A 49,211-nucleotide genomic window follows, 5' to 3' on the forward strand; every position below is an offset into this window, starting at 1 on the left:
TATAATCCCTACAGGCGGCATTCCAGTATCGGGATGCACAGCCCCGTCACGTTCGAAGGGCTCAACCTGCCCTCAGACACCGCCGAGTGACCTCATCGCAGGTATCCGTGCAACGGGGGGAACCTCAGAAGACCGGCGCCCGTCTTCCGGACCGACCAGTGCGCAGCCGGTACCGGCGAATCAAATCCGTGGCGCTGTACCAGGACCTCAGCCCGTGTCGGTAACGGCGATGGCGACCTATGCTGCCTTATCACTCGCAGGGGATCGCCGGGCGCGCACCCATGGACAATGGCGTTGGCCGCGAGCTTACTGAGCACCGACTTCGCCGCGTCGGCGCATAGTGATCTGGCCCCAGCGACGCGCGCAGTCGTGCGCGTACGTTCGTCAACTGCCTGGGATCGGCGGGCACCGTGAACTCCTCACTTCTGAGGATCCGCCAAGGACGCGGTGAGTTCCTGGTCGATAGCAAGCTCCTTGATCCAAAGCATCTCGCGGAATGTCGATCAAGGAGCTGGTAGCCGTTCCGTTGCCTGACCTGGCGCGCATGTGCGTTGACCAGGTTGTTTCGTTTCCGGTACGACGGTGTGCGCCCGGGCATGGACCGGCACCAGACAGGCCGGCTGTTCCGGCTTCCGGACCACGTCGCACCAGATGCACAGCAACTACGACCAGCGGCTGGCCGATACAGGTGTTCGATGGCCAAGAACTGGTGATCCACCTGCGGGTTCACCGGTCTTGTGCCGCAACGACGCCCTGCACGAAGCGGACGTTCGTCGAGCAGGTCCTCGGCTTCGGCCTGTTGCTGGCGGTGCTGGTCACCGCCGCCAGCGTGCACCGCTGGCCGCCAGATGTTGACCACCCTGCACGCCGAGCACCCCACCATCACCAAGGCCCGGGCCGACACCGGCTACCAGAACGCCGTCGTCTAGCGCGGTGCAACGCTGGGCATCGGCGTCCAGATCGTCCACCGTGTGGCCGAGCGCGCCCTGGGCTGATGTTCCATCGCAGCCTGGCCCGCGACTACGGAACCATGCCCGCCCGCTTCGACGTCGTGATCGACCGCATGACCCGATAGCCGACCGGAGAATCTACTGCCACCTGGCGCGTTGCGGGGCATCGCTCCTCGAACCTGCGGGGGGTTGGATGACGATCTCGGCGGGCGGCCCGTCGGCCGCGGAACGGGTGCGTCCAACCGCGGCCACCGGTGGGGGACGGAGCGGGCGACGTCGGCTCCTCCGGGGCGTAGTACGCCGGGGGTGGCTGTACAGCGGCGGTGGGGATCGGCGGAGCGCTGGCCGCCGCGGACTTCTTCGGACGTACTTACCACTACCGGGACAACACCGCTACGTGGACGGCGCGCGTGAGTGCGCGGTCACCGCCGTGGACATCGACGACCTCGCCGACGGCACTGCACAAGGGGACGCAGGGCGGGCATGACCTCGGAGGCCGGCTTGCTCTTCGGGTCATGCGTCTGCTTTGTCTGCTACGGGTCGACCGCGTCAGTAGCGGCGACAGGTCGACATTCGCCGGGGTCGTGGCCTGTTCAATCCGACGGGCTGTCGAGGTGCAGCCGGATGAGTTCGGTGCGGGAGCTGATCCCGAGTTTCCGGAACACCTTTCGCATGTGGTCATCGACCGTGCGTGGGCTGATGAACAGCTGGGCGGCGACCTCACGGTTGGTGGCGCCCTGACTGACCGCCTGTACGACCTGAAGCTCTTGCGGGGTGAGTTGGTCGAGATTGTTCTCGTGGCGCTTGCGGACGGTCTCGCCCGTGGCTCGGAGTTCGCCGCGAGCTCTGCGCGCCCATGCGGCCGCGCCGAGCCTGTCGAAGGTCGTGAGCGCGTTCCGTAGCTGGGTGCGAGCATCGACGCGGCGGCGACGGCGGCGCAAGAACTCGCCGTACAGCAGCGCCGTGCGTGCCTGGTCGAGTGGAACGTCGGCCTCTGTGTGCAGCGCCAGCGCCTGCCGGAACCATCGATCCGCCTCGTTGCCAGTGGTCAGCAGCGCGTGCGCGCGGGCGGCGAGGGCACGTGCTTCTGGCGGAGCCGCGTCGGTGTCGCTGAGATAACGCTTGAACAGCTCGCGGCCTCGGGCGGGCTGGCCCACGCGTACGGCGGCTTCCACGTAGTCGGGGATCACGGTGAACGACACCCTGTGATGACTGGTGGACATGAGCGCGCGCATCGCGTCCAGATGCTGGACCGTCTCTTCGCCGTGTCCTTCCGCGAGGGCGAGCCGGGCGAGCGCGCTATGGGCGGACGCGGCTGCCGTAGCCAACCGGCGGATGCCCGCCTGCTCGCTGACCTCGTCGGCGAGGCGCTGGGCCTCCTGCTTTCGTCCGCGTACGGCGGCCAAGGCGACCCGGGTCGCCTGGTGCTGCCACCCGAGGTTGGGCTGATGGGTCTCCAGCGCGAGACGGTGGCCTTCGTCGGTCAGCGCCTCGGCGTGGGCGTAACGGCCGCGGAGGATCTCATCATTGGCCTGGTGCCACAGAGCCCAGGCAAGTGTTCCGGCCGCCCCGAGGGTCCGCGCCAACCGGACACCCTTGATGCGCAGCCGTCGTGCGAGCGCCAGGTCGCCTTGGGCGAAGGCCACACCGCCGGCTCGAACGAGAATGTGCGGGTCCTCCGTCTGCTCGGCGTGTGCGATGTCCTCACGCAGCGATGGAGGGTTCTTGCCTTCGTTGATCTGTGCCACGTACTGGAAGAGGCGGGCGAGCATGCCGTCATGACTGTCGCCGGCGTGCGGCAGCCGCGCCATGAGACGGTCGATCTCCCGCGTCGCGGCGGCATCGTTGGCGTGGAACGCGGCCTCGCTCGCGACGATGAGCATCCGCAGGGAGAGGTGGGGGTCGACCTCGACCGCCTTGGCGGCCGCCGGCAGCAGCAGGGGGAGAGCGTCGGCCACGACGCCGCAGCGCAGCTCGATCATTCCGCGGAGGTAGTGGATCCGGCCATGTACGGCAGGTGCGATGCTGTCGCAACGCTCCGCACGGTCGAGCAGATCGCGCGCGTGTGCGGTATCGCCGCCCAGCCACGCCGCGTCGGCCGCGCTCACGATCCGGCGCGCCTGGTCGCCTTCCTCCGGGCTGAGCGCGGCCGCCCACTCGAGCGCGGTCACCGCGGCGGCATGGCCTGAACGCCGCAGGGTCCGTTCTGCCGAGTGCTCAAGGTCGCGGGCGACCTCCTCGTCGGCCCCCAGGGCGGCCCGCGCGCGGTGCCAGGCTCTCCGGTCGCTCTCGGCAGGGTCACCCTTGAGCGCGTCGGCGAGCGCCATGTGAGCGGCTCGGCGATCAGCCTGGCACGCGCCGTGGTAGGCGGCCGAGCGAACCAGGGGATGACGGAAGGCGATCACCCGCCCGTCGATCCGTACCAGGTCGGCGAGAGCGCCGGACTCGAGCGGCTCCAGGTCCACACCAAGGACTTCAGCGGCACGGCGGATCGGGTCGAGGTGGCCTGTCCCTTCCGCGGCGCACAACAGCAGGAGAGACCGAAGTACGGGCTCACGTCGCCGGACCTGCTCCAGGTACACCCTCTCCAGCTCCCCGCTCAAGGGAAGCGGGTCGGGCAGCGGATCATGGCCGCCGAGTTGCCGCCGGGTCAGCGTTCCGGAGATCTCGATCAAGGCGAGGGGGTTACCGCGGGTCGCGGCGATCAGCCGATCTCTCACATCTGGCGCGAGGGACATCTCGCGCCGCGTGTCCAGGAGCCTTGCGGCCGCCTCCGCCTCTAACCCGGCCAAACGCAACACGCTTATTCCAGCCGGAATCGCGCAGCCCTTCCCCACCCGCCCGGCGACCAGCAGCGCGACAGGCTCGGTACGCAGACGACGGGCGACGAACGTGAGCACCTCCATCGAAGGACCGTCCGCCCAATGGACGTCGTCCACCAGGCACAGCACAGGCCGCGCTTCGCCGAGGTCGGAGAGCAGCGTGAGCACCGCCACCGAGACCAGGAACCGATCCGGAGCCGGCCCCGCCTCCAGACCGAGCGCGGTACGGAGAGCCCTGGACTGCGGCGCGGGAAGCGTCCCCACCCGATCAAGGACTGGGTGCAGGAGCTGGTGGAGGAGGGAGAAGGCGAGTGCGGACTCCGCTTCAGTGCCCTCGGCGTGCAGCGTCCGTAATCCGTGCGGCCGACCATCGGCGTAGGCGAGCAATGTCGACTTGCCGATGCCCGGCTCGCCCGCCACGAGGAGAGCGCCGCCCGCACCCGCTCGGCAGGAGGCCAACAACCGGTCGATCGCGGCCAGCTCGACCTCCCGGCCCCACACCATGCCGATGATCATAACCTTCGGCCAATGGGGCATGCCGCCCGGACGAGCGCCGGTCACACCGGCGAGATCGCCGGTGCGAACGGCGCTCACCGAGCCTTACCGTCCCGTGCATGCCGGCATGTCGTGGAGTTCGTTCACGCAATATGCATGACCGATGCCGATGCCTCATCGCCGGCCGGGCCGTAGCGGTCTTCGAACATTCCGAGGTGTGGATCGAAAATGGATCACACTGTGCGCGATCTGCACACGGGTGAGAACGCCCTGACCAGGCGCCTTCGGCTGCAACAAGAAGAGATCGATCGCTCGACGGTGGTACGGGTCCCCATCGAGTCCCTGTCGACATCCGGATCTCCTCGCCTTGGCGGGGAGGACGAAGCGCACGTACGAACGCTTGCGGACTCCGGCGGGGCGCTCCCACCCATCGTGGTGCACCTGCCTTCCCGCAAGGTCATCGACGGCATGCATCGTCTGCGTGCGGCGATCCTGCGCGGCGAACGGGAGATCGACGCGCGCTTCTTCCACGGCACCGAGAGCGACGTGTTCCTGCTCGCGGTCGTGGCCAACACCAAGCATGGCCTGCCTCTTTCTCAGCAAGACCGTGCCGCGGCGGCGAAGCGCATCTTCGAAATGCATCCCGAATGGTCCGACCGCATGGTCGCGGTCGTGGTCGGGGTGTCGGCGAAGAAAGTCGCGACGCTACGGCGTGAAATGGCCGGCCACATCCCGGAGACCACCGTGAGGATCGGCAGGGACGGGAAGTCCCGGCCGCTCGACAGCACGGCCGGCCGCGAGCGCGCCGCACAACTGATCATGAACGATCCGGGCGCCTCGCTCCGCGACATCGCCCGTGCGGCCGGCATCTCCCCGGCCACCGCCGCCGACGTACGCGACAGGATCGCACGCGGTGAGAATCCCGTCCCGGCGCGCTTCTCCGCGAAGGGCAGGCCACAACATCCACGCGAACCCGCCGAGAATCTGAACATCGCGCCGCCGGCGCTGTCCGCCGAGGCGCTCTCCGAGCTGGCCGCCAATGTCGAGCGGCTCCGCAAGGATCCGTCCCTCCGCTTCTCCGAGGTCGGCCGTGCGCTCCTGCGCATGTACGAATCATGCCAGGTGATCGCTCACCACAAAGACGCCGTCAAGAACGGGATACCACCACATCGGCTCGCCATGATGACGGAGCTGAGTCACGCCTATGCGCGAATACTCCGGTCGCTTTCTGAAGAACTCCGTGAGCTGCGACCGTCCGACACGGCCGACGGCGACGGCGAGCGCGCCGGATGACGGCCTGATCGGAGGTTGACCATGACGGGAACGTCCCCGATGACCGCGCCGTTCGTCGAGGCCACGCCGGCTGCCCGGCTCGCGGCGGTCGCCGAACTGGCGGCGGCCGGGCCGGTACGGCGGGTCACGTTGTTCACCGGTGTCCCGGTATGGCTGATCACCGGTTACGCCGAGGCGCGGGAGGCGCTCACCCATCCCGACATCATCAAGGGCACGGGCGGTGACGGGCCGCATCGCGACGTCGTCCCGGCCGAACTCGCCGCGGCGATGGAGCACCATCTGCTCGGTGCCGACCCGCCCGACCACACCAGGCTGCGCCGGCTGGTGTCCGCAGCGTTCACGCGGCGGAGAATCCAGGACCATGAGCCGCGGATCCGGCTCATCGTGGACGGCCTGCTGGACGATCTCTCGGTCGCTGGAAGGCGTGGCGCGCCGGTCGACCTGCTGGCCGCGTTCGGCCATCCCGTCCCGATCACCGTGCTCAGCGAGCTCCTCGGCATACCGGCGGACGGCCGGCGGGACTTCCAGGAATGGACGAGGGTCGCCATCAACGGCTCGGCCCATCCCCCCGAGACTTACCTCGCCGCCGTGACCTCGCTGATCGCCTACATCCGGGACCTGATCGCACAGAAGCGAGCCGTCCCGTCCGACGATCTCCTCTCCGGGCTGGTCGCGGCGCGCGCGGACGGTGACCGGCTGTCGGAGAACGAGCTGACCTCGGTGGTCTTCCTCCTGCTCGCCGCCGGCTTCGAGACCACGGCGCACCTGATCTGTGGCGGCACGCAAGCGCTGCTGGCCCATCCCGACCAACTCGACCTACTGCGTTCCGAACCCGACCGGCTTCCTGCGGCCGTCGAGGAGCTTCTCCGTTTCAACGGCCCCGCACAGGTGGCAATCCCCTATCGGACGGCGGCACCGGTACGGATCGGCGAGGTCACCATTCCCGCCGGCGAGGTGGTGTTGCCCGCGCTGCTGGCCGCCGACCACGATCCCCGCCAGTTCACCGCCCCCGGCCGGCTCGACATCACCAGGGCGATGGCATCGCACCTGGCCTTCGGCCACGGCATCCACCACTGTCTCGGCGCGCCACTCGCCCGGCTCGAGGCGAGGATCGCACTGGGCGGGCTCATCGAACGATTTCCGAGACTACGCCTGGCCGTCCCCCCGGAAGACCTCACGCTGCAAGCCGGCCTCCTCATCAACGGGCTGACCACACTGCCGGTCCTTCTGGACTGACCCCAGGATCCGCCGCCCCATCGGCAGAATGCGCGGAGACCGAAGACACGAACGTACGTAACTCAGACCGGGCCGCTCGCGGGGACTCCCACCGGCCCGTCGCCCAACCCAGGCGGGGTGGAGCGGCCGCACGCGGTCCGTCCTGCTGGAGTCCGCTGCCAGGGGCCTGTCGCGGTACGGCTACGGCAACATCGTGCTCGAAAAGGTCGGCGCGTGAGGCCGGATACGCGCGAGGCGCCTTGTATCACAGGTTCAAGGACAGACAGGACTTGCCCTAGCGGGGCCAGGAAATGTCAGCGCGGCGGACGACCGGTTCGTGTGGGACTGGTACGGCCCTCCTGACCATCGCGAGAAGCCGCGGGGTGCGGCCTCCGCCGAATCTCTCGCCGACCTGCGGCGGGACCCCGGCCGTTACCTCGCCGCCAGCCTCCCCTGACTGCCCTTGGCGGACGCGAGCGTCGACCTGGTCCTGTGCTCGCACCTGCTGTTCACCTGGGCCGGCGTCCATGTTCGGGACTGGCACCGTACGGCGATCCTGGAGCTGTGCCGGGTCAGCCGGGCGCGAGGTGAGGATATCGAGGCCGGGCTGCGGCGGCTGCTGGACACCGCCGACGTGCTGCTCGACGGCACCCCGGCGCCCGATCACCTGGTCCACGTCCGGGTGACGCCGTTCGGGTGCGACGGCCCGCGCGGCTCCCGGCAGGGCACCGACCTGGTGGTGGCGCTCGGCGGCATGCTGGCGCAGGTCGGCGATCCCGGCGGGCCGCCGCTCTCGCTCCCGCTCGTCCACATGGGCTGCGGCGAGCCGATCGGATTCCGCCGGCGCGCGAAGCGAGTGCCCGACCGTGCCGAACGAATTCCAAGGCGGCGCGAACCGCGTGCTCAGGATCCACACACTCGCCTGAAGCCGCGCATCACCACTGACCAGACCCTGATTTCCGTACAGTGCCATCGAACCGTGCGGCCGGCCAGATGACCGAACCTTGGGCCGCCACCGCCTGCGGAGGCGAGCGAACGCGGCGCCGAGAAGCACGGAGCAACGTCGGGCGGCCGGGCGGCCCCGCTATGTGACATACATTCGTGTATGTATGTTAGAAGACCGGAGAAGCCCGCGAACATGGAGACCTGCCGTGCCGATGATCGAACTCACCACCACCAAGGGAGCCCTGGACCAGGCCGTCAAACAACGCCTGGCCGCCGAACTGTCGACGATCGTGCTCGAACTCGAGGCCGCGCCTCTGGCCGACTTCGGGGATGTCGAGCACATGCAGGCACTGACCTGGTGCTTCATCAATGAACAGGAGGTGTTCGTCGGCGGACGGTCTCTCGCCAAGCCGGTCTATCGCGTGACGGTCACGATCCCCGAAGGCGCTCCCGGGGTGTTCGGCCCGATGGCGGCGCGCGGTCGGGACAAGTTGGTGAAGCGGGTGACCGCGGCGGTCCTTGCCGCGGAGGGCAGCGAGAACACGATGGTCGAGGCGCACCGTGTGTGGGTCCAGTTGCGCCAGATCACCAACGGTCACTGGGCGGGATTCGGCGAGATCGTCACCCTGCCCGAACTCGCCTCGTACGGATTCAACAAGGGCGAGCCGGGCAGCAAGATCGACCGAATGCGCCGGGCCGCGCTGGAATCCATCGGCGCGGCGGCCAGTGACCGAACGACTCCTGCTCAACGACGCTGATCCCGCAGCGCAGGGCGACCATGGGGCGACGGCCTCGTCGAACCGATCTCGGCCACTTCAGTCAGGCTGGAGGCCGGCTGGGCGGTCGCGGTCCTGCAACGTCGAGGTGCCGCGGGAGTCGCTCACGCGCACCCTGCGGCGTCGCGTAGCGGGTAGTGAGGCCGACCAGGCGGCCGGTAGCAGACCGATCACCTTCCGCAACACAGTCTGGTCGGGCACCTCGGGCCGCTCCAGGTGTGGCAGGTGTCCGCTGCTCGTCACAGCTCGACACATACATACATGACCGTATTCAGGTAGGCGCGTGATGCGACGACGAGGCCCTCTGGTCCTGGCGGTGCTGATAAGCCCTATATGGCCGTTGCTGGTCGTCTGCGCGCCGCCGGATGCCGGTGTCGCCGGGATGGCACCGGACGCGGCGGGGCACCCGGCGGCGGTGGTGGCCTGGTGCCCTGGCATGGCGCCCGACATGATCGTCCTCTCGACGGTGACCAACGCCGACTTCGACTCCGCCACGGCGCGCCAGGGGGACGACCCCACCACCATCGACGTCACCATCGCGGTGCGCGGGCGGACCTCCGTCCCGTACGAACCCGCGCCCGTCCTGGTGAAGCTGATCGCGGAACGGCACGAGGGCGTGCTGGCCGTGCCGATCGGGGCGATCGTCCTCAAGGCGCCGGGCAGGTTTCCCGGGCGCGGCATCCAGGTGCCGATCACTGAGCCGCCGCGGGGTGGACGCTCGATCCTCCCTCGCCATCGCTCGATCCTTCGCTACCTCTACCGGGTCTCCGCGCCCATCGGCAGCGGCGACCACTCCGCCCGCGAGCCCCGCTTCACGCTGGGGCGGCCGCGGGGGAACGGCCCCGCGGGGAAACGGCCAGATACTCCAGAACCGACATGACGCGAACACCGACGCATACCTGGACGCATATGTCTCAATGGACGAGCTGATTCGGGACGCCACCGGATTCTGCTGATAGCTCACGATCGTGGAGGCAGCGCAAACACCAGTGGTTCAACAGCGGCCGGCCTCCTGGTCGGCGCGTCCTGGCCGGGTCGCCGGCCTGGCCGGGCCGCCATCGCCTGGCGCATACGCGCGTGAACGGACCGTTCCACAGCACTATCTACCTGGAGGTTACCCATGGCGCCCGAGTCAGATGCCGTCCCCGTAAGGCCCTGGGAGGTGATCGCCACCCTGATCTGGGTGGGCCTCTACTGGGCGGTGGCGACGACGTTCGGCTTCGTGTACTCAGGGGCGATCACAGGCGAGGACGTCTCGTATGCCGTGGTCTGGACGGCAGCTCTCGGACTATGGATGTGGCGGGTCTGGCATGGCGGGCCCGTAGCCGTCCGTTACATGCGCCAAGTGCTCCGGGCCTTCGGGGTTCTCGCACCGGGTGGCGTGGCGCTCATCATTGTGTTCGCGCTCACGGGATTCGGCCTTGATGACGTCTTCGATAACTGGCCCACGTCCCAGTTGATCCTGCTCACGCTCCCGATGATCGCAGTTGGCGTGGTGTCCTTCATGCTGTCCAGGCTGCTGAACCGGCCGGTCGTGACCGAGTGGACCATGGCGCGGCGGACGACGGTGCGATGACCGGACGGTGGCCCCTGGTCACCATGATCTGGCCGTCCCGCCGAACCGCCGTCACTGCCCGTCCCCAATAAGCGCGAGGTGCAAACGATCCCGCGCCTACCGGATGGTTGGGACCGTCCCATCCGCGATCAGTCTGTCGGCGGCCCACAGGCCGTGGAAAGCGCGCACCGACGGTCTCGCTGCGCCACCGTCCGTCATGATGGTCACCGCAGCGCGTCGAGTGCGCCCTTGGCTCGGGAGAGCTTGTTCGGGTTGACCACGCCGTAGATCTCCGACACTCGGTCGCTTCCAGGGGCGACCTCGACGACGAGTACGCCGAACACCTTGGAACCGAAGACCAACGAAGCCGGGTGGCCGTTGACCTCGACAGGGTGTATCCGCAGGTCCGTTCCATAGGCTTGGTGCTGGGCCGCGATAAGCCGGGCCACCTTGTCCCTGCCTTGGATCGGACGGTGCGCCGCCCGCAGATGGCCTCCGCTGTCGGTCCACATCGTGACATCCGGTGCCAGGACCTCCATCAGCTCGGCCAGGTCCCCGCCGAGCGCCGCGGCGAGGAACCTGTCGGTGACCGCGCGCCGCACCCGTGGATCGGGCTCGTACCGCGGGCGGCGCGCCTGAACGTGCTCGCGGGCGCGGTGGGCGAGCTGGCGGACGGCCGCAGGGCTCCGCCCCAGGACCTCCGCGATTTCCGTGTGTTCGTAGCCGAACGCCTCTCGCAGCACGAACACCGCGCGCTCCAGCGGTGACAGCGTCTCCAGCACCACCAGCAGGGCCAGCGACACCGACTCGGTCCGGCCGACGGCGTCGGCCGTATCCTCCACCCGGGCGAGGCTGGTCCCGGTCACCAAGGGCTCGGGCAACCACGGCCCGACATAGACCTCCCTGCCGCCGCGGACCTGGCGCAGGCGGCGCAGGGCCTGGTTCACAGTGATGCGCACGAGGTAGGAACGCGGGTCGGCGATCGTGTCGTGACGGGCCGATGCCCAGGACAGCCAGGTCTCCTGCAGCACGTCCTCGCTGTCGGACACCGTGCCCAGCATGTTGTAGGCCACGGCGAAAAGCAGTTCCCGATACTCGGTGAAGACCTCCTGCGCCCCAAGCTCCGCAGGGTCGCCCTGCCGCGCATTCGATTCCTGGTCGTTCCCCATTACCGGCCCGTCCTCCCGTCCACATCGGGTCCTCCACACCAAAGAGTCGGTTCGCGGGCCCATATGTGACAGCTCCAGCCGGGTGTGACCAGCGACACCCACCGCCGATGTCACAGTGCCCGGTGCTTGTCGACTCTGTAACGGCGTGGGGCCAGGTCCCCAGGCGGGAGGAGAACCAGGCATGCTCGCGAGGCTTTCGGTGTTCGTGCTGCGTAGGCGAAGGGCGGTGCTCACCACCGTCGCCCTGCTCGCGGTCGCGGGTGCGGTGGCGGGGTCCTCGCTGTTGGGCGAACTGAAGGGCGGTGGATTCGACGACCCTGGCTCGGAGTCCGCGCGCGCGACGGCCGTGCTGGAGAACGTGCTCGGGCAGGGCCAGCCCGATCTCGTCCTGCTCGTGCGCGCGAAGGCGGGCGTCGACGACCCGGCGATCGCCACCGCCGGCACGGCGCTGACCCGCAGACTGGCGGGTGAGCAAGGGGTGACCAACGTCACCTCCTACTGGACCGCGGGCCGGCTGCCTCGGCTGCGCGCGGCGGACGGCCGCAGCGCGCTGATCCTCGCTTCGATCAACGGCGACTCCAGCGCCGCCGACAAGCGAGTAGGGACGCTGCTCCCGCGGTACCAGGGCACACACGGCGATCTGGACGTACGGGCCGGGGGCGTCGCGATGGTCCAACACGAGATCAACGCGCAGACCAAACGGGACGTCGCCGTCGGCGAGCTGATCGTACTGCCCTTGACGCTGGTCGCGCTGGTCCTGGTCTTCGGCAGCGTCGTGGCCGCGCTGCTCCCGCTGGCGGTGGCGATCGTGACGATGCTGCTGGGACTGGGCCTGATGGGGGTCCTGGCCGCCACCACGGATCTGTCGATCTTCGCGGCGAACGCGGTCACGTTCGTGGGTCTCGGCTTGGCGATCGACTACAGCCTGCTGATCGTCAACCGCTACCGGGAGGAGCTGGAGGCCGGGCGGGAGCACCAGGCCGCGATCGGCACGGCGATGCGCACCGCCGGCCGCACGGTCGTCTTCTCGGCGATCATGGTGGCCGTCGCGCTGTCGGGCCTGGCGGCCTTCCCCATGCTGGCACTGCGTTCCATGGCCTACGCGGGGGTGGCGACCGCGCTGCTCGCGGCGGCCGCGTCGCTGGTCGTACTGCCCGCCCTGCTGGCATTGTGGGGAACACGCATCGCGCGGAGCCGCCCGTCCCGGCGCAGCGCCGAGGCAGGGTTCTGGCACCGGTCGGCCATGATGGTCATGCGCCGTCCCCTGCCGGTGGCGACGGCCGCGGCCGTGCTCCTGCTGCTGGCCGGAGTGCCCTTCCTCGGCATCCGGCTGGGATATCCCGACGAGCGGACGCTGCCCGAGTCGGCGATGTCCCGGCAGGTCGCCACCGCGCTGCGCGCCGGCTTCTCCCCGGGTGAACAGAACGCCCTGCATGTGGTCGCTCCCCGTGCGGCCGCCGGTCACGAAGTCATCGGCTCCTACGCCGCCCGGCTGTCGCGGCTCCCGCATGTCGCCAGTGTGGAGTCGTCCGCGGGCGGGTTCGAGCAGGGCAGGCTGGTGGTGCCCGCGGGACCGGCGCACCGGCGGTTCACAGCAGGTGGCGCGACCTACCTCTCGGTCGTCCCCGCCGCCGGCACCAGCGAGGAGAACGCGATGCGTCTCGTGCGTCACCTGCGCACCGAGCCCGCGCCGTTCCCCATCCTGGTCGGAGGGACGGCGGCGCAGAACCACGACTCCACGGCCGCGCTGGCCGAACGGCTGCCCATCTCCATCGGACTGGTCGTCATCGCCATGCTGACGCTGCTGTTCCTGCTCACCGGCAGCGTCCTGGTGCCGTTCCTGGCGTTGCTGCTCAGTGCCCTCAGCCTCACCGCGACCTTCGGCGCGCTGGTCTGGATCTTCCAGGAGGGTCATCTGTCCGGAGTACTCGGGGGCTTCACCGTCACCGGCAGCACCGTGGCGACGCTTCCGGTCACACTGTTCGCGCTGGCCTTCGGGTTGGCCATGGACTACCAGGTGTTCCTGCTCGCCCGGATCCGGGAGGAGTACGATCGCACGGGCTCGCCCACCGCCGCGGTGGCATACGGCCTGGAACGCGTCGGACGGATAGTGACCGCCGCGGCAGTGCTGATCTCGATCGTCTTCCTCGCCTTCCTGTTCTCCGAGGTCACGCTGATGAAGGCGTTCGGCGTCGGCCTGCCCCTGGCCGTCCTGATGGACGCCACGGTCGTCCGTGGCGCGCTGCTGCCTGCGGTGATGCGGCTCGGTGGCCGTGCGACCTGGTGGGCGCCCCGGCCTCTGCGCCGCCTGCACGCACGCTTCGGCCTCCATGAGAACACCGGAGAAGCAGAACCGGTCAAAGTCGCCGCCTGACACTCACCACGCGGACCCACGGACCATCACCGGTCATGGCGTCGTAGCACCAACCCGGCAAGGAGGCACGGAAAGCCTGGGCCACCGGCACCTCATGCTCCCTGATCCCGGTTGCCGATCCGACGACCGTCCCCGCGCCTCGACAACCATTCCTACAACCTGCTGCAACGCGGAATGCGCAGCATCAGAAAACGTGCCATGGCTGCGCCACCCACCCTCGCCCTTTTCAAACGAAAAACTCCCGGAGATCACCCGACCACACCCAAGCCGTTGGTGAAGGCGTTGGCCTACATCGAATTCTCACTAGGAGACCAGCATGGCCCGGCGGCGTACCTGGACCCTCGCCCTGACAGCAACCGCCGTCCACCTCCTCATCCTGGACCTTGTCGGGGTCAACGTCGCCCTCCCCGACATGCGGCGCGACCTGGACGCGAACCTGCCCCAGGTGCAGTGGGCCATCGACGCCTACGCCCTGGCCCTGGCGTCGCTGCTGCTGACCGCGGGGGCCCTCGCCGACCGGTTCGGACGGCGTCGCGTATTCCTTTCAGGGCTCGGGGTGTTCGGCGGCACCTCGCTCGCCTGCGGACTCGCCCCGTCCGCGCTCATCCTGGACGTGTGCCGCGGCGTGCAGGGCATCGGCGCGGCAATGTTGTACGGGTCGGCCTCACCGCTATTGGCGGCGGTGTTCCCCACCGGACGCGAGCGCAACCGGGCCCTCGGCGTGTTCGCGGCATCGGCAGGCGCCGCCACCGTCACCGCCCCGCTCCTCGGCGGCCTGCTCACCGAGGTGTTCGGCTGGCGCGCGATCTTCGTCGCCAGCGCCGCCGTAGCAACGGCCGCGCTCGCCGTCGGGATCCGCGTTGTGGACGAATCACGCGCCCCTCACCCGCGCCCGCTGGACCTGCGCGCCACCGGCTACCTCACCGTCAGCTTGATCGCGGCGATGTGGGCGCTGATCGAAGCATGGAACGCGCCGTGGCAGGCGATCGGCGCACTGGCGCTGGCGGTCACGGCCGGGACGCGGCTGGCACTGCGCCGGACCCCGGACCCGATGATCGATTTCTCGCTGCTGCGGGACGGGCTGTACGCGGCCAACGCAGCCGCGGCGTTCGCGTTCCACGTCGCGGGCGCCGGCACGATGGTCTACTTCGCGCTGTACGTGCAAGGTCCCATGGGTGCGCGGCCTGCCGAGATGGGCCTATGGTTTCTGGCCTACAGCCTGCCCGCCCTCGCCATACCGCTGCTCCTTGGCCCTGTCGTGCACCGCGTCCCGCCCGCAGCGGCGGTGGCGGCCGGTCCGCTGCTGACTACGGGGGCCTGCGTCTCGCTGGCCGTCACCTACGGGCAGGGCAGCTTCCCCGCGATGGTGCCGAGCCTAGTGGTAGGCGGGATTGGAGCCGGGATCGGCACACTCGTTTCCAGCCAGGTCGCACTCGCGGCGGCCCCGTCCGAGCGTGCGGGCGTCGCGGCGGGCATCACCAGCACCGCCAAACAACTGGGCGTCGCCGCCGGAGTAGCCGCACTCGGCGTCCCCTACTGGGTCGACGGGCTAGGCGCCGTCCTTATCGTCGCCGCGGTCATCGCCGCCCTTGGAGCACTACCCGCCCTCCTACTGCCGGCCGCCCGGCGGCAGCCAAAGCCAGGAATGCAGGCAACAACGCGACGACCACCAGGACATAACCAGGCGATCTCGTCCCCATCTCAACCGGTCGACTAACCCTTCACAGGTTCAGCGAGGACCGGGTCAGCGATGTCTAAACTCGCCGCCCGCCCCCAGGTGCTGCGCCAAACACGGCTGCTGGTACACCCCGACAGCGTGTCGCGCTGGCACCGCGCCCCTCTCCGGCCTCGCGCCCCGTCCAGGCCGCAGCGGACAGGTGCCGGGTCTGACCCGGCGCCCCGTAGTGCGGCGGGCGTTGTGGGTGCGTGGCCACCGCAGAGGAACGTGCGCTCGGACACGGTTACACCGACCACCTGATCGACTTCATGGACGCGATGAGCCTGGACCGACCAATCGTCTCCGGCGTATCCCTCGGCGGTTGAGTCACCGCAAGGCCGCAGCCCACCGCCCCACCCGAGTCCGCCAGCGCAACTCAACACCCCCGGCAACATCACCTCCAAGCCCGAGAAGATGACCAAGCTCCAGGAGTTTGACGCCGCCACCCACCCCGAAAGCGTCCGCGCCTGCGTCGAATGGCTCTTCCACGACACCTCCCAGGTCACCGGCGAGATTGTGGAAGTACGGCGACGCATCTATACCCAACCCGGCTACGTCCACCATGGAGCACACCGTCGCCCCGCAGGAATCCGAAGTACGCAAGCGCTACCTCTGGGACCCGTCCTGGCTCGGGAAAGTTCACCTGCCCACCGTCATCAACGGTGCCGGCCACTGGCCCCAGTAGAAACGCGTCGAGGAGTTCAACCAACTCCATCGCCACTTCCTCAACAGGCTGGAGCCCCCTCCACAGGTTGCTCGCCACGATTGAACGCTCCGCGCAGACAGGGCGACGCCGATGCGGCCCAACACCGTAAGACAGGGCCGCAGGCTGCCGTAACATGCGGTGTCATGAGAAAGATCGAGACTCCGCAGGAAATTGCGCAGAAGCGCACCGTAACCGCTGATGCGCTATTGAGCGGAAGCGTCGATTTGCGCATGTACCCTCACCGGCACGTGGCGGTGGTGTCGCACGGGAATGCCGCCATGAGCCTGACGGGGGTGATCGCGGCTGTGGAGTATCTCTGTCAATGGGGTTGGGAACTTGTCAGTCTGACGAACGTGGGCAACAACATCACCATGATGTGTGCGGTAATGCGTCGCACCGGATGACCATTGCGGTTTTCGAAATACGTTTGCAGCTATCATCCACATAGTTGATGGTTGGCCACCATGCAGCGATACGCTATTCATTGATCAAAACTCTGTAAAGCTGTGTCCGCTCCAGCGCACGGCGAAGCGTGTCGGTGCCGGAAACCGGGTCACCTCAGGCCGACCTGCGAGTACTCGTGGATGAGTCCAGGGTCGATCTCCTGGGGGACAGTCAGCCGTGAACCTGGGCCTCCACGCGGTGACGGATGTATTCGTCCGGATGCGAGCGGGCGATCGCCACCGCCGTGTCCACAAGGTGGTGGAGTTCCGGCGGGTACGCAGACCGCCACAAAGGCAGACCGGGGAGGATGCAACGCCGAACGTCCAAGTGCTCATTGTTCACGAATTCCCGGAGCGCGGCCTCGAACCACTCCTGCGCCAGGACCGACCTGTCATCAGGTTCTACCTGGCTTGCGGTCCGGGAGCTTTCCGCCTGTATGTTGTGCAGCTGAAGCGGTAAAGCCGACCAGTACCACGCCCGCGCGGCTCCCGCCCGCTCCAAGTCAGTGCCCATTCGTAGATAGTCCAGAAGCGCGGAGCGGACCCGTCGGCGTCCGAATGCGTTGAGAGCCGGCTCGATGAACTGACGGTTGAAGCTCGGGTCAGGGTCGTAGACGGCCGCCTTGATGAGGACGTCGAAGGCACCGTCGGGCAGCATCAGGCCCTGTTGGCAGGCAGTGTGCAGCGCTGCCCTTACCGACAGCCTCCAGCGCCGCTGGTCATCAGGATCCCACTCGGGCTCAACCGCAAGATCGATCGCACGGACAACGTCGGCCAGGCAGCGTAGAAACAGTGCCCGTCCGTCATCGGTTCTCGCTGGCAGTGCCGTGAACACCTGCGGAGTACCGGATCCCTCCTCAGCTGCTTCTTCATCCTGGCTCGCGCCCATAGTGACCCCTCAATCCGGAACCGGAAGCTGCCCACAGCTACATCTTCCGCCGACTGCACGAGGCGATCAACGCAAAGGCGGGCACCAGCCTGCCGGGCAGTCTGCACTGTGTCGAGAGTCGGCACGTCTCCCGACGCCGACATCGATCACGGCGCAGGACGCGGGTGTTATCGGATAGGCGCGGTTGCCGAGCGAGGCTCCGATGAGGCCGGTGAGTGTTGTAGTGATCGACGTACTCGGCCAGCACTGAACCGCGTGCGCATCGACATGCGCATTTCCTGGGATAGGCGCTTCGCTTACAGACTGATGCCATGACCGTCGACCGATCCGATCATGCCGACGCCCGGACCGAGGCCACCCTGGCGGAACTCTTCGGTCCGCTCACCGCGCGACTCCGCAGCCACGAGCGTCCACTCGTCTACCTCTCCCTCCTCTTCTCGCTGATCTACTTGCGGCACGCGGACGCGCGGTCGTGGTCCGAGCTGCGGGACGAGGTGCGCGCCGCGGTGGACGGGCAGTGGAGCCCGCAGAACCTGCTGCGCGCCGTCGGCGACCGGGTCGTCGACGCGTTGCGAACGGCGGACGCCTCCACCGAGTTCACGGCGCGGCTCGCGGACCTTGACGCTGAGACCGTCGAAGACGTGGCGCGCATCGTGCTGCTGTGCGAGGGCCTGGGAGTGGACGCGTTCCACCCGCTGGCCGACCGCTTCCAAGCCTGGCACCGACCGCAGGCCGAGGCGTTCTTCACACCACGCCCGGTAGTGCAGATGATGATCGAGCTGCTGCGCGGGGGCGGTGGGCTCAGCGGACGGCTTCATGATCCCTGCCTCGGCAGCGGAGAGTTCCTGGCGGGGATGGTGGAGGCGGAACCGGGCGTACGGCTGTCAGGTACCAGCTCGTCCCGTGACCTGATCGCACTCGCCGCCATGAGCCGCTGGGATCTTCCGATCAGGACGGCGACGCGCGCCCCCGTGGAGTACGCCCCGTTGCGATATTTGATCGGCTCCATGGGCGAAGCCGGCCCTCGGTAGCAGATCGACATCTTCGCGTGCTTCTTGCCGTGCTTCGGTGGAGGATTCAAGGCTCGTACCCCATGATGGAGGCGGTCTCCCGCCCTTGAGGGCGGGAGACCGTGGGGCTCTGCCGGGTCTTCGACGGGGATTGCTAGTCGGCCGTCACACGAAGAGGCGGCGGAGCCCCTCCCAGACCAGTCGCGCGGCGACGAGAATCAAGAGCTTTTTGGCTATGCCGCGCCAGAACCGGGCGTCACCCGGCAACTTTGCCCTTCTGGGGGCCACCCATCCTTGTTTGTCCTTGTTCGTCGATTCTTCGCTGGTCACGCCTCTCCCTTCACTAGCCGAGTCGCTGCGGCGACCCGTGCACAGCGAGGTTTACAGCACTCGAGAACCACTCGTCAGGCGATCGACGATTCTGGCATTGGTGGATGTTGCTGGACACCCAGCCAATATGCTTAATAACTTGAGAGCTGGCGGTGCCATCTCCGTCAGCGGCGCTGACCATCACCTAGCCCGCGATGCTCTGCTATGCGGAGATTGTCCGTTATTAAGCATTTCGGCGGGTACTTGCCTCGCGCTCGCGGGGATTGAGGGCGGCCAAATGCGGATCTTGGTCACCGTCCAGGAATGGCCACCCGGAGGGGTGCGACTGAAATCTGTCGGTGGCCGGCCGTACAACGGAGGCGGTCACATGAGGGGGTGTTCATGAAGCTGTCGGATGCAGCGTGTGCCGTGTGGGGCAAGACGGGGCGAGCGAGCAAGAAGAAGTCCGTTCCGGCTCTTGCCTGGCACCCGCTCGTGTCTCACCTTGTCGACACTGGCAACGTGGCCCGGTCCCTGTGGCGGGACTTCGTACCGCAGCCGCTGAAGTCGCAGCTCTGTGACGTGGTGCCGGGCGGAGAGGCCGAGGCCGAGCGTCTGGTTTGCTGGCTGGCCGCGCTTCATGATCTCGGGAAGGCGTCGGACTTCCAATCCAAGAGCGCCTGGCACGCTCGGCTCGGACGTCGGGCGGGGTTGCCGTTCTCTGAGCGGACGCGGACCCCGCACTCTCTGGTGTCGGCCTTTGCGCTGCGGCAGTTGCTGGACACGGCGGGCTGGGAGGATGCGGACTGGCCAGCGCTCGTGCTCGCTGGTCACCATGGCATCTTTCCTGACTCCCTGTGGCGGGAGGTCGCTCAGCGGGCGTTGGCCTATGAGCACCCAGGGTGGGTAACGATCCGGCGGGAGCTGTTCCAGGCGGTTTCCGACCATCTGCAGGTCGAGCCGGAATCCTGGAGGCGGCTGCGTCCTCCACTGCCACTACAGATGGGCGTCGCGGGCATCGTCATCCTGGCGGACTGGTTGGCCAGCAACGAGGCGTTGTACAGCTATCAGGCACCGTTCTCCGATGATTACCCGCAGCAATCCCTTGCGAGAGCGGCACAGATCAACGATGTGATGGGGCTCCGGGATGTGTGGCATCCCGATCTGAATCTGGCTTCAGCCGAACCGCTGGCTTTCTTCCCCAATCGCTGGCCTGGGATCACCGAACCGCGAGACGTCCAGGTCAAGACGCTACAGGAAGCCCAGCAGACGACAGGCGCCGAGCTGATGATCATTGAGGCGCCGATGGGAGCCGGTAAGACGGAGGCGGCTCTGGCTGCGGCCGAAGTTCTGGCGGTCCGGGCGAAGGCGAGCGGGATCTTCGTGGGCCTGCCGACACAGGCGACGTCCAACCAGATGTTCGACCGGGTGACGGACTGGCTGACCCAACAGGACGGTCAAACCACGGTCGTCCTTGCGCACGGTAAGGCGGACCGGAAGGAGGAGTACCGGCGACTGCTGCTGAATGGCATCGGAGTCGACGAGTGCGATGGCGGGATCAGCGCCTCACAGTGGCTGTCGGGCGGCAAGAAGCGGCTGCTGGCCCCGGTGGTGGTGGGCACGGTCGACCAGGTGCTGTTGGCAGGGGTGGCGGCACGACACGTGGCTTTGCGGCTGCTCGGATTGCTCGGCAAGGTCGTGGTCATCGATGAGGTTCATGCCTACGACGCCTACATGTCGGTCATTTTGCGGCGTGTGCTGTCGTGGCTCGGCGCGTTGCAGGTTCCGGTGGTGTTGCTGTCGGCGACCCTGCCGCAACGGGCGCGGGGGGAACTGCTGGCCGCCTACGCCGGGCGAGCCGTCGAGCCAGCGGGAAAGGTGTCCTATCCGCAGATCAGCCGGATAGGACATGGCGAGTCCCGGCCACGGACCGTACCGACGCGAGCGCCGGGCAGGGCTAGCGCGCGGTTGGACGTGCTCGATGAGTGGGGCGAGGACCCTGACACAGTCGTCAACACGGTCACCGAGTTGCTGGCAGCCGGCGGTAGCGCTCTGATCATCCGCAACACCGTCGGCAGGGCACAGCGGACCTGGCGAGCCTTGCAGCATAAGTTCGGTTCGGGATCGGTCCGGCTGGTGCATTCCCGATTCACGGTGGCGGACCGCCGGGCTCGCGACGAAGCTCTGATCAACGACTTCGGCCCGCGACGGAAGCCTCATTCCGGTGCTCGCGTGGTGGTGGCCACCCAGGTAGCGGAGCAGTCCTTGGATGTCGACTTCGATGTCGGTATCAGTGATCTGGCGCCGGTGGATCTGCTGCTGCAGCGGGCTGGACGAGTGCATCGTCACTCCAGGAGCGACCGGCCTGGGCCGCTCCGGCAACCGCGGCTGCTGGTGGCGGGCTGCGCGCGGGTGCCGGACGGGCCGCCGCGGTTGCCGTTCGGCAGCGCGCTGGTGTACGGCGAGCATCTGCTGTGGCGTACGGCGGCGGCGCTGCGGGGCCGCGACCGGGTCGACATTCCCGAGGACATCCCCATCCTGATCGAGCAGGTGTACGGAGACGAGCCGATCGGTCCGGCCTCCTGGCAGCGTGACTTGCGCCGTGCCGCCGAGGACCATCAGGACAGGTTGGAATCCATGCGGCTGGCGGCACGCCAGATCATTCTGCCGCCGCCCGACTGTGACGCCCTGACCGGCATCGGCAGTATCGGGGAGGCCCGGGACGAGGACGATCCCGAGGTTCAGGCCACGGTGCGCCTGGGAGCACGCACCATCGAGGTCATCCTGCTGCAGGCGTCCGAGTCCGGCGGCGGCACCCCCGAGAAACCGGAGCAGGCGATTCCGGTCTCCGGGGGCAGCCGTGGGCTCATCCCTCTGCGGCGGCGCCCCTCTTCCGACCAGATCGATCTGATCCTGGACCAGGCCATCCGCCTGCCGCAGCAGCTGACCGACGCGGCCCTTGAGCAGGGTTTCACGCCCGCGGCCTGGTCCAATACCCCCTGGCTGGCGCGGACGCGGGTGCTGTTGCTGCCAGCCGAAGGCCACCTGCGCATGGGTGACCGTCAGGTCAGCTACACCCCCGACACCGGTTTGGAGGTCACCCGTGCCTAAGACCTCGCCTGGCACGCATCCGCAGCCGAGTTCGGCGTCGACGTTCGATCTGATCGATGATCCATGGCTGCCGTGCCTGCTCGTCGACGGCACCGCGACTTCGCTGTCCATGCGGCAACTCCTCCTGCGAGCCCACCACGTCCAAGACCTGGTGCCTGATGCGGCCACCCAATATCCGCCGATCCTGCGCATGTTGCTGGCGGTGGTCCACCGCGCCGTGGGACAAGGACCCCATCCCGGTCCCCGATCAAAAGAGGAGTGGACGTCGCTGTGGGGACAGCGGCGGCTGCCCGCAGATCGGATCAGCCGCTACCTCGATGAAGTACGGCACCGGTTCGACCTCTTTCACCCGCGAACGCCGTTCGGGCAGGTCGCCGGGTTGCGCAGCAGCCGTGACGAGACCAAGACGATCGCGTTGACCATCCCGTTCATGGCCGCGGGCAACAACGCTCCGCTGTTTTCCGCGGTCCGCGACCATGAGCCGCCATCACTGACCCCTGCCGAGGCGGCACGCTGGCTGCTTCACGCACACGCCTGGGATACCGCGGCCATCAAGACAGCCGCAGTCGGCGACCCGAAGGCCAATGCGGGCAAGACAACCGGGAATCCGACCGGTCCGCTCGGCCAGCTCGGTGTGCTCATACCGACCGGGCCAACGCTCTGGCACACCCTGATGTACAACCTGAAAATCTTGAATGCCGACATCAGCGGCTCGGGTGATCTGCCGTCGTGGGAACGTCCTTGCGTGGATGCGACCTGGCGGGAACGCACACCGGCCGGGCTGCTGGACCTGTACACCTGGCTCGGGCGCCGCATCCGGCTGGTCGCCGAGACCACCCCCGAAGGACCGCGGGTCCGGCGGGTGGTGCTGTGCGCGGGCGACCGGCTGCGCATACCGGATCTGTGGCAAGTTAGGCAGCCGGTCGAGCCGCACACCGCATGGCGGCGCAGCACCACGCTGGAGAAGAAGCTCGGACGGACGGTCTACATGCCGATCGTTCATCAACCGGGGCGGCAGTTGTGGCGCGGGCTGGGCGCCATCCTCGCCCACCAGGCGGTGACCGACACCACCCCCCCGCAGCACTATACGCCGCCCGGCATCCTGGCACAGCTACGCGAACTGGCGGGCGGACCTCTCGCGCAAGAGCTGCTGCTCTTGCGTGCGATCGGCATGACCTACGGCAATAAGAACGCGACCATCGAGGAAACCTACGTCGACGACCTGCCGCTTCCCGTCGCGGTCCTGCGCTTGACCGACCACTTTTGGGAGACAGCAGCGCTGAACGCGGTGCGTGACGCCGAGAACGCCGCACGCGACTTGGGCCAGCTGGCGGTCGATCTCGCCAAGGCCGCGGGCTGCAAGGACGACCGCGTGCTCAACGGCCGCCGGGACAACGCCCGCATGAGGTTGTACGCGACGCTCGACCAGCGGTTCCGCCGCTGGATCGCCGCCCTCGGTGGTGATGCATCGCCCCGGCAAGCCCTCGACCAATGGCGCTCCACCGTGCGGACCCGGACCTACCAGATCGCCGACGAACTGCTGCTGCGAGTGCCTCCGGCGGCGATCCGAGGGCGGCCGGTCCACTCGGGGCGCGACCGCACCGAATGGCTCGACTCGGCCCTGGCCGAACGCTGTTTCCGCAACGCATTGGACGCCGACCTTCCGCAACCGCCCAAGGAGGCTGACCATTGACTGCTTCCACCACGGACACACCTCGCGGCTGGCAGAGGGAACTGGCGGCCGTCCTCGACGCCTTCGTCGTCCGGCGCAATGGAGAGGTCGATTTCGACCGGGCCGGGCTGGCCGCCTGCCGGCGGGGACTGAGCAAGAAGCCGATGGACGTGCCGGCCATGTTCCAATACATCGCTCCGGTCAGCCTGGCGGTCCCCGCCCAGTACGGACCGCGGGCCCAGGCCCGCGTGGAAGCCGCCACCCACTACACCCTGGCGCTGTACGCCTTCCACCAGCAGTCACAAAACACCCGGATGCACCAGCGCTCCGGCAGCAGGCCCGGGACCAGTGTGGGGAGGGCCGCCGCACGCCTCCATCAAGCGCTCAAGAACACCTCTCCCGAAGGGGTGGACCGCCGGTTCCTGGCGGCGACGACCGCCGACAGTCTCGAAGAGGTTGTCGGTCACCTGCGCGTTCTGGTTCCCCAACTCCGTCAGCATGCCATCGCGATGGACTACCTCGCACTCGCCGCCGACCTGGAAGCCTGGCCCGATCCAGAACGCCGCGCACGTATCCGCCGTCGATGGGGTCTGGACTACCGGTGGCAGCCCCGTACCGAAGACGACCAGGACGACACCCTTCAATCCGACAGTTAGAGGCTTTCGCGATGACCTTTCTCGACATCCACATCGTGCAGTCCGCACCGCCCTCCAACCTGAACCGGGACGAGTCCGGAAGCCCGAAAACGGCGACCTATGGGGGTGTGCTGCGGGCACGTGTGTCGTCCCAGGCATGGAAACGCGCCGTCCGCGATGCCTTCCTCAACGACCCCGATCTGGCCAAAGACGGTGGTCTGCGCACCCGGCAGCTCCCCCGCGTCATCGGCGACGCCGTCACCGCACGCCGCCCTGCGCTGGGCGCGGTGTCCGACACCATCGGCGAGGCGGCCACACGCGCACTGTTCAAGAAAGTGAAACTCGCCAAGAACAAAACGACCACTGAATACCTGCTCTTCCTCGGTCACGACCAGGTCGAACGCGTCGCGGAAGCGCTGGTGTCGGCCAACCTTGAAGAAGTCGCCCATGACCCGGACCTGATCCGCGAGCGCATCACCGGCCTCGATCTCCACGAGTTCGGTGTCAAAGGGCATGCCGGAGCCGTCGCCCTGTTCGGCAGGATGATCGCCGACGCGCCCGAGCTGAACGTCGATGCCGCCTGCCAGGTCGCCCACGCCATCTCCACCCACAAGGTCGTCGGCGACCAGTTCGACTACTTCACCGCCGTCGACGACGAGTCCCGCCGCCAAGACGAAACCGGCGCCGGGATGATCGGCACCGTGGAGTTCAACTCCGCCACCCTGTATCGGTTCGCGACCGTGTCGATGCGCGACCTCATCGCCAACCTCGACGGCGAGGCCGACCGGGCCCTGGACCTGGCCCTGGCATTCGCCGAGACCTTCGCCACCGCCATGCCCACCGGCAAACAGAACACCTTCGCCGCCCACACCCGCCCCGACCTGATCATGCTCAGCGTTCGCTCCGACCGGCCGGTCAGCCTCGTCGGCGCGTTCGAGGAACCCGTGCGCGCCCCCGAGGGCGGCATCACGCCCGCGTCCGTCGCACAGCTGGTCACCTACCACAGCCAGCAGGATCAGATGTACGGCACCAGCCCCATCATCAACGTCCTGGCCTACCCCGCCTGGCTCGCGGAACGTGTCCGCGACGACAAGCACATCGAACTGCCCCCCGCCCAACCCCTCAAGACCGCTCTGGACACCGTCCGCGCCGCATTGAACGAACGGCTCACCGCATGAGCGTGCTGATCCTATGCCTCGCCGGCCCCCTACAGTCCTGGGGCATCGCCAGCCGGCACAACACCCGCAGCACCCGCACGGCCCCCACCAAGTCGGCAGTGATCGGACTGCTCGCATCGGCCCTGGGCCGTCCCCGCGGAGCCGACCTGTCGGACCTGGCAGCACACGACTTCGGGGTCCGCGTCGACCAACCGGGAGAACTCCTGGTCGACTACCACATCGTCACCGCCGCCTCCCACAGCGCCGATCCGGCACTGCAACGCCTGCCTACCGCTGCAGGCTCCACCCTCCGACCCCACGAATCAACGAAGGTCACCCGCCGCCACTACCTCACGGACGCCGTCTTCGTCGCTGCGCTACAAGGTCCGCTCACCGACCCACTGGCCGAAGCGCTCCAGGCACCGCGCCACCCTCCCTACCTAGGCAGGCGCTCCTGCCCACCATCCCGTCCGATCCTGCTCGCCAACACCGACCGCTACCCAACCGTCAAAGCGGCCCTCGAAGGCGTCGAGTGGCAGGCCGGCCCAGCCGAACGCCGCCGCCACCGCACCGACGACCACGTCACCTGCGAGATCATCATCGATGACCGCAACGGCGACCACCACCTGACCGACGTACCACTGCACTCGCCCCCATACCAGCGCCGCTTCGGTAGTCGCAGAGTCAGGCACGAATCAGTCCGCATACCCGCCCACCCCACCAACCCCTCTCACGACCCAATGGACTTGCTGGGATGAGCCCTCCATGTACCTGACGCGCGCTTTCCTCAACCCACGCCGGGCAGGTGCCATCCACCTGCTGGGCAGCCCTCAACGAATGCACGCGGCCGTGATGGCAGGCTTCCCGCCCCTTCTGGCCCCCAACGACCGCGTCCTCTGGCGCGTGGACGCCGAGAACAGCCACAAGGTCTCCCTTTACATCGTCTCGCCCCACCGCCCCGACCTCACCCACCTGGTCGAACAAGCAGGATGGCCCCACTCCGACGTTCCCTCCTGGGCCACGAAGTCCTACGAGCCCCTCCTGCAACGACTCAAAGCCGGCCAACGCTACGCCTTCCGGCTCACCGCCAATCCCACCTACGTCGTAGCCCGACACGGCCAACGCGGACTCCGCCGCCCCCACGTCACAGCCGAGCAACAAACCGCCTGGCTCCTAGAACAATCCGCTAAGAGGGGCTTCGAAGTCCTACCCGCCGCCACCCCGCATCCTCTCCCCACCGAGCAGGCCCACAACCTCCGCTTGGTGGACCGCCACCGGATCAGGTTCACAAGGAAAGCAGGAGGGACCGTGACCCTGAACCGAGTCACGTTCCAAGGTCTTCTCGAGGTAACGGATGAAGTCGCCCTACGGGCGACCCTCATCTACGGCATTGGACGCGCCCGCGCCTACGGCTGCGGCCTCCTCACCCTCGCCCGCCCCAACGAATCCCCCACAAGGCCCGAGGAGCGAAACCAAGACCATCACCTCTAACCGCTTCACCCATGAGCCAGGACGCCGGGACCATCGCTGACGAAGCGACCTCCGGCACGACCGCAGTGCCCAGCGGGAACCGACACGGCCAACGAACAACACCTGATTACTGGGAAGAGATGCATACTCCGGATCACTCAAGGCACTGAGCGAAGCAAGCAGCCCACACCGATGCGCTGAGCCACCGCGCCGCCTCCCGCGACACGATAAGCCCCAAGATCCCCCGGATAGAGCCCCTAGATAGTGGCCTGGCGATGAGCGCCGAATCCCGGCCTGCGCCGCAGCACCATTCCATCCATCCAGGTCCACGTAACCGAGCCAGAAGGCGGTGTCGATCAGCGTGACGAAATCGCCCCCCACCTTGCTGGAAGGACGACCGACCCCGGATCAGTCAGGCTTTGGCCCCGCACACACGCGGGGGCCGCCGGGTAAGGCAGCCAAGCCGCTAAGCCGCACGCGGCCCCCGTCGGCAGGCGGTATGAATCGCTCGGAGTCGGCGAGCGCGGTGCGCAACTCGGGAATGGTTGCCTCCGGCGCGGACTCGGATACCGCGACTCCACGACCCATAGAGATCCGCCGCCGCGCGCTCGAAAACTCAAGTGGATGTCGACGAGCAGGTGCGGTAGGCGACGGTGTCTTCGCCGTGGCTGTAGTAGCGGATGGCTTTGCCATAGCTGCGGGTGAGTGTGGCGCCACGGGCGTCGGTTACGCCGCCGACCGAAACGACTGGAACCTGCGCCGCTTCGGACCCTTCGGTGCCGAACGCGCCAACCCCATCGGTCCATGCCGCGAGCGAACGTGGTGTCGGTGCGCGACAGAGGACGACCGGTGCCCGGCAAGGCAGTGGGAAACGGCTTACCGAGTTGGGTTGTTGGTTTGAGGGGATGGGTGTAGGTGGGCCAGGAGGTTTGGCAGCGTGTGGTGGCTTTTGAGTAGTTCGGGAGTGGGGGCGACGAAGAGGAGGATGGACGTCACCCCGGGTTGGGCGAAGCGGGCGATCCGCTGGCGGCATTCGTCCAGGGAGCCGTGAATCCACAGTGCGTCGACGATGTCGTCGGGCAGGGCGAGCCCCGCTGCCGCGCCGTGGCCGGAGTCGTACAGGGTGCGGGACTCGGTGAGCCTGTCTCCGTGGCCGAGCCAGTCGTGGAACGCCCGGTAGGGGGCCTGGTTGAGGATCCAGCCGAGAAAGGCCCGTCCGGTGCGGCGAGCGTGAGCGGTGTCCTCGGTCGGGCAGACGAACAGTTTGACGACGAACTCCTTGTCCAGCGGGAGGGGACCGGCCTCGGCGAGGACCCGTTCCAGGTCGCCGGCGGCCAGGACGTTGGTGATGACGCCGTCGCCCTCGGTGAGTCCCAGCCGGACCATGCGCGGCCGGAGCGCCCCAACGATGATCTTGGGTGGGACGGCGGCGAGCGGTGGCGGGCGGTAGCCGCGGACGGTGAACGTCTCGTACTCCTCGTCGACGGGGTCGCCGCGCAGCGCGGTCTTGAGGAACCGCACCGTGTCCCGGAGCCGGGCGACGGGCTTGGCGAACGGGATGCCGTTCAGGGCCGTCACATGGGCCGGCACCGATGTGCCGAGGCCCAGCATGACCCGTTCCGCGGCCAGTTCGGAGAGGGCCGCCGCGGTCTGCGCGAGCACCGCCGGGCCCCGGGTGGACACCGGGACGACGCCCGTGCCGACGCCCAGGTCGGGCCGCCACGCCGCCGCGGCGGCCAGCGGCGTGAAGGCGTCGATGCCGCCGCCCTCGCCCGTCCACACGTCGGCGTAGCCGAGGCCGGGCAGCGCTTCGATCACCTCGCGGTGGTCGCGCAGCGCCCGTCCGGGCAGGGGCAGGTTCACCGCCCACCTGATCGCCGTCATCTCCCCTACTTCCCGACGCGGACGGTCGTCAGGTCGACGAACCAGGACTTCGGCTGGACGAGGCCCTGGACGTCGGCGGCGAGAGCGCGCGGGTTCCGGTCGCTCACCACGAACAGGTAGGGTGCCTCGTCGCTGACGATCCGCTCGGCCTGACGGTAGAGGGAGACGCGCTTGACCGGGTCGAGGGTCCGCTCGGCCTCCTCGGACAGGGAGTCGACGCGGGCGGAGTACCAGTGGCCCTTGTATACGGGCGAGCCCTTCGCCCAGTAGGCCCGGACCAGGGCCTCGGCCTGGAAGGTGACCGTCGAGGCGCACTGGACGTCCGCGCCCTGGACCGGTTTGCCCGCGTTCAGGTCGGCGAGCAGAGCCGACCATTCCACCTTCTTGATCTGCACCTTGATGCCGACCTTGGCCAGTTGCGCCTGGAGCGCGGTGGCGATGGGCACGGGGATGAGATTGCCGGAGCCCCCGGTCGGGACGGCCAGGGTCGTGCTGAATCCCTGCGGCACACCGGCCTGCGCGAGGAGTTCCTTGGCCTTGGCCGGGTCATGCTTGTAGGCGTCGTTGGCCGGGTCGTGCTGGTCGGTCGATGCCGGCGCGTGCTGGTGGACCGGGTCCGCGGTGCCCTTGAGGAGGTCGCGGGCGATGGCCTGCCGGTCGATGGCGTAGTTGGCGGCCCGCCTGACGCGCACGTCGTTCCACGGCTTCACGGCCTGGTCGAACGTGCAGTACCACAGGTGGTCGTAGTTGTTGCTGAGCAACTGGAACCCGGACGACCTCAGCGGTGCGACGTCGTCGGGGCTCGGGTATTCGATCCAGTTGACCTGGCCGGAGCGGAGCGCGGCGGTACGGGCCGCGGCGTCCGGGATCGGGCGCAGCACGAGCTTGCCGACCTTGGGCGCGCCGCCCCAGTAGTTCTTGTTGGGCACCATGGTGAGCTGCTGGCCGGGCTTGAGCGACTCGAACCGGAACGGCCCGGTCCCCTCCGGGTGCTGCGCGAACCGCTGGTTGCCATGCTTCTTGACCGCGGTCGGGCTGGGGATGGTGAGGAAGGTCAGGTCGGTGAGCAGGTGGCCGCTGGGCTGTTTCGTGGTGATCTCGACGGTCCCCGCGTCGATCTTGCGGTACGACCTGATCTGACCGGACCACAGCGCCGCGGCGCCGGCCGCCTCCGGGTAGTAGTACGGGCTCTTCTTGTTGAGCAGCCGGTCGTAGGCGAAGATCACCGAGTCGGCGTCGAACGGCGTGCCGTCGGAGAAGGTCACGCCCCGCCGCAGGTGGAAGGTCCAGGTGCGGCCGTCGCGGCTGGTCTCCCAGGAGGTCGCCAGTCCGGGCACGATCCCGGGCGTCCTGGTGGACTGCTTCAGGTCGTAGCGGGTGAGCCCGTCGTAGAGCTGGAAGTTGACGAACCGTTCGCCCTCGAAACCATGAGCGAACGCCATGACGGTGTCCGTGCCGGGAATGTCGGAGGCGGTCATGCCGATGACGAGCGTGCCTCCCGAGCCGGTGGACGGGCCGGCGGTGCCGCAGGCGGCGGTGAGACCCGCCGTCAGGACGGCGGACAGCAGTGTGCGGGGTCGGTTGAGCCTCATGGTCGTTCTCCTGGTCAGGGAAGTGGGGGAATCGAGGCGAGCAGCGTGCGCGTGTAGGGGTGGCCGGGCCGGGACCAGATGCGGTCCGCGGGTCCCTCTTCGACCACCCGGCCCTGCCGCATCACCATCACGCGGTCGGCGATGTGCTCGACGACGGCCAGGTCGTGGGAGATGAACAGGAACGCGACGCCGGTGTCGCGCTGGAGGCCCGCGAGCAGGTTGAGCACCTGGGCCTGGACGCTCTTGTCCAGCGCGGAGACGGCCTCGTCGCAGACGATGACCTCGGGGTCGGTGGCCAGGGCCCGGGCCAGTGCCACGCGCTGGATCTGGCCGCCGGACATCTCGTGGGGGTAGCGTCCGGCGTCCGAGGACGGCACGCCGACGCGGTCGAGCAGGTCGGCGACCCGTGCGGGGATCGTTCTCCTGGAACGGCCGTGCGCGCGCAGGTTGAACGCGACGGCGTCGCCGACGGTCATGCGGGGGTTCAGCGACGTCTGCGGTGACTGCGGGACGAGCTGCAGCCTGGCCCGCAACCGCCGCAGGGCCGCGCCCCGGGTCCGCGCCAGATCGTGGCCGGCGAAGACGACCCGTCCGGTGTCGGGCGTCAGCAGCCGCAGGATCATCTTGGCCGTGGTGGACTTCCCGCTGCCGGACTCCCCGACCACGCCGAGGGTCTCGCCCGCGTGCAGTTCCAGGCTGACGCCGTCGACCGCGGGCGTCCCGGAGCCGAAGGTCTTGGACAGGTTCGTCGCCGTCAGCAGCGGCCCGGTCATCCCGGCCTCCCCTCGGTACGCGCCCCCGCGTTCCACGGCACCGGGCAAGCGGCCGAGCCGCCGCCGGAGACGGGTTCCAGCACGGGCCGCCGGGTCGAACACCCCGGCTCGGTGTGCGGGCAGCGCGGCGCCAGCGCGCACGCGCCGTCGTCCACGGCGGTGGCGGACGGTGGCGACCCGGGAAGCCCGGGCAGTTCCCCGCGGGGCACGCCGGGGCGCGGCTGGGCGCCGAGCAGGGCGGCGGTGTACGGGTGGGCGGGACGGGTGAGGACGCGTTCGGCCGGACCTTCCTCGACGACCCGGCCCGCGTACATGACGACGACCGTGGAGCCCATCAGCCGGGCGACGCCCACGTCGTGGGTGACCAGCAGCACCGCCATGTCCAGTTCGCGCCGCAGCCGCCCGAACAGTTCGAGGATCCGGGCCTGGACGGTCATGTCCAGCGCCGTGGTCGGCTCGTCGGCGATGAGCAGCCGGGGGCCGCAGGCGATCGCGGCGGCGATGGCGACCCGCTGCCGCAGGCCCCCGGACAGCTCGTGCGGGTAGGCGCGGGCCACCCTCTCGGGGTCGGGGATGCCCGCCTGGGCGAGCAGCTCGCCGGCCCGTTCGCGGCGGGCGGCACGGGTCGTGGCGACGCCATGGGCCCGCAGCACCTCGGCGACCTGGGAGCCCACCCGCCGCAGCGGGTCGAGCGAGCCGGTCGGGTCCTGCGGGACCAGGCCGATGTCGCGGCCGCGCAACGACCGCATGTCCCGCTCGTCGAGGTCGAGCAGGGAGACTCCGTCGAGACGGACCGCGCCGCCGACCGTGGCGCGCGGGCCGAGCAGCCGCAGCACCGCCCGCGCCGTGACCGACTTGCCGCTGCCCGACTCGCCGAGCACGACCGTGGTGCGTCCGGCCTCCACCTCGAAGCCGACGCCCCGGACGGCGTGTGCGACGCGTTCCCCGGCGGTGAAGTCGACGGTGAGGTTTTCGATCTCCAGCAGCGCGCTCATAGGGTGTACCTCGATCGCACGTCGAAGTGGTCGCGCAGCCCTTCGCCGAGCAGGTTGAACGCCACCGAGGCCAGGAAGATGGCGGCGCCGGGGATCAGCGTGAGGAGCGGCGCGGTGAAGATGTGCTGGCGCAGGTCGTCCAGCATGGCTCCCCACTCGGCGCGGGGCGGGGCGACGCCCAGCCCGAGGAACGACAGCCCGGAGCCGAGCACGATCGACAACCCGACCAGCGCCGAGCAGTAGACGGTCAGCACGGGAAGCACGTTGGGCAGCACGTGCCGCAGCGCGATCGTCGCCGTCCGGGCGCCACCGGCCCGCGCGGCCTGGGTGAAGTCCAGCTCGCGCAGCCTGGCGACCTCGGTGACCACGACCCGGGCGACGGCCGGGACGAGGATGACCGACAGCGCGATGACGAGGCTGGTCAGGCCCGCGCCCAGGGACGCGGCTATGGAGATCGCCAGCAGCACGGCGGGGAAGGCGAACAGCACGTCGAGCGAGCGCATCACGACGTTCTCCAGCCAGCGCGCGCCGAGCCCGGCGACGATGCCGAGGAACGTGCCCGCCGTCCCCGCCACCAGCACCGGCACCAGGCCCGCCGCCAGCGAGGGCTGGACGCCCCACAGCAGGCGGCTCAGCAGGTCACGGCCCTGGCCGTCGGTGCCGAGCGGATGCCCGAGGCTGCCGGGCGGTAGCAGCCGTTCGGAGAGCGACCCGGCGTCCGGGTCGGCCAGCGGCAGCACCGGGACCAGCACCGCCGCCAGGATCAGCGACGAGACCAGCACGGTTCCCGCGGTGAGCGCGGCGCCCGGGCGGCGCCTCCGGCGTGGACGGCGCCGGCGGCGCGGCCCGGCGCGCCCGGCACCGGCCGCGGCCGCGGATGTGAGGTCCGAGATGGGGGCCACAGAAGCCATGGCTATCTCCGTACGCGTGGATCGACGAGCGCGTGGACGCCGTCGACCACGATGTTGATGAGGACGAACGCGATGGCGATGACCAGCACGCCACCCTGGATGAGCGGCAGGTCGCGGGAGGCGATGGCGTTGTACAGCGCCTGGCCGAGACCGGGCCAGGAGAAGATCGTCTCGACGAAGACGACACCGCCGATGAGGTAGGCCAGTTGCAGCCCGGTGATGGTGAGCAGGGAGGGCAGCGCGTTGTGCAGCGCGTGCCGGGCGATCGCCGCACGGCCCAGCCCGCGCGCCCGCATGGCCTCGACCTGGTCTCCGGCCATGACCTCCACCAGGCCGGCCCGCAGCATCCGCCCGACGACGCCCATCGGGATCAGCGACACCGCCACGGCCGGCAGCACCAGGTGCCGCAGCAGGTCGCCGGTGCCGCCGCCGTCGATCGGGTCGTACATGCCTCCGGCGGGCAGCACCTGGAACCGGACGGCAAGCAGGGCGACCAGGCCAAGCGCGACCGAGTACTGGGGCACCGACATCGCCAGGAAGGACGCGCCGGAGGCGAGCCCGCGCTGCAGCCGCCGCGTGCTGAACGCACCGGCCGCTCCGATCAGCAGGCCCCCGGCGAACGCCAGCACCGCCCCGGCGAGCGCGAGGATCGCGGTGTTGCCGAAGGCGCCCCACACGATCTCCAGGACGGGCCGCTGCTGCTGGATGGACGTGCCGAGCTCCCCCTGCGCGACGTTCCAGGACCACCGGCCGAACTGGATCGGGAGCGGCTGGTCGAGCCCGAGCCGTTCGGTCAGCTCGCGCCGGGCGTCGGGCGCGGCCACCGGCCCGAGCAGGCTCGCCACCGGATCGCCGGGGACGAGCTTGGTCGTCAGGAAGACGACGAGGGACACGCCGAGCAGCGTCGGCACGGCGAGCAGGAGGCGGTGGACGAGGAACCTCCTCATGACCGCTCCGCCGCGCGGATCCCTTCCGGAGCGGTCCCGTTCGGGACGATTGCGCCCGGCCTCTGGTCCGGGGTCAGGTCCGGGGCGGGTGGGCGCAGGCGCCGCCGGATCGCCGCGACCCGGACGCGGCGCGCCTCGGCGGGGATCCGGGCGGGCATCACGTCGAAGCCGTGCACGGTGCCCGGATACTGGTGCAGCTCGACCGGGACACCGGCCTCGATCAGCCGTGCCGCGTAGCGCAGCCCCTCGTCCCGCAGCGGGTCGAACTCGCAGCCCAGCAGGAACGCGGGCGGCAGCCCGGACAGGTCGGCGGCGCGCGCGGGCGCCGCGTGGGCGGGGACGTCGCCGGCCCGCTCGCCGAGGTAGTACCGCCAGGCGAACTGCGCGTCGCGTGCGGAGAAGATCGGGGTGTCGGTGAACGCGCGCATGGAGGGCGTGTCCAGCCGGTCGTCGAGGACGGGGTAGTTCAGCACCTGGAGCGCGAGCGCCGGGCCGCCGCGGTCCCGGGCGATGAGCGCCACGGCGGCGGCCAGCCCGCCGCCCGAGCTGGATCCGGCCACCGCGATCCGGGCGGGGTCGGCGCCGAGTTCGGCGGCGTGCGCGGCGACCCAGGTCAGGGCGGCATAGCAGTCCTCCACTCCGGCGGGGAAGGGCGCCTCGGGCGCCAGCCGGTAGTCGACGTTGACCACGACCGCGCCGATGTCGCGCGCCCAGGAGCCGCAGTCGAGATGCCCGGTGTCGAGGTCGCCGATGGAGAACGAGCCGCCGTGGAAGTAGAGGATGGCCGGTTTGGGGCCGTCGTCGTGTCGCGGGGTGTAGACGCGCACGGGCACCCGGGTGCCGGATGACGGCCCGGGCAGCGTGCGGTCGGCGACGGCGATGTCGTCCGCCCAGTCCGGCGGGGGCTGCGGGGCACCGTCCCGGTCGGTGAGCGCGGCGAAGCGCGTGCGGGCGGCGGCGAGGTCGGCGAGATCGAGGGTCGGGAACCGACGCGCGCTGGCGGCGATCTCCGGGTCCAGGTCCATGGGCTTCTCCCGTCCTCGCGAGATGAAAATTTGTGCGGTATTCGCACGACTGCGCGCATAGTACGCATGCCCGACCGGGGGCGCAATAGGTGAGCGGCAGCGGATCCACCCTTGTGCGCATGATGAACCTTCGTGCGGCATGGTAACGTCGCTGTTCATAGCCTTCCGATATGCCGGAAACGGCGTCTATCGAGCGAGGAGAGGCCGATGGCCGGCAGCGAACCGCCCACCCTGGTGCTGGTCCATGGGGCCTGGCACGGCGCGTGGGCCTGGGACCCGGTCGTCCCCCCGCTGAACGCCGCCGGCGTACGGACCCACGCGGTGCGGCTGCCCGGCGTGAACCGCGCGCCCGGCCGCCACGACCTGCGCGGCCATGTGGAGTTCCTGCGGGCGGAGCTGGCCCGCCTGCCCGGCCCCCTCGCCCTGTGCGCCCATTCCTACGGCGGCGCCGTGACCACCGAGGCCGCGGACGGGAACGCCGCCGTCACCACGCTGATCTACCTCAGCGCGTTCCTGCTGGAGATGGGCGAATCGTGCGTGGACGCCAACCAGCCGGCGCCCGTCCCGCCCGACCCGTCGCTCGCGCCGGTCGCCGAGGGCGACTACCTGCACGTTCCGGAAGCGGCGGCCCACCACATGTTCTACGGCGACTGCCCGGCGGAGGAGGCGAAGGCCGCCGCGGCGCGCCTCACCCCCGAGCACGTCGGCACGGTCGGCGCCCCGGTGACGCGGGCGGCCTGGCACGCGATCCCGTCCACCTACATCGTGTGCGCCCGCGACCAGGCCCTGACGCCCGAGGCGCAGCGGCGCATGGCCCGACGCGCCACATGGCGGGCCGAGATGGACACCGCCCACTCCCCCATGCTGTCCCGCCCGCACAAGCTGGCGACGCTGCTCGCCGAGGCCGCGCGCAGGACGGAACGCGATGCGTGAGGCGGCCGGCCGGGGGGACAGCCCGGCACCGTATCCTTGGGGCCGTGTCACGGGCGGGCCGCCCCCGGACGGACCATCATCAGCTCATCACTCGGCGGACAGGGAGCGTGGCAACGGTGGCACGTACCAGCGCGGACGAACCAGGGCGGACCTCGCAGCGCGCGACATCCCGGCGCGAGGCTTCCCGGCGCGAGGCACGGCCGTCCCACTTCGTCCAGTCCCTGGAACGCGGGCTCGCCGTCATCAAGGCGTTCGACCACACCAGGCCGCGGCTGACGCTGGCCGAGGTCGCGAAGATCACCGGGCTGGACCGGGCCGCGGCCCGCCGCTTCCTGCTGACCCTGGTCGACCTCGGCTACGTGACGTTCGACGGACGGCTCTACTCGCTGCGCCCGCGCGTGCTGGAACTCGGCTACGCCTTCCTGTCGAGCCTCAGCCTGCCCGAGGTCGCGCTCCCCCACATGGAACGGCTGGTGGCCGAGGTCCATGAGACCAGCTCGCTCGGCGTGCTGGACGGCCACGAGGTCGTCTTCGTCGCACGGGTGCCGGTCAAGCGGCTGATGACCATCCCGATCATGGTCGGCAGCCGGTTCCCGGCCTACCCGACGTCCATGGGCCGGGTGCTGCTGGCCGGACGCGACCCGGAGTGGCTTGAGGAGTACCTCGCCTCGGCCGACCTCAAGCCGGTCACCGACCGTACCGTGACCGATCCCGACCGGCTGCGCGAGATCATCGCGCGGGTCGCGGCGGAGGGCCACGCGCTCGTCGACCAGGAGATCGACGACGGCTCGCGGTCCGTCGCGGTGCCCGTCCACGACGCGTCCGGGCAGGTCGTGGCCGCCCTGAACGTGTCGATGCTGTCCGGGCGGGGCACCGCCGAGACCATGCTCGACTTCCTGCCCGCCATGCGGCGGGCGGCCGAACAGATCGAAGCGGACCTGCGTCCCGGACCCGCCGGCCAGGGGGTCGGCCTCATCGGGTAGGAGGGACGGGTCCGGAAGGGAAACCTCCGTGACCCTTTCCCTGCCCCTCCGCCATCTCGCACCGCGCCGACCTGGGCGACATCGAGATCCACTACCGGCGGTGCCCAGCCGCACTTCCTCCCCGAGAAGCGGCCCTCCGAAGTGCTGCGCCACCTGAGGGGCTTCCTCCCGGCTGGGCCCGAGCCGGGCCGCCGCCATTGCCACCGCGCCGCAGTAGCGGTTACCATACGCACAGATGTGCGACATGCGCACAGATTGGGGAGACATGGCATCCGGACCCGCGCTCACGCTCTGCGCGATGACGGTGCGCGGAGCGTCGTTCACCGAGCGGCTCCGGGCCGCCGCCGCGGCCGGATTCGACTCGATCGGGTTGTCCCTCGACCAGTACCGGGCCGCGCTCCAGGAGGGGCTGGACGACCGGAGGCTGCGCTTCCTGCTCGACGACCACGGCCTGCGCGTCACCGAGATCGAAGCGCCGTGGGACTGGGCGGCCGGCGGCCCGCCCGGCGCCGACGCGAGCGCCCGCGCGGTCGATGTCGGCACGGGCAGCCGCGACAACGGTGACCTGCTGTTCCACGCGCTGGAGGCGCTCCGCTGCGAGCAGTTCAACGCGGTGGCGTTCACCGCGTACCCGCACGAGCACCTCGTCGAGCGCTTCACCGCGCTGTGCGCCAGGGCCGCCACCGTGGGCGCGCGCGTGGCCCTGGAATTCATGCCGTTCAGCGAACTGCGCACACTGCCCGCCGCCTGGCGCCTCGTCCGCGAGTCGGGCGCGCCGAACGCCGGAGTCCTCCTCGACCACTGGCACTACGTCCGCTCGGGGGGCACACCGGACGACCTCGCGGCCGTACCGCCCGAACGGATCCTCTCCGTGCAGCTCAACGACGTGCAGCTCAACGACGTGCAGCCCCGCGACGACCTGTCGCCGGGAGAAGTCCGGGACCAGGACGACCTGCGCGAGGAGGCCCGCCACCGCCGCCTGCTCCCGGGGGACGGGGCCGCCAGGTTCGTCCGCCTCCTTCGCCGTCACGGCGTGACCGCGCGCATGTCCGTGGAGGTCTGGTCGGACGACCTGGAGCGCCTGGCGCCCACCGAGGCGGCACGGCTGGCGTACGAAGCGGCCGACCGAGTGCTGACCGAGACCGCGCGACTGGAAGGATCCGCATGAAAGCCGATGGCGATCAGGCCGACATCGAACGGCTCATCAAGGACTGGGCCGTGTGGCGCGACGCCGGTGACTGGGACAGGTTCGCGACCGTGTGGCACCCGGACGGTGTCATGCAGGCCACCTGGTTCCAGGGCGGATACCGGGAGTTCATCGAGGTCAGCCGCCAGGGCTGGGAACGCGGCGTGCGCATCTGGCACTTCCTCGGCGGGACGTCGGCCGACATCGCGGGCGACCGGGCGATCGCCCAGACCAAGATGACGATCACTCAGCGGGCCCTCGTCGACGGCGTCGAATGCGACGTCGTGTGCACGGGCAGGTTCTACGACCTCCTCCAGCGGGACGGCAGGCAAGGCGGCGCCGGAGGACGGTACGGCGGGTGGGCGCTGGTGCTCCGGCAGCCGATCTACGAGCGGGACCGGATCGACCCCGTCGACCCCGCGGCCCGCCTCACCCTGGACACGGACCGGCTGGGCCGCCTGCCCGAGGGATACCGGCATCTGGCCTACCTCCAGACCGGACTCGGCTATCAGGTCAAGATGGACATGCCGCAGCTCACCGGCCCGCAGGTCGAGGCCCTGTACCGGCGGGGCGCCGACTGGCTGCGAGGCGGTAAGGCCGGAGATGACTGACCGGTTCGTCCACGAGCACGGCGCGTCGCGGGTGGTGTTCGGCGTGGGGGCGCTGGACCGGGCCGGTGATGAGGTGGCGCGTCTCGGTGCGCGCCGCGTCCTGCTGATCGCCGATCGGCACAGCGCCGCGTACGCCGACACCCTCGCCGGGCTGCTGGGCGACCGGGTCCGCGGCCGGATCCGGGAGACCGCGACCCATGTCCCCGGTGCGCTCGCCGACGCGGCTGCGGAGAAGGCCGCCGCACACGACGCCGACCTGCTGCTCTGTGTCGGCGGCGGCTCGGCGACAGGGCTGGCCAAGGCGGTCGCGCTGCGGACCCGGCTGCCGATCGTCGCGGTGCCGACCACGTACGCGGGCAGCGAGATGACCCCGATCTGGGGCAGCACGCGCGACGGCCGGAAGGAGACCGGCCGCGATCCCGCCGTACGGCCCGTCACGGTGATCTACGACCCGGCGCTGACGACCGCCCTGCCCGCGACACTGTCGGCGGCCAGTGGCATGAACGCGCTCGCCCACCTGGTCGAGGCCGCCTACGCGCCGCGGCTCTCCCCGCTCACGGCGGCGGTCGCCGACCAGGGGATACGCATCCTGGCCGAGGCGCTGCCGCGCGTCGTGACCGACCCGGAGGACATGGCGGCGCGAAGCGGCGCGCTCCAAGGCGCATGGCTGGCCGGATGGGTGCTGGGAACGACCACGATGGGCCTTCACCACAAGCTGTGCCACGTGCTGGGCGGGTTCTTCGGCCTGCCGCACGCCGCGACCCATTCGGCGCTGCTGCCGTACGTCACGGCGTTCAATCGTGGGGCACCGCGGCTGGGACGGGTCGCGCGGGCGCTCGGCGCCACCGACGCCGCGACCGGGCTGTGGGACCTCCGGGCCACCATCGGCGCCCCGGCCGGCCTGGCCGAGCTCGGGTTCGGCGCCGCCGAGATCGACAAGGTCGCCGGGCTCGTGGCGGCGGAACCTCCCGCCGGCCCGCGCCCGGTGGAGCCCGCGGGGGTGCGCGCGATACTACGGGCCGCCCTGGACGGCGCGCGCCCCGCGACCGCGGAGGACACGCCATGAACCGCGACGAGCCGATCGGCGAGGACCTGACCCGTACGGTGCTGGAGCGGATCGCCGCCACCCCCGACGAGCGGCTGCGCGAGGTGATGGTCTCGCTCGTACGGCACCTGCACGCGTTCGCCAGGGACGTCCGGCTCCGGGAGCCGGAACTGATGGCCGCCGTCCGGTTCCTCACCGAGACGGGCCGCACCTGCACCGAGGACCGGCAGGAGTTCGTCCTGCTGTCCGACACCCTGGGCCTGTCCAGCCTGGTCGACGAGCTGGACGGCGCGGGCGCCGACGGCGCCACCCCCTCGACGATCCTCGGCCCGTTCTACGTGCCGGGCGCGCCGTTCCGCGCGTCCGGCACGTCCATCGCCGACGTCGACCTCGGCGGCGAGCCGCTGCTGGTGAACGCGGAGGTCACCGACACCGCCGGGCGTCCGCTGGCCGATGCCGTCGCGGACGTCTGGCAGACCGCCCCCAACGGCCGCTACGACGTCCAGGACCCCGACCAGCCCCGGCACAACCTGCGCGGGCGGTTCCGCACGGACGCCGAGGGCCGGTTCTCCTTCTGGACGGTCCGGCCCGTCAGCTACCCGATCCCCGACGACGGCCCGGTCGGGCGCCTGCTGCGCGCCACCGGACGACACCCGTGGCGGGCCGCGCACCTCCACGCGATCGTCTCCGCGCCCGGCCACCGGGCCGTCACCACGACCGTCTTCGACGCCGAGGACGCCTACATCGGCTCGGACGCCGTCTTCGGCGTGAAACCGGACCTGGCGCGGACCTTCGAACGCGCCGGCGACGGCGTCCTGCGCCTCACCGAGCGCTTCGCGCTGGCGCCGCTCGCACCGCCGGCCCCGGACGACCCATGGTGAAAAGGAGCTTCCACGTTATCCGACCTCGGCACTTCGATCTCGTCGTCGTCGTCGGCGGCCTCGGCGGCGTCGCCGCCGTCCTCGCCGCCGCGCGGCTCGGCCTGCGCAGCGCGCTGGTCAGCGAGAGCGACTGGATCGGCGGCCAGGTGTCCAGCCAGTGCATCCCGCCGGACGAGCACCCGTGGATCGAGTCGGTCGGCTGCACCCGCGCCTACCGCCGGTTCCGCGACCGGGTGCGGGCCTTCTACCGGCGCAACTATCCGCTCAACGCGGCGGCCCGGCACGCCCCGCTGCTGAACCCGGGGTCGGGGAACATCGGCCCGCTCAGCCACGAGCCACAGGTGGCGCGGCTCGTGCTGGAGGAGATGCTCGCACCGTGGGCGAGCCGCGGAACGGTCACCGTGCTGCGGTCGCACCGGCTGGCGGCGGTGTCGGCGGACGGCGACGCGATCGGCTCGGTGCTGGTCCGCGGACCCGAGGGCGAGGAGACCGAGCTGAGCGGCGACTACTTCCTCGACGCCACCGATCTCGGTGATCTCGTCGAGATGTCCGGCGCCGAGCACGTGTTCGGGGCCGAGAGCGCCGCCGAGACCGGTGAGCCGCACGCGCTGGACGGCCCCGCCGACCCGTACGACCAGCAGGCGATCACGTGGGCGATGCTGCTGAGCCTGCACCCCGGCACCGACAACACCATCGAGCGTCCCGCCGATTACGCCGAATGGCGCGACCATCGTCCCCCTCAATGGCCCGGGCCGTTGCTGAGCTGGGAGGTCAGCGACCACGTCACGCACCGGCCCCGGCGCAGACCGCTGTTCACCGACCGGCCGGCCGCCGGTGGCGTCCACTACGACCTCTGGCACGCCCGCAGGGTGCTGGACGCCGCCCATCTCGACGCGGAGTGGACGGACGTGACCGCCGCCGCGTGGCCGATGATGGACTACGCGCGGCTACCGCTCATCGGCGTGGACGAGCCCACCAAGGAGCGGGCGTTGCACGAGGCGCGGCAGCTCTCCCTGTCCTTCCTGTACTGGATGCAGACGGAGGCGCCCCGACACGACGGCGGCACCGGATACCCCGAGCTGAGGCCGCGCGGAGACCTCGCCGGCACACCGGACGGGCTCGCCAAGATGCCCTACATCCGCGAGAGCCGCCGCATCCGCGCCGAGTTCACGCTGGTCGAACAGCACATCGGGGTGGAGGCCCGCGCGGGGCTTGAGGGCGCCGAACGGTTCCACGACAGCGTCGGCATCGCCGCGTACCGCATCGACGTGCACCCGTCCACGGCGGGACGCAACACGATCGACATCGACACCTGGCCGTTCCAGATCCCGCTCGGTTCCCTGATCCCGGTCCGGATGCGCAACCTGCTGCCCGCGGCCAAGAACATCGGCGCGACCCATCTGACCAGCGGCGCGTGCCGCGTGCACCCCGGGGAGTGGACGGTCGGCGAGGCGGCGGGCGCGCTGGCGGCCTTCTGCGTGCGGCGCGGCACCCGCCCGTCCCAGGTCAGGGCGGACGAGATGCTGCTGGACGAGTTCCGGACCCTGCTGTCGGGCACCCTCGGCGTCGAGCTGGAATGGCCCCGCTACCAGGCGCTCGCCCCGTGCCACCGCTTCGGTTACGTCCAGCAGGTGCCGGCCCCGAGCGAGCGGACCGCGTGATGTCCACGGCGCCCTTGCACGCCCTCCTGACCCGGCACGGCGGGGTCGCCGGTCTCGCGGCGGCGCTGCGCCGCGGGGAGGTCGCGGCCGCGGAGCCGGTGCGGGCCGCGCGCGAGCGGATCGCGGCGCTCGACCCGTCGCTGCATGCGTTCACACAGGTCCTCGACACCACCACCGGCGGCGGCGGGCCTGGGCAGGGTCTCGCGGGGCTGCCGGTCGCCGTGAAGGACAACATCGACGTCGCCGGCACGGTCACGACGCTGGGTCGTCCCCTCGGCGAGCGCCAGCCGGCCACCCGCGACGCGGAGGCGGTCGCCCGGCTCCGCGCCGCCGGGGCGGTCATCGTCGGCAAGACGAACCTGCCGGAGCTGGCCGGCTCGGCCGTGACCGTCAACGCCCACTACGGCGACGCGCGCAACCCCTGGGACCCGGACCGCACGGCCGGCGGGTCCAGCGGCGGTTCCGCCATCGCGGTCGCGGCCGGCATGGCCGCCGCCGCGCTGGCCACCGACACCGGCGGGTCGGCGCTCATCCCGGCGGCGCTCACCGGAGTCTGCGGGTTCCGGCCCACCCACGGGCGGCTCGGCCTCGACGGCGTCGCCCCGCTCAGCCCGTCCATGGACACGGTCGGCGTCATCGCCGCGCACCCCGCCGACATCGCCGCCGTGTTCCGCGTCCTGGACGGCGAGACCGGTGAGCCACCGGCACCCGGTCTGCGGGGGCTGCGGGTCGGCGTGCTCACCGGCTGGTTTCGGGACCGCACCGCCGACGGCGTGCGGGCGAGGATCGACCGGGTGATGCGCGAGCTCGGCGCGGCCGGGGTGTCGACCCGTCCCGTCGAGACCCCCTCGGCACACCTCGTCCTGCGGCATGCGCGGACCATCTACCGCGCCGAGGCCGCCGCCTCGTTCGCGGGCCTCCTCCAGCCCGGCCGGACATACGCGCCCGCCGTGGAGGCCCGCCGGACGAACCCGCACGGCCCCGCCGACCTCGCCCGCGCCCGCGCGTTCCGGAACGCGTGGCGGGCGGAGCTGCTGGCGGCGTTCGCGGACGCCGACGTGCTGGTCACGGCCACCACGCCCATCACCGCCCCCCGCCTCGACGCCCCCGAGGACGAGGCCACGACCGCGCTGGTCCGCCACGCCTACCCGTTCTGCCTCGCCGGGGTGCCGGCCCTGTCGGTCCCGGCGGGCCTCGACGGCGGGCTGCCCGTCGGCCTCACGCTCGCCGCCCCGCCCGGCGAGGACCACCGGCTTCTCGCACTCGGCGCCGCCTGCCACGACGCCGGACCGTTCACCTCCCGTGACACCTGAGAGGACGCCATGCACGTCTATCCGCACGAGACGATCGATCCCGTCCGCAACGCCGACGAGCGTGGCGAGACCGTGAGCAACGCCAAGGGATCGACCGGAGGACCGCAGATCCTCGGCTTCCGGCAGATACCGGACGGACGGTCCGACTACACGCCGACCCTGGACGACGTGCACGCGCCCGCCGTCCGCCACAAGACCGTAGACCTCGACAGAAGCGAAGCGATCGCCCGAACCCAGTCCACCCCGGACGACTCTCCGGCGCACGCCGGGGTCGTGGTGTACTGGTCCCCGCTCCGATGAGCGCCGGACGGATCGCGGTGATCACCGGTGGCGGCGGTGACATCGGCGGGGCCATCGCCGCCCGGCTCGTCCCGGACGGCTGGACGGTGATCGTCGCCGATCTCGACCTGCCCGCCGCCCGCGGCATCGCGGACACCCTGTCCGCAGGGGCCCCGGAGCCCTGCCGTGTACACGCCCGCCGCCTGGACGTGGCCGATCCCGCCGACATCGACGCCTTCGTCACCGCGGCCGCCACCGAGTTCGGCCGGATCGACGCGGTCGTGTGCGCGGCCGGTGTCGAGCCGCCGCAGGATCTGGCCGGGATCGACGTGGCGTCCTGGGACCACACCCAGGCCGTCAACCTGCGCGGCCCCGCCCTGATCGCGCAGGCGGCGCTGCCCTGGTGGACCCGGCAGCGCTCGGGCTCGCTGGTCACCATCGGATCCCGCACCTGGCTCGGCGGCGGGCACCCCGGCTACGCCGCCTCCAAGGCCGGGCTGGTCGGCCTCACCAGGTCGCTGGCGCTGGAACTGGCCCCGATCGGTGTCCGTGCCAACGCGGTCGCACCGAGCTTCGTCCGCACCAGGTTCAGCAAGCAACGAGGCGACGAGCGGATGCTGGACGACTACGCCGAACGCGTGCGCGCCGCCACCCCGATGGGCGAGCTGATCCGTCCGGAGGACGTCGCGAACGCGGTCGCCTTCCTGGTCTCCGACCAGTCCGCCCGCATCACCGGCGAAGTCCTCCACGTCTGCGCCGGCTCCCAGCTCCCCCTCTTCCTCACCTGATCCCGCCGCGCTGCGGTACCCCTTCCGGGCCGTGTACTACAAGGCCGGCCCCGGTCTCCGGAAAGGCCATCGCCGAGGCGCAGGACCGTTCGGGGGGTCATGTCGATCACTCAACCCCAGTCATGCAGCGGCGGGCCGGGGGTACCGCCCTCCGACGGCGTCCGGAGAGAACGTGCTGACCTGCCCTCGCACCTGCCAGACAGAGTCTTCTTCGCGCCCTCCCCACCGAAGCGACGCCTTACAGGCGATGCCGCGGCAGATCGACGTAAGCTTCCCTCATGCCCTCGCCTCGACCGCACACCGCCGACAGCATCTCAAAACGATAACGCCCACTCAAAGCCGCAGGTCGCGAAGTGTTCTCCCCGCGCGAGCGGGGGTGGTCCGCCCGGCGAGGCCACGCTCCTCGGCCACGAACCGTTCTCCCCGCGCGGGCGGGGGTGGTCCGTTGTAGATCGTCAGGACGCTGCAGACGATGACGTTCTCCCCGCGCGAGCGGGGGTGGTCCGCCCAAGCACGAGCCGGGCGCGTCGGTGATCTCGTTCTCCCCGCGCGAGCGGGGGTGGTCCGCCCGGCACCGTTGAGACTTGGCGTGGCCGCTAGTTCTCCCCGCGCGAGCGGGGGTGGTCCGGCCGCGTAGTCCTGCGAGTGCAGGATGAACGCGTTCTCCCCGCGCGAGCGGGGGTGGTCCGTGTCCGGGAGGCGGTCCACCGTGACCGTGCCGGTTCTCCCCGCGCGAGTGGGGGTCCGTCGTGCAGTCGCGTGACCTGCGTTCTCGCCACAAGTCAACAAGCCCCTGAACGGCGATATCAACCGCAACGCGGCGCACCACAGTCATGGCGGAGCATTCAGTGGCGACACGTCCGTGGCGATGCTCCGGTGTGGGCTTCATGGGCTCCTCGCCTCCGACACACTCCAACGAGGAGGCCCGGGTACGGGTCCGTGTTGGCTCGTAGTTGGCTCAGCGGCTTCGGTACGGGATGGCAGGCTCCGGTACGGGTCGGCATGGAAACCTAGCCGTACACGAACATAACGGTGCAGCTTGATACTGAGAGCACTGATCTGATACAAGAGCTCCAAACTTCTAATCCGCAGATTGTGGGTGCGAGTCCCACTCGACCCACCCACTTTGAATTAGGCAAACACGTCCGGTCCGGCCCGTCGGCGATTATGCCTGAGGCCACCCTGGGGCCGGGGCACGAACGCACGTCACGCCTGTTCCGGCACGCGATCGAGGCGAGGTCGTAGGCCCGCACCGCCCGAATCGGAACTGATGCGTCGTCGCTATTGCGTTAGTCCTTTCGCAGATAGTCGGGTAAGGGCAGGAGCGGATGCTTTCGATTACGCCGCCGAAACCGCGGGCTGCGGCAGACGCGGCGCGGTGGTCTGGCGCGGGTGCGCGGCCGTAGCGGTGCGGAGCGCGTACGGGGCACCCCGGGCCGCACCAGGCCCGCTCGGGTGTGGCTCGCGACCAGGCGGCCACGGCGGGCCGGAGCCCGGCGGCGGGTGCTGTCCGCCACGATGCCCGCGGCCTGCAGCGGGTACGCGGCGGTCTTCTTCGCAGCGGTGTGCGCCACCTCGGGCAGCAAGGAGGTGTAGGTGTCGGCGGTCAATGCTGGAATGCCCCAGTATCTCCTGCTCCGATCCCGGGCTACTTACGAACCTGACAGGCTCGATCCAGTCACCCGGGGTAGCGCTGTCTCAGTGGCTGCCCACGCTGGTTGTGTGGCCTGCGCTGTCCGGGTGTCGTCACACCGGGGCCGCCCGCTGATCGGGTGGGATGCCCGCGCATTGCTATGGCATTGGCGGTGCCCGGTACGCCCCTGCCAACGAGATCGGGCTTAATGCCAGCGCTGGAGCATACGTAGGACGATGGCGCCTGCCAGGTAGGCCAGCAGACTCGGTGTCGGGAGGCCGGCCGGGGAGTGGAATTCCTGGCCTGCCAGTGTGACGCCGATGAGACCGGTCTGCGCCCCGATCAGACCCACGACGGTCAGTGCCGTGCACGTCCTTTCGCGGAAGGGCGTTGCGTGGGGCTGGAGCCGGCTGGGCCGCTGCCTGCTGCGCCATTCGATCCAGCCGAACAGCATCACCAGAACTGCGAGCACGACCGTCAGGATGGCCACCCATGGAATGCGCAACAGCAGCCACTCGACCGTACCGATCGGTGGTCGCGGGAAGAGCCCCGTGGGGTAGAGCGCCGCGGCAGCGATCACCACGGCCGTCATGTGCCACAGGAACGCGGTCAAGATCACCGCGTTGATCCCCACCACGGCCGTCCAGGGACGGGTCCGGCGCAGCCACCTGTTGGCCCGGTCACGCAGCAACAACACCAACCCGACCTGGGCGGCCGCGAGGGAGAGCAGCGCGAGGGTCGGTGGGGAGGTGTTCTGCATGGCGGCTCCCGGGACGGCGACCATGCTGACCGGGTACGGGCCCGGCACGGTGAGCAGGACCAGGAATCCCAGTCCTCCCGCGAGAAGCGGCAGGGCCACCGTCCAGCGCGTTGGCAGCCGTCCGTCCTGCCAGGCGAAACCGACCTGGTGGACGGCCAGCCAGAACAGCAGGAAATTGAGCCCGGCGCCGTAGGGCAGGTCGAACCCCAGCCGGGCGAGGTCACCTGCTGCGACCAGGACGCTCAAGACGACCGGGACCGCGAGGCCGAACCGGTGATGCAGGGCGTGCATCGCGGGGGCGAGGATGACGACGCCGACGTACACGGCGAGAAACCACAGCGGGATCCTGGCCAGCCAGACCGCCATCCCGATCAATTCAGGATCGGTACCGAGGGCGCGTGCCACCATGGCCGCCACCGCCGCGGCAGCGAGAAAGGCCGTGGTCGGGCGGAGCAGCCGGGCGGTCCGTCCCAGCAGCCATTCCCACCATCGCACACCACGCCCCGAGGACGAGGTCAGGGACGCGGCGTTGGCGAAGCCGCCGACCAGGAAGAACAGCGGCATGACCTGGAACGGCCACGACAGCCCGTGCGCCCATGGCAGGGCCTCAAGCGCATGGACGCCGCCCAGGCCGCTCCCGTCGTACGTCACCGCCGACGCCAGCCAATGGCCCATCACCACCAGGACGATCGCGGCGGCGCGGAGCAGGTCGACCCAGCGGTCCCGTTGCGGCGGCGTACGCTCGATCAGCCGACGCAGCCCGCCGGTCACCCGCCGCGTGTCACCCCGGCGCCGTCGGACACGATGAGCCTGGACACGGTGACCTGACCACCCCGGCCTGTGCGGATTCCAGGCGGTCAAAGCCTCAATTGGCGTGGGCATTGGCCGGTTTTCCACCTGTCCGGCCTACCCGCGTCACGATTGGTAAACAGCCCAGGCCGTCAAGGACGGCATCGTCGCGCTCGGCCGGAAGGTACGCGGCCCATTCCACACTCCGGCGCACCCTGGACGAGGACTCCGTTTCCAGCAGACCCGGATAGATGCAAACAGCGTCGGCGACCGTCCGTGCGAGTCCCCAGCTCCAGCCGAAGGGTCCAACTGCCGTGGCTGCGCTCGGCCGCTGGGCGCGGACACGTGCCGACCATCGCGCGGCCGTTGTTCGGACCTCCTAACCGCATCACCGGTTGCTTTGCTTATGGGTTCACGGTGCGTCCAACCCGGTAACGCGGAAGGCGGCGGCCTGTCACCAGGCCAATGAAGCAGTACCGGCGCCGGTCGTCCCGGATGGCTGGCTTGAAGCCCGCCATTGAAGCCGGGACATGCCCGCGGGAATCAGTTGCCACATTCTGCGGAAGCAAGGTCATTCCACATTTGACGTTATAAGGTCGCAGGATCTGGTCGGCGAGCGCGGGAGGCGAAGGTGGACGATGGCGAGCGGACTCTGAGGGAGTTTCTCGGTGTCATTGTGTTACCTGTGGCCTGCCTGGCCGGGCTTGCCTTCTCCATCACCGAAGGCAGGGACGCCTTGGCGGCCAGACTCGGGCATGGCGAGCATGGCACGTTCACCCCGACCCGCTGTGAACCGACCAGCAGCAGATGGGGCGACGAGACATGTACCTGGTACGGGACCTTCACTCCACACAAAGGTTTTCTGATGCGGCACGGCGTCCGCCTCATCGGCGGCGTGGCTTGCGTGGACCCCGCGATGAAGAAGGTGGACTCCGACTTGAACCCTGAGTTGTCCGGAGACCCCGGCCCCGAGCAGAACCCGGAGCTGCCCGATCTGAACGGCTCGACGGAGAACGAACCCCCGCTACCAGACGCCTGCACCTACGGCCAGGACCCCTCCGTCGAGGTCATCTATCGTGGCGATAAGGCATATGAAGCCGGTAGCAATTCCTGGTGGCTCTTCCTGGGTGCGCTCTTCCTCGCCTCCGCCCTAGGTTTGATCGTCTCGGTATGGCAAACCTCGTACCGCCTGATCCGCTCGAAGCGCAGGTGACCGCGAGGCGCAGATGCACCAGAACCGGTCGCCGTCCCGCTGTGGTGGGCCGCGCACCTGCCAGCGCAGCACCTAGTGCCGGTACTGGGCATCTGACCTGCGGCAACACGGTCAGTTGACGGCTGCCATGCTGGCTGCGGATACTTGCTGAACAGTCCGCCCAAGCTTTTGTTCACGTCCACTGGAGTGGTGTATGGGGTCTGTGTGATCTATGACCGGTTCGTGTCGTGATGGGCGAGTCCCCGTGACGTGAGACGGCCACCTCGTGATCCTTCGAGTCGACCAAGACCAGTGAA

The 49,211-nt window shown here is 69.7% G+C and carries 40 protein-coding genes and 1 CRISPR repeat array; of the genes, 28 read left to right on the plus strand and 12 right to left on the minus strand.

Annotated elements, in window-relative coordinates; translation table 11 throughout:
• Window positions 1-1,543: 1,543 nt before the first annotated feature.
• Window positions 1,544-4,366, minus strand: coding sequence for a helix-turn-helix transcriptional regulator (locus QSK21_RS32900; RefSeq protein WP_285701509.1), 2,823 nt, complete (start codon window positions 4,364-4,366; stop codon window positions 1,544-1,546).
• 141 nt (window positions 4,367-4,507) lie between these two features.
• On the opposite strand from QSK21_RS32900, the gene QSK21_RS32905 reads away from it, so the two are divergent.
• From QSK21_RS32905 to QSK21_RS32930, 6 genes are all read left to right on the plus strand, one after another.
• On the plus strand, window positions 4,508-5,560 hold the full coding sequence (locus tag QSK21_RS32905) for a ParB/RepB/Spo0J family partition protein (RefSeq protein WP_285701511.1): 1,053 nt from the start codon (window positions 4,508-4,510) through the stop codon (window positions 5,558-5,560).
• A 21-nt stretch (window positions 5,561-5,581) separates the two neighbouring features.
• The gene (locus QSK21_RS32910) at window positions 5,582-6,796 is read left to right on the plus strand and encodes a cytochrome P450 family protein (RefSeq protein ID WP_285701513.1); all 1,215 of its coding nucleotides are present in this window, start codon (window positions 5,582-5,584) and stop codon (window positions 6,794-6,796) included.
• A gap of 442 nt (window positions 6,797-7,238) precedes the next feature.
• Window positions 7,239-7,772, plus strand: coding sequence for a hypothetical protein (locus QSK21_RS32915; protein WP_285701515.1), 534 nt, complete (start codon window positions 7,239-7,241; stop codon window positions 7,770-7,772).
• Between the two features lie 154 nt (window positions 7,773-7,926).
• Complete coding sequence (locus QSK21_RS32920) at window positions 7,927-8,478, plus strand: hypothetical protein (RefSeq protein ID WP_285701517.1); 552 nt, start codon at window positions 7,927-7,929, stop codon at window positions 8,476-8,478.
• 301 nt (window positions 8,479-8,779) lie between these two features.
• The gene (locus tag QSK21_RS32925) at window positions 8,780-9,376 is read left to right on the plus strand and encodes a hypothetical protein (RefSeq protein WP_285701519.1); all 597 of its coding nucleotides are present in this window, start codon (window positions 8,780-8,782) and stop codon (window positions 9,374-9,376) included.
• Between the two features lie 282 nt (window positions 9,377-9,658).
• Entirely contained in the window at window positions 9,659-10,072 is a 414-nt protein-coding gene (locus QSK21_RS32930) for a hypothetical protein (RefSeq protein ID WP_285701521.1), read from the plus strand.
• A 203-nt stretch (window positions 10,073-10,275) separates the two neighbouring features.
• Here QSK21_RS32930 and sigJ read toward each other — a convergent pair whose 3' ends face one another.
• Entirely contained in the window at window positions 10,276-11,220 is a 945-nt protein-coding gene (gene sigJ / locus QSK21_RS32935; RefSeq protein WP_285701523.1) for an RNA polymerase sigma factor SigJ, read from the minus strand.
• Between the two features lie 181 nt (window positions 11,221-11,401).
• Between sigJ and QSK21_RS32940 the strand changes: the two genes are divergently transcribed.
• The 3 genes from QSK21_RS32940 (at window position 11,402) to QSK21_RS32950 (ending at window position 16,421) form a co-directional block, all read left to right on the plus strand.
• Entirely contained in the window at window positions 11,402-13,594 is a 2,193-nt protein-coding gene (locus QSK21_RS32940) for an MMPL family transporter (RefSeq protein WP_285701524.1), read from the plus strand.
• Window positions 13,595-13,910: 316 nt separating this feature from the next.
• Entirely contained in the window at window positions 13,911-15,311 is a 1,401-nt protein-coding gene (locus QSK21_RS32945; RefSeq protein ID WP_285701526.1) for an MFS transporter, read from the plus strand.
• A gap of 849 nt (window positions 15,312-16,160) precedes the next feature.
• Complete coding sequence (locus QSK21_RS32950) at window positions 16,161-16,421, plus strand: hypothetical protein (RefSeq protein ID WP_285701528.1); 261 nt, start codon at window positions 16,161-16,163, stop codon at window positions 16,419-16,421.
• Between the two features lie 211 nt (window positions 16,422-16,632).
• Here the strand turns inward: QSK21_RS32950 and QSK21_RS32955 are convergent, their stop codons facing one another.
• Entirely contained in the window at window positions 16,633-17,349 is a 717-nt protein-coding gene (locus tag QSK21_RS32955; protein ID WP_285701529.1) for a hypothetical protein, read from the minus strand.
• A gap of 311 nt (window positions 17,350-17,660) precedes the next feature.
• On the opposite strand from QSK21_RS32955, the gene QSK21_RS32960 reads away from it, so the two are divergent.
• The gene (locus tag QSK21_RS32960; protein WP_285701530.1) at window positions 17,661-18,380 is read left to right on the plus strand and encodes a DNA methyltransferase family protein; all 720 of its coding nucleotides are present in this window, start codon (window positions 17,661-17,663) and stop codon (window positions 18,378-18,380) included.
• 144 nt (window positions 18,381-18,524) lie between these two features.
• Here the strand turns inward: QSK21_RS32960 and QSK21_RS32965 are convergent, their stop codons facing one another.
• Window positions 18,525-18,689, minus strand: a complete 165-nt coding sequence (locus tag QSK21_RS32965) for a hypothetical protein (RefSeq protein WP_285701531.1) — start codon at window positions 18,687-18,689, stop codon at window positions 18,525-18,527.
• A gap of 381 nt (window positions 18,690-19,070) precedes the next feature.
• On the opposite strand from QSK21_RS32965, the gene cas3 reads away from it, so the two are divergent.
• Genes cas3 through cas6e form a run of 6 tightly spaced genes read left to right on the plus strand, consistent with a single transcriptional unit; the run spans window position 19,071 to window position 26,734 of the window.
• Window positions 19,071-21,779 carry a CRISPR-associated helicase Cas3' gene (cas3, locus tag QSK21_RS32970; protein ID WP_285701534.1) on the plus strand — a complete coding sequence of 903 codons (2,709 nt, stop codon included), beginning with the start codon at window positions 19,071-19,073 and terminating at the stop codon, window positions 21,777-21,779.
• Entirely contained in the window at window positions 21,772-23,472 is a 1,701-nt protein-coding gene (casA, locus tag QSK21_RS32975) for a type I-E CRISPR-associated protein Cse1/CasA (protein ID WP_285701536.1), read from the plus strand. Before cas3 ends, casA begins: the two co-directional genes overlap by 8 nt.
• A complete protein-coding gene (gene casB, locus QSK21_RS32980) occupies window positions 23,469-24,107 on the plus strand; it encodes a type I-E CRISPR-associated protein Cse2/CasB (RefSeq protein ID WP_285701538.1) in 639 nt (212 codons plus the stop codon). Before casA ends, casB begins: the two co-directional genes overlap by 4 nt.
• Window positions 24,053-25,264: a type I-E CRISPR-associated protein Cas7/Cse4/CasC gene (gene cas7e, locus QSK21_RS32985; RefSeq protein WP_285701539.1), complete on the plus strand. Its 1,212-nt coding sequence runs from the start codon at window positions 24,053-24,055 to the stop codon at window positions 25,262-25,264. The genes casB and cas7e overlap by 55 nt, the downstream gene beginning before the upstream one ends.
• Entirely contained in the window at window positions 25,261-26,001 is a 741-nt protein-coding gene (gene cas5e, locus QSK21_RS32990) for a type I-E CRISPR-associated protein Cas5/CasD (RefSeq protein ID WP_285701541.1), read from the plus strand. Before cas7e ends, cas5e begins: the two co-directional genes overlap by 4 nt.
• Before the next feature lie 7 nt (window positions 26,002-26,008).
• Entirely contained in the window at window positions 26,009-26,734 is a 726-nt protein-coding gene (gene cas6e / locus QSK21_RS32995) for a type I-E CRISPR-associated protein Cas6/Cse3/CasE (protein ID WP_285701543.1), read from the plus strand.
• An 855-nt stretch (window positions 26,735-27,589) separates the two neighbouring features.
• On the opposite strand, the gene QSK21_RS33000 is transcribed toward cas6e, so the two are convergent.
• Genes QSK21_RS33000 through QSK21_RS33030 form a run of 7 tightly spaced genes read right to left on the minus strand, consistent with a single transcriptional unit; the run spans window position 27,590 to window position 34,840 of the window.
• Entirely contained in the window at window positions 27,590-28,597 is a 1,008-nt protein-coding gene (locus tag QSK21_RS33000) for an LLM class F420-dependent oxidoreductase (RefSeq protein WP_285701544.1), read from the minus strand.
• A gap of 5 nt (window positions 28,598-28,602) precedes the next feature.
• A complete protein-coding gene (locus QSK21_RS33005) occupies window positions 28,603-30,189 on the minus strand; it encodes an ABC transporter substrate-binding protein (protein WP_285701546.1) in 1,587 nt (528 codons plus the stop codon).
• A 14-nt stretch (window positions 30,190-30,203) separates the two neighbouring features.
• Complete coding sequence (locus QSK21_RS33010; protein WP_285701547.1) at window positions 30,204-30,962, minus strand: ATP-binding cassette domain-containing protein; 759 nt, start codon at window positions 30,960-30,962, stop codon at window positions 30,204-30,206.
• Window positions 30,959-31,957 (minus strand): ABC transporter ATP-binding protein, encoded by a 999-nt coding sequence (locus QSK21_RS33015; protein WP_285701548.1) that lies wholly within the window; start codon window positions 31,955-31,957, stop codon window positions 30,959-30,961. The genes QSK21_RS33010 and QSK21_RS33015 overlap by 4 nt, the downstream gene beginning before the upstream one ends.
• Entirely contained in the window at window positions 31,954-32,868 is a 915-nt protein-coding gene (locus tag QSK21_RS33020) for an ABC transporter permease (protein WP_285701549.1), read from the minus strand. The genes QSK21_RS33015 and QSK21_RS33020 overlap by 4 nt, the downstream gene beginning before the upstream one ends.
• A gap of 2 nt (window positions 32,869-32,870) precedes the next feature.
• A complete protein-coding gene (locus tag QSK21_RS33025) occupies window positions 32,871-33,815 on the minus strand; it encodes an ABC transporter permease (RefSeq protein ID WP_285701551.1) in 945 nt (314 codons plus the stop codon).
• On the minus strand, window positions 33,812-34,840 hold the full coding sequence (locus QSK21_RS33030; protein ID WP_285701552.1) for an alpha/beta hydrolase: 1,029 nt from the start codon (window positions 34,838-34,840) through the stop codon (window positions 33,812-33,814). Before QSK21_RS33030 ends, QSK21_RS33025 begins: the two co-directional genes overlap by 4 nt.
• Before the next feature lie 207 nt (window positions 34,841-35,047).
• Between QSK21_RS33030 and QSK21_RS33035 the strand changes: the two genes are divergently transcribed.
• The 11 genes from QSK21_RS33035 (at window position 35,048) to QSK21_RS33085 (ending at window position 46,116) form a co-directional block, all read left to right on the plus strand.
• Complete coding sequence (locus tag QSK21_RS33035) at window positions 35,048-35,773, plus strand: alpha/beta fold hydrolase (protein WP_285701554.1); 726 nt, start codon at window positions 35,048-35,050, stop codon at window positions 35,771-35,773.
• A gap of 116 nt (window positions 35,774-35,889) precedes the next feature.
• The gene (locus QSK21_RS33040) at window positions 35,890-36,756 is read left to right on the plus strand and encodes an IclR family transcriptional regulator domain-containing protein (RefSeq protein ID WP_285701555.1); all 867 of its coding nucleotides are present in this window, start codon (window positions 35,890-35,892) and stop codon (window positions 36,754-36,756) included.
• Between the two features lie 265 nt (window positions 36,757-37,021).
• Window positions 37,022-37,924, plus strand: coding sequence for a sugar phosphate isomerase/epimerase family protein (locus QSK21_RS33045; RefSeq protein ID WP_285701556.1), 903 nt, complete (start codon window positions 37,022-37,024; stop codon window positions 37,922-37,924).
• Complete coding sequence (locus QSK21_RS33050) at window positions 37,921-38,553, plus strand: nuclear transport factor 2 family protein (RefSeq protein WP_285701557.1); 633 nt, start codon at window positions 37,921-37,923, stop codon at window positions 38,551-38,553. Before QSK21_RS33045 ends, QSK21_RS33050 begins: the two co-directional genes overlap by 4 nt.
• On the plus strand, window positions 38,546-39,619 hold the full coding sequence (locus QSK21_RS33055; protein ID WP_285701559.1) for a maleylacetate reductase: 1,074 nt from the start codon (window positions 38,546-38,548) through the stop codon (window positions 39,617-39,619). The genes QSK21_RS33050 and QSK21_RS33055 overlap by 8 nt, the downstream gene beginning before the upstream one ends.
• A complete protein-coding gene (locus tag QSK21_RS33060; RefSeq protein ID WP_285701561.1) occupies window positions 39,616-40,479 on the plus strand; it encodes a dioxygenase family protein in 864 nt (287 codons plus the stop codon). Before QSK21_RS33055 ends, QSK21_RS33060 begins: the two co-directional genes overlap by 4 nt.
• On the plus strand, window positions 40,473-42,140 hold the full coding sequence (locus QSK21_RS33065) for an FAD-dependent oxidoreductase (protein WP_285701562.1): 1,668 nt from the start codon (window positions 40,473-40,475) through the stop codon (window positions 42,138-42,140). The genes QSK21_RS33060 and QSK21_RS33065 overlap by 7 nt, the downstream gene beginning before the upstream one ends.
• Window positions 42,140-43,453, plus strand: a complete 1,314-nt coding sequence (locus QSK21_RS33070) for an amidase (protein WP_285701564.1) — start codon at window positions 42,140-42,142, stop codon at window positions 43,451-43,453. The genes QSK21_RS33065 and QSK21_RS33070 overlap by 1 nt, the downstream gene beginning before the upstream one ends.
• A gap of 9 nt (window positions 43,454-43,462) precedes the next feature.
• On the plus strand, window positions 43,463-43,753 hold the full coding sequence (locus QSK21_RS33075) for a hypothetical protein (RefSeq protein ID WP_285701565.1): 291 nt from the start codon (window positions 43,463-43,465) through the stop codon (window positions 43,751-43,753).
• Window positions 43,750-44,520, plus strand: a complete 771-nt coding sequence (locus tag QSK21_RS33080; RefSeq protein WP_285701567.1) for an SDR family NAD(P)-dependent oxidoreductase — start codon at window positions 43,750-43,752, stop codon at window positions 44,518-44,520. Before QSK21_RS33075 ends, QSK21_RS33080 begins: the two co-directional genes overlap by 4 nt.
• 355 nt (window positions 44,521-44,875) lie before the next feature.
• Window positions 44,876-45,270: a CRISPR direct-repeat array (repeat unit 29 nt; unit sequence GTTCTCCCCGCGCGAGCGGGGGTGGTCCG).
• A 642-nt stretch (window positions 45,271-45,912) separates the two neighbouring features.
• A complete protein-coding gene (locus QSK21_RS33085; protein WP_285701568.1) occupies window positions 45,913-46,116 on the plus strand; it encodes a hypothetical protein in 204 nt (67 codons plus the stop codon).
• Window positions 46,117-46,358: 242 nt separating this feature from the next.
• On the opposite strand, the gene QSK21_RS33090 is transcribed toward QSK21_RS33085, so the two are convergent.
• On the minus strand, window positions 46,359-47,684 hold the full coding sequence (locus QSK21_RS33090) for an acyltransferase family protein (RefSeq protein WP_285701570.1): 1,326 nt from the start codon (window positions 47,682-47,684) through the stop codon (window positions 46,359-46,361).
• A gap of 649 nt (window positions 47,685-48,333) precedes the next feature.
• Here QSK21_RS33090 and QSK21_RS33095 point away from each other — a divergent pair.
• The gene (locus QSK21_RS33095) at window positions 48,334-48,915 is read left to right on the plus strand and encodes a hypothetical protein (protein WP_285701571.1); all 582 of its coding nucleotides are present in this window, start codon (window positions 48,334-48,336) and stop codon (window positions 48,913-48,915) included.
• Window positions 48,916-49,211: the final 296 nt, after the last annotated feature.

Origin of the sequence: Actinomadura sp. NBRC 104412, assembly GCF_030269515.1 — a bacterium.
Classification (GTDB): Bacteria; Actinomycetota; Actinomycetes; order Streptosporangiales; family Streptosporangiaceae; genus Spirillospora.

Coding starts and splice junctions, on each gene's coding strand:
- QSK21_RS32950 (WP_285701528.1), top strand. CDS start 16,161: ATGAGAAAGATCGAGACTCCGCAGGAAATTGCGCAGAAGCGCACCGTA.
- QSK21_RS33005 (WP_285701546.1), bottom strand. CDS start 30,189: ATGAGGCTCAACCGACCCCGCACACTGCTGTCCGCCGTCCTGACGGCG.
- QSK21_RS33045 (WP_285701556.1), top strand. CDS start 37,022: ATGGCATCCGGACCCGCGCTCACGCTCTGCGCGATGACGGTGCGCGGA.
- QSK21_RS33010 (WP_285701547.1), bottom strand. CDS start 30,962: ATGACCGGGCCGCTGCTGACGGCGACGAACCTGTCCAAGACCTTCGGC.
- cas5e (WP_285701541.1), top strand. CDS start 25,261: ATGAGCGTGCTGATCCTATGCCTCGCCGGCCCCCTACAGTCCTGGGGC.
- QSK21_RS32960 (WP_285701530.1), top strand. CDS start 17,661: ATGACCGTCGACCGATCCGATCATGCCGACGCCCGGACCGAGGCCACC.
- QSK21_RS33035 (WP_285701554.1), top strand. CDS start 35,048: ATGGCCGGCAGCGAACCGCCCACCCTGGTGCTGGTCCATGGGGCCTGG.
- QSK21_RS32940 (WP_285701524.1), top strand. CDS start 11,402: ATGCTCGCGAGGCTTTCGGTGTTCGTGCTGCGTAGGCGAAGGGCGGTG.
- QSK21_RS33000 (WP_285701544.1), bottom strand. CDS start 28,597: ATGACGGCGATCAGGTGGGCGGTGAACCTGCCCCTGCCCGGACGGGCG.
- QSK21_RS32955 (WP_285701529.1), bottom strand. CDS start 17,349: ATGGGCGCGAGCCAGGATGAAGAAGCAGCTGAGGAGGGATCCGGTACT.
- QSK21_RS33055 (WP_285701559.1), top strand. CDS start 38,546: ATGACTGACCGGTTCGTCCACGAGCACGGCGCGTCGCGGGTGGTGTTC.
- QSK21_RS33025 (WP_285701551.1), bottom strand. CDS start 33,815: ATGAGGAGGTTCCTCGTCCACCGCCTCCTGCTCGCCGTGCCGACGCTG.
- QSK21_RS33070 (WP_285701564.1), top strand. CDS start 42,140: ATGTCCACGGCGCCCTTGCACGCCCTCCTGACCCGGCACGGCGGGGTC.
- QSK21_RS33015 (WP_285701548.1), bottom strand. CDS start 31,957: ATGAGCGCGCTGCTGGAGATCGAAAACCTCACCGTCGACTTCACCGCC.
- QSK21_RS33080 (WP_285701567.1), top strand. CDS start 43,750: ATGAGCGCCGGACGGATCGCGGTGATCACCGGTGGCGGCGGTGACATC.
- QSK21_RS33060 (WP_285701561.1), top strand. CDS start 39,616: ATGAACCGCGACGAGCCGATCGGCGAGGACCTGACCCGTACGGTGCTG.
- QSK21_RS32945 (WP_285701526.1), top strand. CDS start 13,911: ATGGCCCGGCGGCGTACCTGGACCCTCGCCCTGACAGCAACCGCCGTC.
- QSK21_RS33065 (WP_285701562.1), top strand. CDS start 40,473: ATGGTGAAAAGGAGCTTCCACGTTATCCGACCTCGGCACTTCGATCTC.
- sigJ (WP_285701523.1), bottom strand. CDS start 11,220: ATGGGGAACGACCAGGAATCGAATGCGCGGCAGGGCGACCCTGCGGAG.
- QSK21_RS33075 (WP_285701565.1), top strand. CDS start 43,463: ATGCACGTCTATCCGCACGAGACGATCGATCCCGTCCGCAACGCCGAC.
- cas3 (WP_285701534.1), top strand. CDS start 19,071: ATGAAGCTGTCGGATGCAGCGTGTGCCGTGTGGGGCAAGACGGGGCGA.
- QSK21_RS32910 (WP_285701513.1), top strand. CDS start 5,582: ATGACGGGAACGTCCCCGATGACCGCGCCGTTCGTCGAGGCCACGCCG.
- QSK21_RS33030 (WP_285701552.1), bottom strand. CDS start 34,840: ATGGACCTGGACCCGGAGATCGCCGCCAGCGCGCGTCGGTTCCCGACC.
- QSK21_RS33050 (WP_285701557.1), top strand. CDS start 37,921: ATGAAAGCCGATGGCGATCAGGCCGACATCGAACGGCTCATCAAGGAC.
- QSK21_RS33020 (WP_285701549.1), bottom strand. CDS start 32,868: ATGGCTTCTGTGGCCCCCATCTCGGACCTCACATCCGCGGCCGCGGCC.
- cas6e (WP_285701543.1), top strand. CDS start 26,009: ATGTACCTGACGCGCGCTTTCCTCAACCCACGCCGGGCAGGTGCCATC.